Source organism: Bifidobacterium sp. LH_419 (genome assembly GCF_056356955.1).
In genome coordinates this window covers 1-57,671 of record NZ_JBKEVG010000011.1, presented here as the reverse complement: position 1 = coordinate 57,671, position 57,671 = coordinate 1, and the positions used below count along the sequence as shown (strand labels likewise).

At 65.7% G+C, this 57,671-nt stretch carries 37 protein-coding genes, 3 tRNA genes, 1 other RNA gene, 1 pseudogene and 1 CRISPR repeat array (1 of these 43 running past the window's edge); of the genes and pseudogenes, 32 read left to right on the top strand and 10 right to left on the bottom strand.

Annotation, left to right across the window (positions count from 1 at the left end; genetic code table 11):
• The 5 genes from cas9 to AC1AYX_RS07915 form a co-directional block, all read left to right on the top strand.
• On the top strand, nucleotides 1–2,532 hold the 3' portion of the coding sequence (gene cas9 / locus AC1AYX_RS07935; protein ID WP_476502977.1) for a type II CRISPR RNA-guided endonuclease Cas9. 894 nt of this gene lie to the left of the window's left edge; the window shows 2,532 of its 3,426 coding nt (coding positions 895–3,426); its start codon lies beyond the left edge, outside the window; it ends in the stop codon at nucleotides 2,530–2,532.
• A 10-nt stretch (nucleotides 2,533–2,542) separates the two neighbouring features.
• Nucleotides 2,543–3,448: a type II CRISPR-associated endonuclease Cas1 gene (cas1, locus tag AC1AYX_RS07930; RefSeq protein ID WP_476502976.1), complete on the top strand. Its 906-nt coding sequence runs from the start codon at nucleotides 2,543–2,545 to the stop codon at nucleotides 3,446–3,448.
• Nucleotides 3,445–3,777 carry a CRISPR-associated endonuclease Cas2 gene (gene cas2 / locus AC1AYX_RS07925; protein ID WP_476502975.1) on the top strand — a complete coding sequence of 111 codons (333 nt, stop codon included), beginning with the start codon at nucleotides 3,445–3,447 and terminating at the stop codon, nucleotides 3,775–3,777. The genes cas1 and cas2 overlap by 4 nt, the downstream gene beginning before the upstream one ends.
• A 50-nt stretch (nucleotides 3,778–3,827) precedes the next feature.
• Nucleotides 3,828–4,631: a CRISPR direct-repeat array (repeat unit 36 nt; unit sequence CAAGTCTACCAAGAGGGCTGAATGCTAATTCCCAAC).
• Between the two features lie 550 nt (nucleotides 4,632–5,181).
• Nucleotides 5,182–10,539: a S8 family peptidase gene (locus tag AC1AYX_RS07920; RefSeq protein WP_476502974.1), complete on the top strand. Its 5,358-nt coding sequence runs from the start codon at nucleotides 5,182–5,184 to the stop codon at nucleotides 10,537–10,539.
• A gap of 164 nt (nucleotides 10,540–10,703) precedes the next feature.
• The gene (locus AC1AYX_RS07915; protein ID WP_476502973.1) at nucleotides 10,704–11,471 is read left to right on the top strand and encodes an ArsR/SmtB family transcription factor; all 768 of its coding nucleotides are present in this window, start codon (nucleotides 10,704–10,706) and stop codon (nucleotides 11,469–11,471) included.
• 55 nt (nucleotides 11,472–11,526) lie between these two features.
• On the opposite strand, the gene asd is transcribed toward AC1AYX_RS07915, so the two are convergent.
• On the bottom strand, nucleotides 11,527–12,621 hold the full coding sequence (gene asd, locus AC1AYX_RS07910) for an aspartate-semialdehyde dehydrogenase (protein WP_476502972.1): 1,095 nt from the start codon (nucleotides 12,619–12,621) through the stop codon (nucleotides 11,527–11,529).
• A 170-nt stretch (nucleotides 12,622–12,791) separates the two neighbouring features.
• Between asd and AC1AYX_RS07905 the strand changes: the two genes are divergently transcribed.
• Nucleotides 12,792–13,412: a DUF5701 family protein gene (locus AC1AYX_RS07905; RefSeq protein WP_034530326.1), complete on the top strand. Its 621-nt coding sequence runs from the start codon at nucleotides 12,792–12,794 to the stop codon at nucleotides 13,410–13,412.
• 64 nt (nucleotides 13,413–13,476) lie between these two features.
• On the opposite strand, the gene AC1AYX_RS07900 is transcribed toward AC1AYX_RS07905, so the two are convergent.
• The gene (locus AC1AYX_RS07900) at nucleotides 13,477–14,886 is read right to left on the bottom strand and encodes a metallophosphoesterase family protein (RefSeq protein ID WP_476502971.1); all 1,410 of its coding nucleotides are present in this window, start codon (nucleotides 14,884–14,886) and stop codon (nucleotides 13,477–13,479) included.
• Nucleotides 14,887–15,047: 161 nt separating this feature from the next.
• Here AC1AYX_RS07900 and leuA point away from each other — a divergent pair, with 161 nt between their 5' ends.
• The gene (leuA, locus tag AC1AYX_RS07895; RefSeq protein ID WP_476502970.1) at nucleotides 15,048–16,967 is read left to right on the top strand and encodes a 2-isopropylmalate synthase; all 1,920 of its coding nucleotides are present in this window, start codon (nucleotides 15,048–15,050) and stop codon (nucleotides 16,965–16,967) included.
• Between the two features lie 231 nt (nucleotides 16,968–17,198).
• Here the strand turns inward: leuA and AC1AYX_RS07890 are convergent, their stop codons facing one another.
• Nucleotides 17,199–19,547 (bottom strand): transglycosylase domain-containing protein, encoded by a 2,349-nt coding sequence (locus tag AC1AYX_RS07890; protein WP_476502969.1) that lies wholly within the window; start codon nucleotides 19,545–19,547, stop codon nucleotides 17,199–17,201.
• A 186-nt stretch (nucleotides 19,548–19,733) separates the two neighbouring features.
• Between AC1AYX_RS07890 and ffs the strand changes: the two genes are divergently transcribed.
• The 6 genes and pseudogenes from ffs (at nucleotide 19,734) to AC1AYX_RS07860 (ending at nucleotide 26,595) form a co-directional block, all read left to right on the top strand.
• Nucleotides 19,734–19,830: signal recognition particle sRNA small type (ffs, locus tag AC1AYX_RS07885), an RNA gene on the top strand.
• A 267-nt stretch (nucleotides 19,831–20,097) separates the two neighbouring features.
• Nucleotides 20,098–21,477 carry a phosphatase PAP2 family protein gene (locus AC1AYX_RS07880; protein ID WP_476502968.1) on the top strand — a complete coding sequence of 460 codons (1,380 nt, stop codon included), beginning with the start codon at nucleotides 20,098–20,100 and terminating at the stop codon, nucleotides 21,475–21,477.
• Between the two features lie 178 nt (nucleotides 21,478–21,655).
• A pseudogene (gene topA / locus AC1AYX_RS07875) lies at nucleotides 21,656–23,891 on the top strand (type I DNA topoisomerase); the annotation flags it as partial.
• Between the two features lie 107 nt (nucleotides 23,892–23,998).
• On the top strand, nucleotides 23,999–24,787 hold the full coding sequence (locus AC1AYX_RS07870; protein WP_476503006.1) for a topoisomerase C-terminal repeat-containing protein: 789 nt from the start codon (nucleotides 23,999–24,001) through the stop codon (nucleotides 24,785–24,787).
• A gap of 15 nt (nucleotides 24,788–24,802) precedes the next feature.
• Nucleotides 24,803–25,447, top strand: a complete 645-nt coding sequence (gene tmk / locus AC1AYX_RS07865; RefSeq protein WP_476502967.1) for a dTMP kinase — start codon at nucleotides 24,803–24,805, stop codon at nucleotides 25,445–25,447.
• Nucleotides 25,444–26,595 (top strand): DNA polymerase III subunit delta', encoded by a 1,152-nt coding sequence (locus AC1AYX_RS07860; protein WP_476502966.1) that lies wholly within the window; start codon nucleotides 25,444–25,446, stop codon nucleotides 26,593–26,595. Before tmk ends, AC1AYX_RS07860 begins: the two co-directional genes overlap by 4 nt.
• A 49-nt stretch (nucleotides 26,596–26,644) precedes the next feature.
• Here the strand turns inward: AC1AYX_RS07860 and AC1AYX_RS07855 are convergent, their stop codons facing one another.
• Together AC1AYX_RS07855 and AC1AYX_RS07850 are read right to left on the bottom strand one after the other, a co-directional pair.
• Entirely contained in the window at nucleotides 26,645–27,655 is a 1,011-nt protein-coding gene (locus AC1AYX_RS07855; protein WP_476502965.1) for a LacI family DNA-binding transcriptional regulator, read from the bottom strand.
• A gap of 189 nt (nucleotides 27,656–27,844) precedes the next feature.
• Nucleotides 27,845–28,108, bottom strand: a complete 264-nt coding sequence (locus tag AC1AYX_RS07850) for an HPr family phosphocarrier protein (RefSeq protein ID WP_101623155.1) — start codon at nucleotides 28,106–28,108, stop codon at nucleotides 27,845–27,847.
• A 248-nt stretch (nucleotides 28,109–28,356) separates the two neighbouring features.
• Between AC1AYX_RS07850 and ptsP the strand changes: the two genes are divergently transcribed.
• From ptsP to AC1AYX_RS07795, 11 genes are all read left to right on the top strand, one after another.
• Nucleotides 28,357–30,012, top strand: coding sequence for a phosphoenolpyruvate--protein phosphotransferase (gene ptsP / locus AC1AYX_RS07845; protein ID WP_476502964.1), 1,656 nt, complete (start codon nucleotides 28,357–28,359; stop codon nucleotides 30,010–30,012).
• Nucleotides 30,013–30,369: 357 nt separating this feature from the next.
• Entirely contained in the window at nucleotides 30,370–31,077 is a 708-nt protein-coding gene (locus AC1AYX_RS07840; RefSeq protein ID WP_476502963.1) for a GntR family transcriptional regulator, read from the top strand.
• 309 nt (nucleotides 31,078–31,386) lie between these two features.
• A complete protein-coding gene (locus tag AC1AYX_RS07835; protein WP_476502962.1) occupies nucleotides 31,387–32,733 on the top strand; it encodes a PTS sugar transporter subunit IIC in 1,347 nt (448 codons plus the stop codon).
• A gap of 194 nt (nucleotides 32,734–32,927) precedes the next feature.
• Nucleotides 32,928–33,230, top strand: a complete 303-nt coding sequence (locus tag AC1AYX_RS07830) for a PTS sugar transporter subunit IIB (RefSeq protein ID WP_476502961.1) — start codon at nucleotides 32,928–32,930, stop codon at nucleotides 33,228–33,230.
• 66 nt (nucleotides 33,231–33,296) lie between these two features.
• Nucleotides 33,297–33,632 carry a PTS sugar transporter subunit IIA gene (locus AC1AYX_RS07825; RefSeq protein WP_476502960.1) on the top strand — a complete coding sequence of 112 codons (336 nt, stop codon included), beginning with the start codon at nucleotides 33,297–33,299 and terminating at the stop codon, nucleotides 33,630–33,632.
• A 14-nt stretch (nucleotides 33,633–33,646) separates the two neighbouring features.
• Nucleotides 33,647–35,077: a 6-phospho-beta-glucosidase gene (locus AC1AYX_RS07820; protein ID WP_476502959.1), complete on the top strand. Its 1,431-nt coding sequence runs from the start codon at nucleotides 33,647–33,649 to the stop codon at nucleotides 35,075–35,077.
• Between the two features lie 206 nt (nucleotides 35,078–35,283).
• Nucleotides 35,284–39,168 (top strand): fibronectin type III domain-containing protein, encoded by a 3,885-nt coding sequence (locus tag AC1AYX_RS07815; RefSeq protein WP_476502958.1) that lies wholly within the window; start codon nucleotides 35,284–35,286, stop codon nucleotides 39,166–39,168.
• 275 nt (nucleotides 39,169–39,443) lie between these two features.
• A complete protein-coding gene (locus AC1AYX_RS07810; RefSeq protein ID WP_476502957.1) occupies nucleotides 39,444–39,998 on the top strand; it encodes a YbhB/YbcL family Raf kinase inhibitor-like protein in 555 nt (184 codons plus the stop codon).
• Between the two features lie 285 nt (nucleotides 39,999–40,283).
• Nucleotides 40,284–41,903, top strand: a complete 1,620-nt coding sequence (locus AC1AYX_RS07805; RefSeq protein ID WP_476502956.1) for a C69 family dipeptidase — start codon at nucleotides 40,284–40,286, stop codon at nucleotides 41,901–41,903.
• Between the two features lie 497 nt (nucleotides 41,904–42,400).
• A complete protein-coding gene (locus AC1AYX_RS07800) occupies nucleotides 42,401–43,840 on the top strand; it encodes an MFS transporter (protein WP_476502955.1) in 1,440 nt (479 codons plus the stop codon).
• A gap of 90 nt (nucleotides 43,841–43,930) precedes the next feature.
• Nucleotides 43,931–45,448, top strand: a complete 1,518-nt coding sequence (locus AC1AYX_RS07795) for a formate--tetrahydrofolate ligase (protein WP_476502954.1) — start codon at nucleotides 43,931–43,933, stop codon at nucleotides 45,446–45,448.
• A gap of 116 nt (nucleotides 45,449–45,564) precedes the next feature.
• On the opposite strand, the gene AC1AYX_RS07790 is transcribed toward AC1AYX_RS07795, so the two are convergent.
• Together AC1AYX_RS07790 and AC1AYX_RS07785 are read right to left on the bottom strand one after the other, a co-directional pair.
• Nucleotides 45,565–45,915 (bottom strand): phenylpyruvate tautomerase MIF-related protein, encoded by a 351-nt coding sequence (locus AC1AYX_RS07790; RefSeq protein WP_476502953.1) that lies wholly within the window; start codon nucleotides 45,913–45,915, stop codon nucleotides 45,565–45,567.
• A gap of 42 nt (nucleotides 45,916–45,957) precedes the next feature.
• Entirely contained in the window at nucleotides 45,958–47,433 is a 1,476-nt protein-coding gene (locus tag AC1AYX_RS07785; protein WP_476502952.1) for an aldehyde dehydrogenase family protein, read from the bottom strand.
• 206 nt (nucleotides 47,434–47,639) lie between these two features.
• Between AC1AYX_RS07785 and AC1AYX_RS07780 the strand changes: the two genes are divergently transcribed.
• Nucleotides 47,640–48,176 (top strand): GtrA family protein, encoded by a 537-nt coding sequence (locus tag AC1AYX_RS07780; RefSeq protein ID WP_476502951.1) that lies wholly within the window; start codon nucleotides 47,640–47,642, stop codon nucleotides 48,174–48,176.
• A gap of 245 nt (nucleotides 48,177–48,421) precedes the next feature.
• Here AC1AYX_RS07780 and AC1AYX_RS07775 read toward each other — a convergent pair whose 3' ends face one another.
• Nucleotides 48,422–49,849 carry an MFS transporter gene (locus AC1AYX_RS07775; RefSeq protein ID WP_476502950.1) on the bottom strand — a complete coding sequence of 476 codons (1,428 nt, stop codon included), beginning with the start codon at nucleotides 49,847–49,849 and terminating at the stop codon, nucleotides 48,422–48,424.
• A 265-nt stretch (nucleotides 49,850–50,114) separates the two neighbouring features.
• Here AC1AYX_RS07775 and AC1AYX_RS07770 point away from each other — a divergent pair, with 265 nt between their 5' ends.
• The 3 genes from AC1AYX_RS07770 to AC1AYX_RS07760 all read left to right on the top strand — a co-directional run bounded on the left by AC1AYX_RS07770 (nucleotide 50,115) and on the right by AC1AYX_RS07760 (nucleotide 53,748).
• Nucleotides 50,115–50,774, top strand: coding sequence for a histidine phosphatase family protein (locus AC1AYX_RS07770; RefSeq protein ID WP_476502949.1), 660 nt, complete (start codon nucleotides 50,115–50,117; stop codon nucleotides 50,772–50,774).
• 147 nt (nucleotides 50,775–50,921) lie between these two features.
• Entirely contained in the window at nucleotides 50,922–52,034 is a 1,113-nt protein-coding gene (locus AC1AYX_RS07765) for a hypothetical protein (protein ID WP_476502948.1), read from the top strand.
• Nucleotides 52,035–52,254: 220 nt separating this feature from the next.
• A complete protein-coding gene (locus tag AC1AYX_RS07760; RefSeq protein WP_476502947.1) occupies nucleotides 52,255–53,748 on the top strand; it encodes a UDP-glucose--hexose-1-phosphate uridylyltransferase in 1,494 nt (497 codons plus the stop codon).
• Nucleotides 53,749–53,848: 100 nt separating this feature from the next.
• On the opposite strand, the gene AC1AYX_RS07755 is transcribed toward AC1AYX_RS07760, so the two are convergent.
• Both AC1AYX_RS07755 and AC1AYX_RS07750 read right to left on the bottom strand, forming a co-directional pair.
• Entirely contained in the window at nucleotides 53,849–54,211 is a 363-nt protein-coding gene (locus tag AC1AYX_RS07755; RefSeq protein ID WP_476502946.1) for a hypothetical protein, read from the bottom strand.
• Nucleotides 54,208–54,582, bottom strand: coding sequence for a hypothetical protein (locus tag AC1AYX_RS07750; RefSeq protein ID WP_476502945.1), 375 nt, complete (start codon nucleotides 54,580–54,582; stop codon nucleotides 54,208–54,210). Before AC1AYX_RS07750 ends, AC1AYX_RS07755 begins: the two co-directional genes overlap by 4 nt.
• 232 nt (nucleotides 54,583–54,814) lie before the next feature.
• Here AC1AYX_RS07750 and gltX point away from each other — a divergent pair, with 232 nt between their 5' ends.
• The 4 genes from gltX to AC1AYX_RS07730 all read left to right on the top strand — a co-directional run bounded on the left by gltX (nucleotide 54,815) and on the right by AC1AYX_RS07730 (nucleotide 57,407).
• The gene (gltX, locus tag AC1AYX_RS07745) at nucleotides 54,815–56,356 is read left to right on the top strand and encodes a glutamate--tRNA ligase (RefSeq protein ID WP_476502944.1); all 1,542 of its coding nucleotides are present in this window, start codon (nucleotides 54,815–54,817) and stop codon (nucleotides 56,354–56,356) included.
• Nucleotides 56,357–56,662: 306 nt separating this feature from the next.
• Nucleotides 56,663–56,735, top strand: a tRNA-Glu gene (locus tag AC1AYX_RS07740).
• Between the two features lie 487 nt (nucleotides 56,736–57,222).
• Nucleotides 57,223–57,295 (top strand) — tRNA-Glu (locus tag AC1AYX_RS07735).
• 37 nt (nucleotides 57,296–57,332) lie between these two features.
• Nucleotides 57,333–57,407 (top strand) — tRNA-Gln (locus AC1AYX_RS07730).
• Nucleotides 57,408–57,671 lie beyond the last annotated feature (264 nt).

Genomic DNA, 57,671 nt, shown 5'->3' with positions numbered 1-57,671 from the left:
TTGACGGTGGCCGAGAAGCAATCGGCATATGAGTTGCTCGCCTCCGATGCGAAGGACGACATCACATGGATCGATGTCGCAAATCGTCTCGGGTATGCGAGGAGCCAGCTCAAAGGCATCGGCAGTATGACCAAAGACGGTGAGGAGCGTATCTCCAGCACTCCGCAGCGGTTGACATCCCTGCAGCGCATTCGTGAGGCTGACAGGAAAATCGCCAAGCCGCTGCTGAAGTGGTGGAAGGGCGCATCGGATACGGCGCGGGAGGCGATGATCCGATTGCTGTCCAATACCGTGGACTTCGATAAGGTCCATGATGATCTGGCATATGCCGACGCCATCGCGTTCATCGACGAGTTGGACGACGAGGCGATGGTCAAACTGGATTCGATCGACCTGCCTGCCGGCCGTGCCGCATACGGCGAGGAGACGTTGCGCAAGCTCACCGAACGCATGCTGACCACCGATGACGATCTGCAGGCCGCACGCAAGGTGCTGTTCCACGTCTCCGATTACTGGAGGCCGGCGGCGGACCCCATCGGCGCGCCGTTGGGCAATCCTTCGGCGGACAGGGTCGTGAAGATCGTCAACCAGTGGCTGACGAATTGCCGCAATCGTTGGGGTGATCCCGTGTCCGTGCAGATCGAGCACGTGCGTTCCGGGTTCAAGTCGGCGAAGACGGCACGGGAATATGAACGTGACAACGAGAAGCGGAGCGTCCGTCGAGCCAATCTCGCAAAGGAGCTGCGGGCAAGCGGGTATGGTGACCATAACGACAGTATTCGTAGGTTAGAGGCGCTGCAACGCCAGCACAGCCAATGCCTGTACTGCGGACGTATGATTACATTCGAAACCTGCGATATGGATCATATCGTACCTCGTTCGGGTGCGGGTTCTACCAACACCCGTGCGAATCTGATGGCAGTGTGTAAAGATTGCAATGGGGATAAGCAGGGTGGGCTTTTCTCAGTGTGGGTGAAAACCAAGTGGGCGCAGGAACACGGCGTCAGCCTGAAAGCCACCCTTCAGCGGGTCGACAATATGCTGCGCGATTGCGATGCGAAGGCTTGGCGCCGTTTCCAGCAGGAAGTCAAGATGCGGCTCAGGCAGACCGAAAAGGACGATCCAATCGATAATCGCTCCATCGAATCGGTTGCGTGGATGGCCAATGAACTTCATCGCCGCATCAACTGGTATTTCAACGCGGAACACTATCGTGCCGAGTCCGATAAGGAACGAGCCGAAGCGCCCGTAGTGGACGTGAGGGTTTTCCGTGGGCAGATTACGAACTTTGCGCGTAAAGCGAGCGGGTTGGAAAACCGGATTCATTTCTTCGGTCCCAAGGGCAAGACGCGTCTCGATCGCCGTCATCATGCGGTGGATGCCGCTGTGATTGCGATGTTGCAGCCTTCTGTGGCGAAAACACTGGTGGTGCGTGATTCGATACGCGTGTCGCAGATGATTGTGCGCAAAGGACAGCTGGACGAAGGGGAGCGTTCCTGGAAGGATTATCCGTATAAGGACTCTGAGGAAACCTATGCGGACTACCGTATCTTCCGACAATGGCGTATTGGCATGAGCCAACTGACCGAACTGCTTAATGACGCGTTCGACCATAATCGAGTAACGGTGCGCCAGCCATTGCGATTGCAGCTGGATAATTCGATAGCGCATGATGCAACAGTCAAGCCGTTGAAGCGGGTCCGTCTCGGCGATGCCATGGATGCCGACCTGATTCGCAGGGCCTCCACACCTGCATTGTGGTGCGCGCTCACCCGTCATCCCGACTTTGACGAGAAGACCGGTCTGCCGGTGAACGACATGCGCCGGATCACCGTGCATGGCACCTCATACACGGCCGATGATGAAGTGGGATTCTTCGCCGGGCAGTCGGCGCAGGTCGCCGTCCGCGGTGGTTCCGCCGACGTCGGTTCGGCGATTCATCATGCGCGCGTGTACCGGTGTTGGAAGCAGAATGCCAAAGGTGCTCGCAAATACTGGTACGGCATGATTCGCGTGTTCCAAACGGATCTATTGAAGTTCCGCGGCGATGACCTGTTCTCCGCGCCATTGCCGCCGCAGTCGGTGTCGATGCGTTGGGGCGAACCACGTACCGTGCAGGCGGTGCAGTCCGGCAGCGCCGAATATCTCGGCTGGCTGGTCGTCGGCGACGAGATTCACGTGGATCTTTCCCGCGGCAAACTCAAAGGGCAGATCGGCGAATTCGCCGAGTGGTGCGGCGAATATCCGTATTCCGCCGATACCGCGTGCTGCACATGGGTGGTGGACGGATTCATGACGAACAAACAGTTGCGTCTCCACCCGAGACTGCTGGCTTCCGAAGGGTTGAAAAACGTCGGGAAAACCAAGGAGGTGCCGGACGCGGTTCAGAAGATAGTCGCGGGAAACGGCTGGCTGCCATCCCCGGATGTCTTCAGCTCGTTCGCTCCTTCGGTGATTCGCCGCAACGCCTTGGGCGAGCCGCGCTGGCATTCGAAGACCGGTCTTCCGTGCTCGTGGCGTTGGTCTGAGTAAGGCGGTCATCATGCAGAGCCAGTGGCGGGTCGTTGATTGTACCGAGATGGCGGGGCGCATCTCGTACACGCGCGGCAATATGCGCGTGCAACGCGATGATGCCGATGCGCCTGTGGACGTGCCACTGGCTCAGACGGCCGTGGTACTGCTCGGGTTGAAGGTGGCGTGTTCCGCCGCGGTACTGCATGAGATGGCCCGGTACGGTGTGTCCGTCATGTTGTGCGATTGGCGTGGAGTGCCGGATGCGGCGCTCCACGCCTGGACGGACACGCCGACCACGGTCACGCAACGGCAGCTGGCACAGGTCGACATGACGTTGCCACGTCGAAAGAACGCGTGGGGCAGGATCGTGCAGGCGAAGATACGTGGGCAGGCCGCTTGTCTGGACTCCCTTGGCCGCGATGGAGGCGGTTTGCTGCGTGGCATCGCCGCCTCCGTGCGTTCCGGAGACCCCTCCAACTGCGAAGGCCACGCGGCGAGAGAATATTGGCGGCGTGTGTTTCCTGCGGAAGAGGAATTCCGGCGTGTGCCCGGTGAGGGAATCGGACGTAACGCGCAATTGGATTACGCCTATATGGTGTTGCGAGGGTTCGCCGTCAAAGCGGTGATATCGGCCGGGCTGATTCCTTCGCTTGGCATGCACCACCGGAATCGTGGTAACTACTTCTGTTTGGCGGATGACATTCTGGAGCCGTATCGTCCGGCGATTGACCGCAAGGTCGCGGAATTGAGCGCCGAGGACTCCTTATCAGACAGAAGTGTCAAACGCCGGCTTGTAGAGGCGACCAACCAGCAGCTGAACGGCACCGGCTTGACCATCCCCAGTTCGCTGAATGATTTCGCGCAACAGTACGGTCTGTATTGCGAGGGGAAAATCGACAGGCTGCCTGTACCGGAATACGTAGGTGCCGAATGAAAAAGGACGAGGACAGTGGTGGCATGTGGTGCCTGGTGATGTTCGATCTGCCGGTCAAGACCAAACAACAGCGCAGAGTGGCCACGGAGTTCAGGAACCTGCTGGTGGATATGGGCTACAGCATGGTGCAGTACTCGGTCTACGCCAGGTACACGCCCACTCAGGCGGGAAACCGTGCGACGGTGAAGGCGATCAAAGCGGCGTTGCCCGCACATGGGTATGTGCGCGTCCTGCACATCAGCGATCACCAATGGTCCTCCGCCCTGCGGTTCGCCAACCTCGAGCCGGAAGACGAACCGGAAACGCCGGATCTCTTCACGCTTTTCTAAACGCAAAAAACGCCCAAACCCGCAGAAAATGGCCCCTCTCGGCAGGCTATCAAGTCTACCAAGAGGGCTGAATGCTAATTCCCAACAGTCGCCGCACCTGTACAGGTACATGTTCAAGTCTACCAAGAGGGCTGAATGCTAATTCCCAACATCTCCTCCAGCAGGGCGCGCGTCTCGTCAAGTCTACCAAGAGGGCTGAATGCTAATTCCCAACTGCGCGCCGCCCTTGGACGTGTTTCCCGCAAGTCTACCAAGAGGGCTGAATGCTAATTCCCAACATGGAGTTGCGGGCCGAACTCATCAGCACAAGTCTACCAAGAGGGCTGAATGCTAATTCCCAACACAGATGCGTACACGGTGCATACGGGACCAAGTCTACCAAGAGGGCTGAATGCTAATTCCCAACCGGCGACCTGGATCAGGTTCGGGGCGACCAAGTCTACCAAGAGGGCTGAATGCTAATTCCCAACCATAAGGCGGATTCCGACGCGTACGAGACAAGTCTACCAAGAGGGCTGAATGCTAATTCCCAACTTCTTATATTGTTCCGCAAATGCCAATGCAAGTCTACCAAGAGGGCTGAATGCTAATTCCCAACGGCACGTGGGCGGGCGTCGGACTGGACGCAAGTCTACCAAGAGGGCTGAATGCTAATTCCCAACGATGAGGAGAAGCATCTCTTCCAGTTGGCAAGTCTACCAAGAGGGCTGAATGCTAATTCCCAACCCGCGTTCGTGTTTGTCGGACTGCTGCGCAAGTCTACCAAGAGGGCTGAATGCTAATTCCCAACTATCACCGGTGATACCGGGGTGGTCTCACAAGTCTACCAAGAGGGCTGAATGCTAATTCTCAATGCCATCCGGTAGTATGGTAGATGCGTGTGAGTCATAATGCATATGAGTCGGGAATTAGCATCACCTTCTCACTAGACTTATCGCAACCAAAGTCGACAAGTATTCATTGGAAACTCAATCTTCTTTGAAAACTTGTCGGCATATTGGAAATGTATGGCAATTGCGCTGGTGGATAAGCCATATATCTAATAGGTATGCGATGTTTTTCAATGGCTTGGCGAAGAAGCTGTTGTTGGCTGTTTTCTGTGCTGAAATTCCTTTTTTGAGGGAGCGATTGTTGTGTTTTTATACATACGGCTTTACGCTCGAAGAATTCTGGCCAAGATTGAGGCGTTTGTACCACACGAGAGTGCAGGTGGTGTTGCGTGGCGCGCGGGGTGTGCCACGCGAGTTCCGCCACTCTGGGACGCTGTCCACGTAGTGGATGCGTTATCGACTTGAAAAAATTTTCAAGTAGGATGTGGCGCATTCGGGAGCGGCAGGGAGTATCGACGTCCGCACCCGGAGAGCGCACGGCATCAGCCGTCGCTCGACATACGTGAGGAGAACCATGAAGAACACCATCCGGGCCAGGGCGCTCGCGATCGTCGCCGCGGTGGCGACGCTCGCGTCGATGTCCCTGACCGCGACCACGGCGCTCGCCGCCGAGCGGACCGCCGCGGGCGCGAAACCCAGCGCAACCGCCAGCGCAGATGCGGGCTCGTTCGCCGACCAGTTCGGCTGGAAAAACGACCTCAACGCGCCCGACTCCATCATCAAGTCCGACAAGGGCGGCGACGCCGACATCGTCTACGACGCGCAGAAGGCATCCGACAACCAGCTGACCCTCGACCCGTCGTCCATCGAACGCTACGCCTACTGGAACAGCTGCGTCACCGCCACCGGCACCGGCTTCGCCGCCGGCGAGCAGGTGGACTTCACCGACATCTCGCCGACCGGCAAGACCCAGGGCTATGGTCCGTTCGCCGCCGACGACAACGGCAAGGTCACCGGCAAGCTGTGCGCCGGTTCGCAGGACACCGAAATCGGCGCGCACGCCATCAAGGCCGTCGGCCGCACCAGCAAGACCATCGCCGACGCCACCCTGCAGGTCACCGCCAACGCGCGCGAGACCGCGAAGATCACCATCGAGAACGGCGACCTGACCCAGGACCAGTTCATCGACCAGAAGATCCGCATCCGCGCCGAAGGCTATTCGCCCAACACCCGTCTGTCGGTCCTGCTGGAAGGCCCGGACGGTTCGATCATGAACCTCGCCGACACCGCCCACATCCGCACCGATGCGGATGGCGTGTACACCGACGCCCTGCAGTCCAACAGCGTGAACTATCCGGCCGGCACCTGGTACCTGTCCATCCAGGACCTGTCCGGCACCGGCATCTACGCGATGACCTCGTTCACCATCAAGCCCGGTAAGGAACGCCACCAGAGCAAGACGGTCGAACTGCGCTCCACGAAGCTCACGGCCGACGACCTCACCAAGAACGGCATGACGATGACCATGAAGGACTTCGGTGCCTTCGACGCGTTCGACGTCTACATGAAGCTGCCGAACCTCCAGGAAGGTCTCGTCGGCACCGCCCGCGCGAACGGCAACGGCGAATACACGAACGTCCTGACCGTCAATTCCGCCATTCTGGGCGAGTACACGGTCACCGCGCGCTCCCGCACCACCGGCGACTATGCGCGGAAGACCTTCATCGTGACCGATGATTCCGGCAATTACCCGCAGCCCATCGAGGCGAGCATCACCCCCGACAAGGTCTCCAAGGAGGACTTCGGCCCCGAGGGCAAGGGCGTGACCGTCTCGATGAAGAACGTGCCGGAGAACTACAACGGCACCATCACCGTGCTCAACTCGAAGATGAACCTGCAGCGTCTGGCCGATCCGAGCGTCGAGGACGGTTCCGGCAACTTCATGGTTTTCGTCAACCGCAAGGACGACGGCACCATCACGTATGCCGCGAAGCTCGCCGCCGAACCGGTCGACGATGTGTACAACATCCAGATTACCATCACGGGCGGCGGCCATTACGAGCGCGACATCACCGTCGGCGACCCGAAGACTGACGGCACCGGCGACGGCGCCGACGCGAACAACGGCGACACCGCCGGCCAGCCCGAGCAGGGCGGCCAGGTCTCCGAGGATATGGTGAAGGTCTCCGGCACCATGTCCGCGTTCATCCAGATCAAGGGCGCCAGCGCGCTCGACCAGAAGCTCGCCGCCGAATCCGAGCTCGGCCGCGCCCGCGTCTCCGACAAGGCCAAGGAGAAGCGCTCCACCGGCATCGCCAACGGCCAGGCCGACAAGGCCGAGAAGACCTCCGACGCCGTCTTCGACCAGCTCAAGGCGCTCGACCCGAACGCGAGCAGGCTGTACACGGCCTCCTACAGCGTGCCCGGCGTCGCCGTCCGCGCCGACGCCGCCGCGCTGAACACGCTGGCCGGCCAGTCGAACGACATCGTCAAGGTGTCGCCGATCGTCCAGCGTTTCGCGACCACCGCCGATACCCAGACGACCACGACCACTCAGTCCACCACCGCCTCCGCCGCCGAACCCGCCAACGCGAACAACGACACGATCGTCAACGCGCGCAAGACGTGGGTGAAGACCGGCAAGACCGGCAAGAACGTGAACATCGCGATCATCGACACCGGCATCGACTACACGCACGTGGACTTCGGCGGCACCGGCAATCCGATTGCCTACCGCACGGCGCAGTCGTACACCACCGACCCGCTCACCGACCCGTACCTGAAGACGCTGATCGACCCGGCCAAGTACAAGGGCGGCTACGACTTCGCCGGTGCCACGTACAACGCCAACTCGTCGGCAGACGACACTGTCTACAACCCGTTCCCGACCCCGGACGCCAACCCGATCGACGGCCCCGGCGGCGGCCACGGCACCCACGTGGCCGGCACGGCCGCGGGCTACGGCGAGAACGCCGACAAGACCACGTTCAAGGGCGACTACACGAAGCTCACCGACGACGATCTGCAGAAGATGGAGATCGGACCGGGCGCGGCCCCCGAAGCCGGCATCTACATGCTCAAGGTCTTCGGCGACAACGGCGGCGCGACCGACGTGACCGGCGCCGCCCTCGACTGGGTGGCCGAGAAGCTGGCCAACAACGTCGACATCGACGTCGTGTCCATGTCGCTCGGCACCGCGTACGGCGCGATCGACGACCCGGACAGCGCCAAGATCGAGAAGATCGCCTCCTACGGCACCCTGTCCATCGCGGCCGCCGGCAACGACGGCGACTTCACCGACATCGGCGGCAGCCCGGCCTCCACGCCGAGCGCGCTCGCCGTGGCCGCCAGCCAGTCCGGCGGCTCCCGCCAGGACGCCATCAAGGTGGACGCCCCGAACGACCTCGCCGGCCAGTACGCGGGCCAGTACTCGCAGTACTTCCCGCAGGTCACGCCGATCTACTCCGTCACCGGCAAGGTCGTCAAGGTCGCCGATCCGGACAACCTGACCGGCTGCTCGCCCTACTCCGATGAGGACGCCGCCCGCGTCAAGGGCAACATCGCCTACGTCGCATGGGACGACAGCAACGTGCTGTGCGGTTCCGGCACGCGTTTCGACAACGCGTACAACGCAGGCGCGGCCGGCATCGTCTTCGCCTCGCAGGGCGACGTGCTGGAAAGCGGCATCGCTGGCAACTACTCCATCCCCGGCTTCCAGATGACCAAGACCACGGCCGACAAGCTCAAGCCGGCGCTCGACGCGGGCACGCTGGAGATCACCCTCTCCTCCGACTACGCGCACACGGTCAAGGCCAACTACCCGGCCTCCGCGGACACCATCGCCTCGTTCACGTCGCGCGGCGTGCATGGCTCGTATGACGGCACCGCCAAGCCCGACGTGGCCGCGCCCGGCGTGGGCGTCGTCTCCGCGGGCAACGGCACCGGCACCGAACTGGCGATCATGTCCGGCACGTCGATGGCCACGCCGCTCACCTCCGGCGTCGCGGCGCTCGTCCTCGAAGCGCACTCCGGCTGGTCCGGCCCGTCCAAGGCCACGAACCTCAAGGCGCAGCTGATCAACACCGCCGCGCACGACGTGACCACCGCCGGCGACGCCACTGGCAAGGGCAAGACCGCCTACGGCCCGCTGCGCGTCGGTTCCGGCCGCATCGACGCCTACGCCGCCGTGAACAACGACGTGCGCGTCGCCGCCGCCGACGACATCGAAGGCGTGACCGCGTCCTTCGGCATCGTCCAGGTCGGCAAGGCCGGCGTCACGCAGTCGAAGAAGCTGACCGTCACCAACGATTCCGACGTCGCGCGCACCTACAAGGTCGCCTACGCGGCCCGCACCGAGACGCCGGGCGTGACCTACACGCTCGACAAGTCGGAGGTCACCGTGGCCGCCCACGGCACGGCCGACGTCATCGTGACGCTGAACATCCCGGACGCCTCGAAGCTGCGCCATACGCTCGACAAGACGATGGACGCGAAGGTCGGCGGCCTCGACCGCTCCTACGTGACCGACGCGACCGGCGTCGTGACGTTCACCCCGGTGAGCGACGGCGACCAGAGCGACGGCACCGCCGAACAGAACGGCGCGTTCCCGCTGCGCGTGTCCGTCGTGGCCGCGCCGAAGCCCGTCACCGAGACGACCACCGAGATCGCCTTCGCCGACGCGGACGCCAAGCAGGGCGAGCTCAAGGTCTCCGGCCACGGCGTGAACCAGGGCGACGGCTCCGAAGCCTACGTGGGCCGTCTGGGCGCGTTCCAGCTGGGCGCGACTGACCCGGTCGACGTGTACGGCAACGAGCAGGACCTCACCGCCAAGCGCAGCATCAGTGCGGCCGACATCCGCGCGGTGGGCGCCGCCACGACCGCCCCGCAGCTCGACGATCCGTCGCAGGGCTACCTTGCGTTCGGCATCCAGACCCAGCAGAGCTGGTCCCGCCTCGGCACCACCGTGTTCCCGGTCGTCTACTTCGACGTGAGCGGCGACGGCCGCCCCGACTTCGTGACCACCGTGAGCACCAGCCCGTACGGTTCCAGTGCGGACACCGTGTATGCGGTCACCTCCGACGTGGCGTCGAACAGCCTCGCGGACATCGAGCCCATCGACGATGCGTCGATCTCCGACTCGAACACGCTGGTGCTGCCGGTCAAGCTCGCCAACCTCGGCTACACGGCGACCACCACGGCCACGACGATCCGCTACCAGGTCTCGATGCAGTCGATCTACGCCGCGCATGACGACGCCGACGCGAACTACCGCAAGGACTACGTCGCCGACACCGCATCCCAAGCCACGTTCGACGTGTACCACCCGGACCTGTGGTTCGGCGAGGCCGACGGCCAGGCGAACGGCACGCTCCTACAGGAGGACAAGGCCGGCACGATCGCCGCGCATCGTGGCGAATCCGCGACCGCCAAGGACGCCAAGGCGCTCGTCCTGCACCTGCGCGGCGCCGTCCCGGACACCACCGGCTCCGCCCCGACCATCGACACGCCCGCCGTGAACGATGGCGGCCAGAAGCCCGCCACGACCGACAAGTCGAAGCTCGAGGACGCCATCGCCAAGGCCGAGAAGCTGAACGCCGCCGACTACGAGTCCGCCTCGTGGAACGCGCTGACCGCCGCGCTCGAATCCGCGAAGCGCGTGAACGCCGACGCGAACGCCCGGCAGAACCAGATCGACGACGCGACGGCCGCGCTGCTCGCTGCGATCGACGGTCTGCGCAAGGCCGGTCCCGGCGACCAGCACGGCGGCGAGGGCATCGTCACCGGCGGTGACGCGGATACGGCAGGCAGGCTCCCGATCACGGGCGCCGGCATCGCCGCCCTCATCATCATCGCGACGATGCTCGCGATCGCCGGTGCGAGCGTCGCGAAATCGCGTTCCGGCAACGGCACCGCACGTCACGGCGCCAAGTGACGCTCCCGGCGTCCCGCCATCCCGCGTTCACGCGTGACGCGTGCGAAGCACGCCACGCGTGAACCGGGAATTCCCGAAAACCGCCTATCCGCCGCGTTCCGGCGTTCCGGTCGCGCATCGCGCGCGCACCGCTACAATGGACGCGGACAGATAGGCGGTTCTTCATGGAAGCGATACGACACGACGCCGCACACGACGACGCGACGTCACCCGACACCACGCGATCCGGCACATCCGATGCCGGCGATTCCACCGATACCAGCGTTTCCAACGATTCCCACGTTCCCATGGATTTCCCCGCCGAATTGAAGATCACCGATCCCGACGTCATCTCGATGCTGTCGAACCCCACACGACTGCTTGTGCTCGAGGAACTGTACGACCGCCAGGAACCGCGCACGGCCACGCAGCTGTCGCAGCTGGCCGGCGTCTCGCCCAGTTCGATGAGCTACCATCTGCGCCTGCTCGGCAAGGCCGGGCTGATCCGCCGCGCCGACGACGACGGCGTGCGCCGGCGCGAGATGCCGTGGCGCGCGGCCGCGAAGAGCTTCAGTTTCGCCGTGAGCGCACAACCCGATCCGATGGTGCGCATGCGGTTGATGGACGGCATCCTGCGTGCGTTGCGCATGCGCATCGGCGCGGTCATGGACGCCAGCGCCGCCGTGCCGATCGAGGAGCGGCGCGAACGCTACCCGTACACGCCGCTGAGCACCGGCAACCTCATCCTCGACCGGGACGAACTGCTGCAGGTGCAGCGGGAGATCTGGGCGGTGTGGGAGCGTTACGAGAAACTCAGCGAGAAGCGGAACGCCGCCGACTACGACTATCGGATCGCCTACACGTGGTCGTGCCTGCCGCTGGACCTGGACGCGAAGGCCTGCGCCTCGGACGGAGCCGATGGCGCGGGCCTTGACGGGTCTTCGCGGGGTTGAGGGTGCGGGGGAGACGAATGCGTCTGCTCCCGCTGCCGCCGCTACTGCTTCGTGACTACTTCTTCGTGATGTAGCCGAGGGCCTTGAGCATCTCGGCGCATTCGAGCGCGCCGCCGGCGGCGCCGCGCAGCGTGTTGTGGGCGAGGCCGACGAACTTCCAGTCGAAGATCGAATCCTCGCGCAGGCGGCCGATTGAGACGCCCATGCCGCCCTCGTAGTCCACGTCCAGCTTGACCTGCGGACGGTCGTCCTCGGTCAGGTACTGGATGAAGTGCTTCGGCGCGTGCGGCAGGCCGAGACGGGCCGCCTCCGACGTGTAGTTGACGAGACGGTCGACGAGCTCCTCCTTCGTCGCCTTCTTGCCGAAGTTGATGAACACGGTCGCGGTGTGGCCGTCGAGCACGGGAACGCGGATGCACTGCGACGTGATGCGCAGCGGGCCGTCGAACGGGACGATCTCGCCCTTCTCCGCATCCACGTGGCCGAACACCTTGAGCGGCTCCTTCTCGCTCTTCGCCTCCTCGCCGGAGATGAACGGGATGATGTTGCCCACCATCTCGGGCCAGTCCTTGAACGTCTTGCCCGCGCCGGAGATCGCCTGGTAGGTGCTCACGACCACCTCGCGCGGCTCGAACTCCTTCCACGCGGCCAGCGCCGGCGTGTACGCCTGGATCGAGCAGTTCGGCTTGACGGCGATGAAGCCGCGCGTCGTGCCGAGACGCTTGCGCTGATGCTCGATCACCGCGAAATGCTCCGGGTTGATCTCCGGCACGACCATCGGCACGTCCGGGGTCCAGCGATGCGCGCTGTTGTTCGAGACGACCGGCGTCTCCGTCTTCGCGTACCGCTCCTCGATCGCGCGGATCTGGTCCTTCGGCATGTTCACCGCGGAGAACATGAAGTCGACGCCCTCGGCGACCTTCTCGGCCTCGTCGCCGTCGACCACCGTCATGTGCTTGACGTATTCGGGCATCGGCGCTTCCATCTTCCAACGGTCGCCGACGGCCTCCTCATACGTCTTGCCGGCGGAATGCGCGGACGCGGCGAGCGTCGTCACCTCGAACCACGGATGGTTCTCCAGCAGCGTGATGAAACGCTGGCCGACCATGCCGGTCGCGCCGAGCACGCCGACCTTCAGTTTTTCGGACATAGCAAACCCCTTGGGTGAGATGGATGGGCGATTACACACGTGAACCTCCATTCTACGGAACCGTCCGGGGCGTGGCGCACGCGTTTCCGCATGATGGCCTGCGCGGCTGTGCGGGATGGATGGCGTACCACGCGGTGCGGTACGCCGTGGCGCGCGGTACGCTAGGAGGCATGTCGATTGCATCTCAGGAAGCACGCAAACAGCTTGACCGGATCGTGGCGTTGGGGTACCCGGATGTGGCGGATATGAGCGCCGCGGCGTTCCGCGCGCTCGCGAACCCGCTCATCGAGGCGTTGGAGCATTCCGATCTCGGCACGAACATCCTGCTGGTGCCGACGCGCGAGCTCGTCTCGCCGGAGTCGCTGATCGCGCGAACCTCCATCTACCGCATGGCCGGCTTCACGACGATGCCGCCGCGCGACATCGCCAGCTTCCTGCCGCAGGACGGCTTCGAGCCGCCGGAAGGCCCGTTCTACTTGGTCGTCGACCCGCATACCGGCACCTGCTATGTGAACCGTGAGCCGGACGTGGCGCGCAAGCTCATCGACTCGGACGAACGGTTGCCGCTCACGCTGGAGGAGGGTCTCGCGATTGCCACGCAGCACCCGGAATGGCTGCTGGAGAAGAACGGCTTCAACCTGCTCGGATCGCGTTCCGCCGACGGCCGCGTGCCGAGCATCTGGATGAGCCAGAACGCGCCGCGCCTGGGCGCGGTCTGGCCGAACTCCCGCCACACCTGGCTCGGCAACGCCTACTGCATCGCAAGGCGAGGCGTGAGCCTGTTTATCTGAGGGAGGACCCCCTCAGTCGGCCGGAGACCGACAGCTCCCCCTGAAGGGGGAGCAAGCCCCCTTTTTATCGCCTGCCGCGATTGTGGAAGGCGGTTTTCGTCAGCCAGTAGACGCCGGCGCCGATGAGCGCGGCGATCGTGGCGAACACTTCGGGGCGGCGCAGCTCGTTGCGCACGGTGGCGCCGTCGGTCACGCAATGGTCCTCGAACCACACGCGCAGCTCGTTGCCGGAGTAGCGGCCGACCAGGTCGCCCCACGTGAGCATGTGCGTCACGTAGTCGACCGGATTCTCCTCGTGGAACTCGAACAGGCGGATGCCGCGGTGGCGCGACTTCGGCCCGTAGCATTCGAATCCACAGGTCGGCGCATACCCCAGATCGATGCCGTCCGCATGCCCGACGAACGCGTTCTTGTGGTCATGGCCGCAGAACAGCGCGAAATATCCGCCGGCCTCGCGCATCGCGTCGACCTCGCCCACGTTCTCGTCGGCGCATCCGATGGCCTCGCCGAGCCGCGAGCCGGGCAGGCACTTGGATTCGTCGAGCACGTAGCAGCGTCCCGCGTGCGTGCGTGCGCCCTCCACCGCGTTCGGCGTCCAGGCGGGCACCTCCTTCAACACGTCGTAGAACTCCTGCGGCGGGATGTGCTGGAACGCGATCGTCGGCACCGGCTTGCCGTCGCCGTTGCGATCGCGCATCGCGGCCTGCGAGGACTTCATCCACGCGATCGCCTCGGGCGAGGGGGTGCCGTAGCCGTCGGAGTCGGCGAGGTCGAGGCGGCGCGGGTTCGCCGCGTACAGCGGGTATTGCGCGTCGCGTTCGGCGGGCGTGTTCCGGTCCGCGTAATCACCGGAATCGATCATCGTGACGCTCATCGCGATGCGCCCCGATCCGTCGGACGCCTCGATCGGCATCGCGAACGTGCCCGGTCCGAACGCGAGCCCGTCAGCGTCCGACGCCGCGGCGTCCGGGTTCATGCATCCGGGGAATTCGCGGTAGATGCCGTCCTGCTCGTCGGTGAGCACGCCGCATTGGAAGTCATGGTTGCCGTAGGTCGCGGCGAACGGGACGCCCGCGTTCATCACCGGGCCGAGGAACGCGGCGAACGTGGCGCGCACCTTGCGTCGCGTGTCGTCCATGAGCTCGTCGAGCGTGACGACGTCGTCGACGGGAGGCACGCTCGGGTCGCGGCGTTGCGCCATGCGCCGCCGCACGCCCTGCAGTTTCGCCTCGATCTCGGTGATGAGGCGGACGCGCGCGCCCGGATTCTCGCCGCGGCGGCGCAGGAACGTGTCGATGTACGCGGGGTCGTAGCCGCGGATCTGGTCGCCGGTGAAGACGACGAGATCGGGGTCGGCGACGTGGATCGCCTCCTCGATGAGACGGATCGTGTCCTTGTCGACCTCCGGCTTGTCCTGGATGTCGGCCATCTGCAGCACGCGGAACGTGCCGTCCTTGCGAAAACGCAGTGTCATGGCACTCATGCTAGTCGTTTTTGGAACCGGCGAGGCGTTGGGACGCGGCGTAGGTAGGATGGGGGATTGCGCATGTTACATGCGCGTAAACGGATATACGCCGGGAATTCCGGCGGAAATGGCCGCCGGGAGACGGCCACGCACCAAGCAAAGGAGGAACGATGGGTCAGGATCAATCATCGGTATTCGATCTCGCGGCGGTCGCCGCAGCGTCCAACGGAGGGAACAACGACCCGCTGCTGCCTCCCGCGCGCTTCATCGGCGACCCGCAGAAGCCGAGCAAGATGCCGTACAACAAGTACGTCGCCTACGACAAGCAGGTGCCGTTCGACTACCCGGAGCGCACTTGGCCGGGTAAGAAGCTTCAGCGCGCGCCCCGCTGGTGCTCCGTCGACCTGCGCGACGGCAACCAAGCGCTCGTCAACCCGATGGACTCCGAGCGCAAGCTGCGCTTCTGGAACCTGCTCGTTTCCATGGGCTTCAAGGAGATCGAGGTGGGCTTCCCGTCCGCCTCCGAAACCGACTTCGACTTCATCCGCATGCTCATCGAGCGTGAGCTGATCCCGGACGACGTCACCATCGTCGTGCTCACCCAGTGCCGCGAGCACCTGATCCGCCGCACCTACGAGGCGCTCAAGGGCGCCAAGCGCGCGGTCGTCCACTTCTACAACTCCGTCTCCGTGCTGCAGCGCGAGGTCGTGTTCCGCAAGAACAAGGCGGAGATCAAGAAGCTCGCCACCGACGCGGCTGAACTGTGCAAGAGCCTTGAGGGCGAGGCCAAGGGCATCGACCTCTACTACGAGTACTCGCCGGAATCGTTCACCGGCACCGAGCCGGAGTACGCCGTCGAGGTGTGCAACGCGGTCATCGACGTCATCAAGCCGACGCCCGAGCACCCGATGATCATCAACCTGCCGGCCACCGTCGAGATGACCACGCCGAACGTGTTCGCCGACGAGGTCGAGTACGTCTCCACCCACCTGCAGGACCGCGACTCCATCGTGCTGTCCCTCCATCCGCACAACGACGAGGGCATGGGCGTGGCCGCCACCGAGCTGGCCGTGCTCGCCGGCGCCGACCGCGTCGAAGGCTGCCTGCTCGGCAACGGCGAGCGCACCGGCAACGTCGACCTCGTCACGCTGGGCCTCAACCTGCTCACGCAGGGCGTCGACCCGCAGATCGACTACTCGAACGTGCCGGAGATCCGCAAGACCGTCGAATACTGCAACCAGATCAAGATCTCCGAGCGCCACCCGTACGCGGGCAACTTCGTGTTCACCGCGTTCTCCGGCTCGCACCAGGACGCCATCAAGAAGGGCCTCGAAGCCCGTCAGGTGGCCGCCGACCGCGCCGGCGCGAACCTCGACGACTTCGTCTGGCTCGTGCCGTACCTGCCGATCGACCCGAAGGACATCGGCCGCACGTACGAGGCGATCATCCGCGTCAACTCGCAGTCCGGCAAGGGCGGCATGGCGTACCTGCTCAAGACGAACCACAACCTCGACCTGCCGAAGCGCCTGCAGGTGGAGTTCGACAAGATCGTGCAGAAGTACGCGGACGACACGAAGAAGGAAGTCAAGGACGAGGACATCTGGCGCCTCTTCAAGGACGAGTACCTGCCGGTCGAGCAGTCGGGCATGACCGCCGCCGGCGTGGTCGTCGGCGACACGCACGACGAGACGCTCGCCCCGTGGGGCCGCCTCAAGCTGCTCAAGGTGTCCGTCTCCTCCGGCGAGGACGGCTCCGACACCGTGCTCAAGGCGAAGGTCCTCGACCGCGGCATCAACGTCGGCAAGGACGAGGAGCAGGTGCGCGAGGTCTCCGGCATCGGCAACGGCCCGATCGCCGCGTTCCTCAACGCGCTCGCCAACTTCGGCATCGAAGCCTCCGTGATGGACTACGTGGAGCACACCATGTCCGTCGGCACGGACGCGATGGCCGCCTCCTACGTCGAATGCCAGGTGGGCGAGGATGCGGACGCGCAGATCATCTGGGGCGTCGGCATCGACTCCTCGATCATCACGAGCTCGCTCAAGGCGATCATCTCCGCGATTAACCGCGCCAACGCCGGCCGTCGCTGAGACGCATGAATTGGCCCCCTCTGACGAGGGGGCTGTCGAACGCAGTGAGACTGGGGGAGAGATAGCTGGAACGTGACGGTTCCCGGTATCTCTCCCCCAGTCCGCTCACGCGGACAGCCCCCTCGTCAGAGGGGGCCATTATGTACCCCCTCAGTCGGCCTTTGGCCGACAGCTCCCCCTGAAAGGGGGAGCAGGAGGGGTGGCGTCCTCTTCAGGGGAGGGCGCGGGGCGTCACTCGCCGGAGGTGCCGCCGGTGCCGCCGTTGTCCGAGCCGCCGCCGGATTCGCCGCCACCGGTATCGGAACCGCCGGATTCGCCGCCGGACGTGCTTCCGCCGCTGTTGCCGGAATCACCGGAGCTCGTGCCGGAGCCGGACCCGCTGGAACCGGAATCACCGGAACTCTCGCCGGAACCCGAACCCGAGCCGGTGCCGGTGCCGCCGCCCGTGCCGGTGCCCGCGGAACCGCTGGAACCGGATTCGCCGGTGCCGGTCGAACCGGATTCGCCGGAACCGTAGGAGTACCCGTACGAGTAGCGCTTCGACGTGGACCGGGAGCCGGTGCCCCACGTGCCGTCGGAGCCGCCGATCTTGCCCCCGTCCTTCGCGGTGGGGAACGTCTCGTTCGTGGTGCCGGCGAGCGCCTGCGTCATGTATTCGGTGAACAGGTGCACCGGGTAGTCGGAGCCGCCGGTCCACTGGCCGAACGAAGGGATCTCCTGCGGGTTGCCGTTCGCGTCCGGGTACCACATGGCGAACGTGGAGACGACGGACGGCGTGTAGCCGATGAAGCTCGCCGCGTACGAGTTGTTCGACGTGCCGGACTTGCCGGCGATGGTGTGTCCGGTCTGCCGTGCCTCGGTGGCGGTGCCGTACTGGACGACGCCGGTGAGCGCCTTGGTGACGAGGTCCGTGTCGTTCGCGGTGAACACCTGTTCGGTGCCGGTGGGCGCCTGGTAGAGGTCCTTGCCCTTGCTGTTCTGCACGCTGGCGACGATGTGCAGGGTCGCCTTCTTGCCCTCGTTGGCGAGGGTCGCGTAGGCGTTGGTCATGTCCTCGACGCTCAGCGCGTTGTTGCCGAGCACGGTGAACGGTTCGGAGCCGTCGAGCGACGTGTTCGAGACTCCTGCCGTGCGCGCGGTCTGCGCGATCTTCTTCGCGCCGAGCTTGGTCTGCAGATCCATGTAGACGGTGTTCGACGAGTAGGCGGTCGCCTTGTACAGGTTGATGTAGCCGTAGTTCTCGTTGGCGAAGTTGCTCACCGTGTTGCTGATGCCCGGGAACGTGCGGTACGAGTTGCCGTTGAACGTGGTGTCGAGGCTGACGCCCGCCTGCACGGTGGCGAGCAGCGCGAACGGCTTCATCGTGGAGCCGACCTCGTATTGGGCCTGGGTGGCGTTGTTGAGCTGTTTGGCGAGATAGTCGTCGCCCGCGTACAGGGCGATGATCGAACCGTCCTTCGGGTTCGCGCTCATCGCGCCGAACTGCATGCCGTCGGGCACGGTGCCCTGCATGCCGTTCTTTGAGGGGCTGACGACCTGCTGCATGAGGTCCTGCTTGGATTTGTCGATCGTGGTGACGATCTTGTAGCCGCCCGTGTCGAGCTCGTCCTTGGTGAACGCCTTGCGGCTTTCCAGCTCGTCCCTCACCATCTGCAGCAGGTAGCCGTTCGGACCTTTATATACGTCGTCGGTGCTGGTCTGCACGGTCTGCGGCATGGCCGCGTCCTTCGCCTGCTTCGCGGTGATGTAGCCGTCCTCGCGCATGATCGAGATGACGCGGTTGAACCGCTGCTTCGCCATCTTCGGGTTGTCGACCGGATCCCATGTGGAGGGGGCGGGGATGATGCCGGCCAGCGTGGCCGCCTCGGAGAGCGTCAGGTCCTTCGCGTCCTTGTTGTAGTAGGCCTTCGCCGCCGCTTGGATGCCGTATGCGCCGCGGCCCAGGTAGATGGTGTTCAGATAGTTGCACAGGACCTTGCTTTTGTCCTGCGTCTGCGCGATCTTCAGCGCGAGGATCGCCTCGCGCACCTTGCCGGTGTACGACGTGGTTTCGCCCAGATAGTAGCGTTCCGCGTACTGCTGGGTGATGGTCGAGCCGCCCTGGCGCGTCCCCTTGGTCACGTTGTTGACGAGCGCGCGTCCGATGCCGCGCAGATCGATGCCTTTGTCCGTGTAGAACGTGCGGTTCTCCGATGCGACGACCGCGTTGCCCACGTAGTCGGGCAGCACGGCGCAGTCGATGATGTCGCGGTTCTGCTCGGAGAACGTGCCCATCTCCGTGGTGCCGTCGTTGAAGTAGACGGTCGTGTTCTCCGCCAACGCGATCTTCTCCGGCGAGGGGATCGGCGTGGAGACGTACAGGTAGGTGAACAGGCCGATGCCCGCCGCGAGTCCCAGCGCGATGAGCCCGAGGATCCATTTCAATACGAGATGCCTGCTGCGTCCCTTGAGTTTCGGGCCTTTGCCGCCCTTGACGCGATGATTGCCGCCCCGGTAATGGCGGGCGGCGGGCTTGCGTTCCGCCGTGCTCCTGACGTGCCCGCGCACACGTCCTTTGCCGTTACGAGAATGTGAGACCATGAGCACCACCGTAGCCACACGCCCTGAACAAGCGGGACGGAAGTCCCGGTGTGACCGTTCTCCACGCGGGTTTATCCTTGGAATCCTCACAAGTCGCCGGGGTGGTTCGTTGGGGTGGTTTCGGCTTGGTTCGCCGGTCGGTCCGCTCGCGCGTCCGTGCGTTCGTCCGGGGATGGTGTATAGTGGTCTGAGCCTCCGCACGGCGTTATGTCGCCCAAACCCCCCAGGGCAGGAATGCAGCAAGGGTAAGCGGCCTCTGACGGGTGTGTGGAGGTTTTTCCATACTTGTTCCCATCCGCCGGCGATGACGCCGTCGCAGTCGTCCCGCTCCGCTCTCTTCTTTGCGCCCCCACGGAAGTGGGGGAGCTGTCCGCCATAGGCGGACTGAGGGGGCTCGTTGGATAGTTCGTTGGATGCCCCCTCAGTCGCGCTTCGCGCGCCAGCTCCCCCTGAAGGGGGCGCATGGGTGGTGGGCGCGGGATGGAGCGGGGCGCATGAGATGTGGGGCGCGGAGGTCCGTTTTCTCTGTGTGTGGGCTAGTGTGGGTGGCATGAGTGACGAACAGCGACCCACGACCCCCGAGAGCCCGCGGATCCGTGATCCGCATGCGCCCGTGAACCTGTTGCGCGATTTCGAACCGTTGGACGATTTGCCCGCCCCGCCGGACCCGACCGGCGCGCGGCCCGCGGTCGGCGCACAATCCCCGTCCGGCGGCCCGATTGGTCCGGCCGGCCCGTCCGCCCCGTTCGTGTCCGGCGTCCCGTCCCCGTCGCCTACGTTGTCCGCGCTGGCGACCGGCGTCCCCTCCGCCGCGTCCCCCGACGACCGGGCATCCGCGTTTAGTACCCTGTCCGACGTCGCCGATGTCTCCGTGTCCGACACGCAGGACGGTCTCGACATCTCCGGCACCGCCGTCGACCACGGTCCGACCGTCGCGCCCGGCGCGGCGCGCGTCGACCTGCGCGCCGTCGGCGACGACGCGGCCTTCGCCGCGGACCGTCGCCGCGCCGACGACGATGTGCTCGCCCGCCGCCCGCGCACGTCGAGCCGCGTGCTGTGCGTCGTGTTTGGCCTGCTGCTCGTCGCCGCCGCGATGGGCGTCTACTGGCTCGGCGTGCATACGGAGACCGGCCAGTCGTTCGACGACATGGTCGAGGTCTACTTCGCCGACAGCGTGCCCGGCTGGTTCGCGGGACTCCTCGCCGCCGGCTCGCACGTGGCCGTGCTCGTCGGCTCCATCCTGCTCGCCGCCGTCGCCGCCGTCGTCACGATCGTGCGCAAACGCTGGTGGCTGCTCGGCCAGCTCGTCGCGTTCGGCCTGCTGTGCTTCGGCGCGTCGTTCCTCAAGGACGTGCTGCCGCGCCCGTTCATCATCCACACGCAGATCGCCGCCGCCAACTCCGCGCCCAGCGGCCACACGATCCTCGGTGCCGCCGCCGCGGTCGCCCTGCTGTTCGCCGTCTCCCGCGGATGGCGTTTCCTCGCCGCGATCGTCGGCGCGCTGTGGACCGTGTTCGTCGCGTTGTCCGTCGTGAACGGCCAATGGCACCGCCCGTCCGACGCGCTCATGTCCGTGCTGCTGGTCGCCGGCATCGCACTGATCGTGCTCGCGTTCACGCGCGCGTCCGGCATGGACGCGACCGGCAAACGCCGTTCCTCCGCCGGCGTGCAGATCGTCGGCTCGATTGCGATCACCGGCGGCGCGTTCGCCTGCCTGTACGGCGCGTACGTGGTCTGGCAGGTCGTGCCCGGCCTGCTGATGAGCGCCGAATGGGCGCGTTCCAGCGCGGTCGCCGCCGCGATCATCCTGATCTGCGGCGCGACGGCGCTCGTCTCCGGCCTCCTGCTCGCGATGCGCCAGCTCACCGCCGCGCCGTTGACGCGACTCGGCCTCGTCGGCGCGCCGCCGGCCCCGCCGAAACGGCGCTGAGCCGGCCGCCGCGCGCCGCCCGGCCAGTCCGGTCGGCGTCGGACACACGGATGGCCACCGTTGGTGAGTATGATGACAGCACGACGGCACCGTACGGCGTCGGCATCGCGCACGGACGCCGCGACGGCAGTGACGAACAAGCAGTGACGAATGATAACGGAGAGGTGAAGGAGAGGTCATGGCAGCACGCACCGCGAACGGCACCAAGCTGGTGATCGTGGAGTCTCCCACCAAGGCCCGCAAGATCGGCGGATACCTGGGTGACGGCTACACGGTGATGGCGTCGGTGGGACACATCCGCGACCTCGCCCAGCCCAGCCAGGTGCCCGCCGCCGACAAGGCGAAATACGGCAAGTTCGGCGTCGACGTGAACGACGGGTTCAAGCCCTACTACATCGTCGACGGCGACAAGAAGCGCACCGTCTCCGAACTGAAATCCGCGTTGAAGAACGCGAGCGAACTCTACCTCGCCACCGATGAGGACCGCGAAGGCGAGGCCATCGCGTGGCATCTGGTCGAGACGTTGAAGCCCAAGGTGCCGGTCAAGCGCATGGTGTTCCACGAGATCACCAAGAACGCGATCAAGAAGTCGCTCGACCAGACCCGCGACGTCGACGCCGACATGGTCGACGCGCAGGAGACGCGACGCATCCTCGATCGCCTCTACGGCTACGAACTGTCGCCCGTGCTGTGGCGCAAGGTCGGGCCGGGACTGTCCGCCGGCCGCGTGCAGTCCGTCGCGACGCGCCTCATCGTCGAGCGAGAGCGCGAGCGCATGGCGTTCGTCCGCGCGCCCTACTGGGATCTGACGGCGACGCTCGCCGCGCCGGACGCGTCCGGCGAGACGGCGGCGTTCGACGCGCGCATGGTCGCGCTCGGCGGCAAACGTCTCGCCACGTCGAAGGACTTCGGCGCGGACGGCAAGCTCACGCCGGAAGGCTTCGCCGGCAACGTGCGCCAGCTCGACGAGACGGCGGCGCGCGCGCTCGCCGAACGCCTGCAGGACACGCCGTTCACCGTCGTCTCGATGGAGACGAAGCCGTACCGCCGCCGCCCGTTGCCGCCGTTCACCACGTCCACGCTGCAGCAGACCGCCGGCAACCGTCTCGGCATGAGCTCGCGCGCCACGATGCGCGCCGCGCAGGGCCTGTACGAGAACGGCTACATCACGTATATGCGAACCGATTCGGTGACGCTCTCGCAGGAGGCGATCGCCGCCGCGCGCGACGCGGTCGAATACCATTTCGGTTCGAAGTTCCTCTCCGACGCGCCGAAGCAGTACGCGACGAAGACCGCCGGCGCGCAGGAGGCGCATGAATGCATCCGCCCGGCCGGCGCGAGGTTCCGCGATCCGGACGAGCTCGTGGGCAAGGTGCCCGGCGACCAGCTGAAGCTGTACCGGCTCATCTGGCAGCGCACGCTCGCCTCGCAGATGGCCGACGCGACCGGTTCCACCGCCACGGTGAAGCTCTCCGCGCCCGCCGGCGTCGACGATGCCGGCGTGGCCGAGGACGCGCTGTTCCAGGCGTCCGGCACCGTGATCGAATTCCCCGGCTTCATGAAGGCGACGGGGGAGGGGCGTCACGCGACCTCCGGTACGGGTGCCTCGGGCGCGAAGGCCGGTGCCGACGGCAAGGCCTCCGCAGACGGCAAGGACGGCAAGGGTAAGGACGAGAACGCGTCCCTGCCGCCGATGCGCGAAGGGCAGACGCTCGCCGCCTCCGACGTGCACGCGGACGGCCACGAGACCCAGCCGCCGGCACGCTATACCGAAGCCTCGCTCGTCAAGACGCTGGAGGCCAAGGAGATCGGCCGCCCGTCCACCTACGCGTCGATCATCTCCACGATCATCGACCGCGGCTACGTGTACGAGCGCGGCCGCGCGCTCATCCCCTCTTGGTTGGCGTTCGCCGTGACCAAGCTGCTGGAGACGAAGTTCCCCAAGCTCGTCGACTACCAGTTCACCGCGGAGATGGAGAACGGCCTCGACCAGATCGCGCACGGGCGCGAGACCGGCCGCGACTGGCTCACCCGCTTCTACTTCGGCTCCGGCGAGGGCGCCGCGCAGAGCGCCGACGAGGCGCATGAGGGTCTGCAGCAGCAGGTCGCGCAGCTCGGCGAGATCGACGCGCGCGCCATCAACACCATCGAGATCGGCGACGGCCTGCACGTGCGCGTCGGCCGCTACGGCCCGTATCTCGAGGACATGGAGCATCTCGACGACGACGGCAACCCGAAGCGCGCCTCCCTGCCCGACACGCTCGCACCCGACGAGCTGACCGTCGAGGTCGCGCACGACCTGATCGAGAACCATTCCGGCGGTCCGCGCGTGCTCGGCACCGATCCGGCAACCGGCGGCACCGTCGAGGTGCGCAACGGCCGGTTCGGGCCGTACGTCGCGCTGATCACGCCCGAGGCGGCCGAGGCCGAGGCCGCGGCGCGCAAGGCCGCGAAGGAAGCGGAGGCGGCCGGCAAGCCGGCCCCGCGCCGTTCGCGCAAGTCGGATGCGCCGCGCCCGAAGATGGCGAGCCTGTTCAAGACGATGAGCCCCGAATCGGTGACGCTCGAGGACGCGCTGAAGCTGCTCGGTCTGCCGCGCGAGGTCGGCTCCTACGAGGAGACGAACGCGGAGACCGGCGAGACGGCCGTCGTGACCGTGGCCGCGAACAACGGCCGCTACGGCCCGTACCTGACCAAGACGAAGGCGGACGGGACGAGCGAGACCCGGTCGCTGGGGTCGGAGGACGAGATCTTCACCGTCACCATCGACCAGGCGAAGGACCTGTTCGCGCAGCCCAAGTACCGCGGGCGTGGGCGCGGCGCCGCCAAGCCGCCGATTCGCGCGCTCGGCAACGACCCGGAGAGCGGCAAGCCCGTCGTCATCAAGGAGGGCCGTTTCGGCCTGTACCTGACCGACGGCGAGACCAACCGCACGCTGCCGCGCCAGTACGATCCGGCGACCATCGAGCCGGCGGACGCGTACCGGATTCTCGCGGAGAAGCGCGCGATGGGACCGGCCACCAAGCGCGGTGGCTCGCGCGGGCGTTCCGGGGCCAAGGGCTCCGCGGCGAAGGGCTCCAAGGCCGCGCCGAAGGTGAGCGCCGTCGAGGCGAAGCGCGCCGAACGCCGCGCCGAGGTGAGGAAGCTCGCCGCGAAGGGCTGGGCCAACACGCGCATCGCGGAGAAGATCGGCTCCACCGCCTCCACCGTGAAGGGCGACATCGACTGGCTCACCGCGAACGAAGGCTTCGAACGCCCGCCGGTCGTCGCCGCCAAGCCCAAGACCTCCAGAACCGCGAAGAAGAAATAGCGGCGGATCATCACCATGACTACCGGACTGTTCATCTCGTTCGAAGGCGTCGACGGCGTCGGCAAGACCACGCAGGTCGAGCGGCTGCGCGCGGCATTGGAGGCCGCGGGCCGCGAGGTCGTCGTCACCCGGGAACCCGGCGGCACCCCGCTGGGACAGGCCATCCGCAGCCTTCTCCTCCACGGCGTCCCCGTCGCGGAGGCTGCCGACATCGCCCCGCGCGCCGAGGCGCTGCTCTTCGCCGCCGACCGCGCCCAGCACGTCGCCGAGGTCATCCGTCCGGCGTTGGAACGCGGCGCGGTGGTCATCACCGACCGGTATCTCGACTCCTCCCTCGCCTATCAGGCGGGCGGCCGCGAACTCACCGCCGCGGAAATCCGCGAATTGAGCATGTGGGCGACGAACGGCCTCCTGCCGGACCGCACCTACCTGCTCGACATGGATCCGTCGCTGTCCCACTCCCGTCTCACCCACGACGAGGACCGCATGGAATCCGCGGGCGACGACTTCCAGCGCCGCACGCGCGAGGCGTTTCTCACGCTCGCCGCCGCCGAGCCCGACCGGTTCCGCGTCGTCGACGCGTCGCAGCCGATCGACGCGGTGTGGGCGTGCATCGAACGCGATCTCGCGGCGCTGACGGCGGGCGGTGAGACGCGATGAGCGTATGGGAGGCGATCATCGGGCAGCAGCCGGTCGTCGAACGGCTGAAGGCGATCGCCGCCGGCGATCCGAAGCAGATCGCGCAGTCGTGGCTGATCTGCGGACCTCCCGGATCGGGCCGCTCGAACCTCGCGCGCGCGTTCGCCGCCGCGCTTGAAAGCCCCGATCATGGCATGGACGACGAGCCGACGAAGGTCACGAAGCAGGTGCTCGCCGGCACGCATCCGGACGTGAGCGTGCTCGCCACCGACAAGGTGACGATCGGCATCGACGAGGTACGCGAGCTGATCGGCGTGTCCGAGCAGATGCCGAGCACCGCGCCGTGGCGCATCATCATCATCGAGGACGTCGACCGCATGCTCGAACGCACGACGAACGTGCTGCTCAAGGAGATCGAGGAGCCGGCCGAGCATTGCATCTGGCTGTTGTGCGCGCCGAGCGCGCAGGACGTGCTGCCGACGATTCGTTCGCGCACGCGCATCGTGAACCTCGCCGTGCCGCCCGCCGACGCGGTCGCCGCCTACCTGGAATCGAACGCCGGCGCGGACCCGCATGTGGCGAAACGCGCGGCGCGGCTCGCGGAAGGGCATATCGGCATCGCGAAACTGTACGCGACCGACGAACGCGTCATGACCGATCGTGACGAACTCGTCGTCGGCGTGCTGGAACTCGCGAAGGCGTCCGACGCGGTGCTGCTCGCCGGCCGTCTCATCGACAACGCGAAGGCGCAGGCCGAAGTGGACGTGGCCGGACAGGCGGCGAAGGCCGAGGCGGATTTTCGCCGCGTCAACGGACTGGGGCCGGACGACCGCATCCCGCCGAAACTGCGCGGCGCGTACAACGCGATCGCGAAGAAGGACGAGATGAAGCGGCGGGCGACGCGTCGCAGCCGCGACGTGCTCGACCGCGCGCTGAACTCGATCGCGTCCGTCTACCGCGACATCGCCGTCCTGCAGAACGATGCGGAGGACGCGGTTGGGATCATTAATCTGGAGAACCGTGCGGCGATCACCGAGCTGGCGGCGCGACTGTCGCGCGAGGCGACGCTGGAACGGCTCGACGAGGTGGCGCGCGCCCGCAAACGGCTCATGGGCAACGGCAATCCGACGCTCGTCTTCGAAGCGTTGTTCTGCGCGCTGATCCCGTGACTCCATCCGGTGCCCGCGGGCGCGGGACGCGTCGTCGCGAGGCGACGCGTCAGCGCTTCGTGCTGGAGACGCGGACGATGAGCTGCGGCGGCAGGGCGACGTGGCTCGGGTGCCCGGGGCCTGCCTCGATGAGGCGCAGCGACTCGGCGACGATGCGGTCGTAGGGCGGGCGTACCGAGGTCATCGTCGGCAGGGTGGCGGAGGCGATGGGGGAGTCGTTGTAGCCGACCACCTTGATGTCCTCCGGAACGCTCATGCCGAGTGCGTGCAGGGCCATCATCACGCCGAACGCGATCGTGTCGTCCGCGCAGACGATCGCATCCGGGTGGCCGTGTTCGCCGAACAGGCGGATCGTGCAGTCGAAGCCGCGCTGCACCGTCGAATCGCCGAAACGGTTCCACGCGCTGACGGTGTCGAGGCCGGCGGCGCGCAGCTGCGTGTGGAACATGGCGAACAGTTCCGCCGACTCGAACGAGACCTCCTTGCCGGCGAGGTAGGCCACGTATCTCACGCCTTGCTCGGCGAGATGGCGGATGATCGACTCCATCGCCGTGTTCTCGTCGATGGAGACCATGTTCGTGCGGAACGAGCGCTGGTCGCCGCCCACCTGGACGATCGGAATCGTGTCCGCATAGCGGTCGAACACGCGGGACAGGTCGTTGCCGGCGGAGGTGACGGCGATCAGACCGTCCACCTTGCGCGAGCAGAGCGCCTCAATGCGGTCCGCCTGCATGGCCTCGCTCGCGCCGATGCCGAGCAGCAGCTGGCGGCTGTCCGAGTCGACGACCGGTTCGAGCGCGTCGAGCAGACCGGCGCTGAAGCTGTCGGTCGCGGAGGGGATGACCAGGCCGATCGTGTTCGTCACGTCGCTGCGCAGCGCGCTGGCCGCGTAGTTGACGGAGTAGTTGAGTTCGGCGGCCGCCTTGCGCACGCGGTGCGCGATGTCGTCGTCCTTGGCGCGGCGGCCGGAGAGCACGCGTGACACCGTCGCCGTCGAGACCTGCGCCAGCGTGGCGACCTCGAGGATGGAACTGGGGGATTTCGCCGCCCGGTTGGCCATGGTGCTGTGCCCTTTCCTGTTATGTGCGCATATGTGCGGAAAAACAAAATCGCCGCCCGCCACAGCATGATACCGCGCGGACGGCGAATTCGCCTTGCAATAGGAGAGGAATCGGCCCGACGCGTATGCGCAATCGCGTCGGATGCGGGTTCCCGTGGCCCGGCCTTGCGGCCGGGCGGAAGCATCGAATCAGGCCTTGGTCAGGGTCTCGACCAGGGAGTCGACCACGGCTTCGGCGTTGTCGCCTTCGACGGTCAGGGTGACGGTGTCGCCCTGCTTGACGCCCAGACCCATGACGGACAGGATGGAGCCGGCCGGGACGGCGGCGCCGTCGCCCTTGGCGATGGTGACCGTGCAGCCGGAGGCGGTGGCGGCCTGAGCGAATTCGGCGGCCGGACGGGCGTGGATGCCGACGGGGTCGTTGATGACGGTGGAACGGGTGGCGGTTGCCATGGAGCACTCCTTTGGTCTTACTGGATTCCTTCACGCGCGTCAGTCACTGATGTGCGCTGGTAAGCACTATAGCACGTTTTTCCGCGACACGCAGAAAACGATTACCGGCGTTGCCACAATGGTTTTTCTGTGTATACTGACACATGTCGGTAAATGGATTACCCGCTTGCGAAGCAAGAGGGTGGTTGCTGCGGGATGAGCCGCAGGCATGCCGGCGGTGAAACGAAAGTCATAAAGGAGTGCTCAACATGGTTATCACCGGAAGTGGAATCGGACGTGGCGTCGCTGTGGGCAAGGTCATCCGCATGGCCCCGCCGCTGGAGGAGCCGGCCGACGTGCGTCGTGACGCGTCGATCAGCGCCGTCGTCGAGAACGAGCGCGTCACCAAGGCCCTGGCCACCGTCAACGCCGAGCTGAACCACCGCGCCGAAGAGGCCAAGAACGGTGATGAGGGCGCCAAGAAGGCCGCCCCGATTCTCGAGGCCATCGCCATGTTCGCCTCCGACCCGGCCCTCGCCACCTCCATCCAGAACCTCGTCAACGGCGGCAAGACCGGCGAGCGCGCCGTGCTCGAAGGCTTCGCCCAGGTCGAGGAGATGTTCAGGATGATCGGCGGCTACCAGGCCGAGCGCGCGGCCGACCTGCACGACGTCGGCCAGCGCGTCATCGCCGAGCTGCGTGGCGTGCCCGCCCCCGGCGTGCCGGAGTCCGATGAGCCGTTCGTGCTCGTCGCCGAGGATCTCTCCCCCGCCGACACCTCCAGCCTGGACCTCACCAAGACCCTCGCCATCGTCACCTCGCAGGGCGGCCCGACCTCGCACACCGCGATTCTGGCCCGCGCCCGCGGCATCGTCGCGGTCGTCTCCGCGGCCGGCGCCGAGGACCTCAAGACCGGCGAGACCATCATCGTGAACGCCGCCAAGGGCGAGGTCGTCACCGAGCCGACCGAGGCCGAGATCCAGGAGGCCGAGCACGCCAAGGCGAAGGCCGCCCGCGCCAAGGAGCTGCGCGGCCAGGCCGGCGGCACCAAGGACGGCCACCACGTGCCGCTGCTCGCCAACCTCGGCAAGCCGGCCGACGGCAAGACTGCCCTGGAGTACGGCGCGGAGGGCGTGGGCCTGTTCCGCTCCGAGTTCCTGTTCATTGGCAACTCCGAGCCGCCGAGCGTCGAGGAGCAGACCAAGGCGTACGCCGAGCTGCTCGCCCAGTTCCCGGGCAAGAAGGTCGTCATCCGCATGCTCGACGCGGGCGCCGACAAGCCGCTGCCGTTCCTCACCCCGGAGGACGAGCCGAACCCGGCCCTCGGCCTGCGTGGCCTGCGTACGCTGCGCGTGCACAAGGAGGTCCTGGAAGGCCAGCTCAAGGCCCTCGCCGCCGCCGACGCCCAGACCGACGCCGACCTGTGGGTCATGGCCCCGATGGTCGCCGACGAGCATGAGGCCGCCTACTTCGTCAAGCTCGGCAAGAGCTTCGGCCTGAAGAAGGTCGGCGTGATGGCCGAGGTGCCGTCCATCGCCGTGATGGCCGACAAGGTCGCCCAGGTGGCGGACTTCGTCTCCATCGGCACCAACGACCTGACCCAGTACACGATGGCCGCCGACCGTACGCTCGGCTCCGTCTCCAACTACCAGACCGCATGGCACCCGGCGGTGCTGCGCATGATCAAGCTCATCGCGGACGCCGGCAACAAGTACGGCATGCCGGTCGGCGTGTGCGGCGAGGCCGCGGCCGATCCGGATCTGGCGGTGATCCTCACCGGCATCGGCGTCAACTCCCTGTCGATGACGCCGGTCGCCCTCGACGACGTGCGCGCCCAGCTGGCCGAGGTCACCTTCGAGGAGGCCAAGGCCAAGGCCGAGGCCGCCCTCAACGGCGACTTCTACAAGCCCGCTTGGGGCGACTGATCCAATCGCCTACGGGTGGCCGATACACCACCACACTTGGCGCGGCGGGAACGTCCGGATTCCCCTTCGTCCGGATCGCCCGCCGCGCCATTCATCCGTGACCCGGTCTTCCCCTTCACCCGGGTCACCTCCTTCCGGCCCGGCCGGTCCCGTGGGATGAGCACTCCCCGCGGGACCGGCCGGGCCTTTTTCTCGTTCGGCCCGTCGGCGGCGTGGGCGTACTATAGTGCTCGGGTTATGTGGACAAGTCGGTGATGTGTAATAGTCGGCGATCGGCACCGTATGCCGGTCCTCGGCGCATCCGCTTGCCCGGGCGGCCGATGGGCGGCCGCGCGCGTCCGGACGGAAAGGGTGGTTATGGCTTCCAAGCAGCGGGAACTGGCGTTGAAGATCCAGAAGCGCATCGCGGATGGGGAGTTTTCGCAGACGGGCAAACTGCCCACGGAGGACCAGCTGATGGCGGAGTACGGGCTCTCCCGGTATTTCGTGCGCGGCGCCATCGCGGTGCTCGCCGAGGCGGGGGAGGTGTTTCCCGTGCGCGGCAACGGCGTGTTCGTGCGTGAGGGGCGCGACAGCGGCTACATGCCGATCGGCACCTCGTACGGCATCTCGGCCGATTTCGGCGGCAACCGCGTCACATCGGTGGTGTGCGAGGTGGCGCTGGAGAAGACCGACGAGGCGCTGTCGAAGCGCATGCGCTGCGCCGTCGGCTCGCCGGTGTGGCGCGTCGTGCGTCTGCGCCGCGTGGAAGACAAGCCGCTGTGCTATGAGACCGCTTGGTATCTCAAGGAATACGTGCCCTTCCTCAACGAGGACATCGCGAAGGGGTCCCTGTACTCCTACGTGCATGACGATCTCGGCCTGAACTTCGGCTTCGTCGACAAGGTGATCCATATGGACTGGCTGGGCGGCGAGGCGGCCCACCTGCTCGAGCTCAACGAGGGCGATCCCGCCATCTGCATCGAGGACGACGCGTTCCTGACGAACGGCAAGCTGTTCAACGCCTCGAAGAACCTCTACCACTACAGGAACGCGAAGTTCTACGCGATGGCCTCGATGAAATGACGCGAGGCGCGTGCCCGGAGAAATTCTGGTACGCTTTTTAAAAGCGATTTACGTAAGTTAAGGCCCGGCGTGTCGCCGGGCCTTTTTGTATGCGCTAACAATGGCGGAACGACGGCGTTTTTCGGCTTCGGGTGCGGCATTCGCCCTGATTTGACACCGTGTGCGCTGGGTATATACTTAAGTCATCGTTATTTAAACAACCCAAAAAGATATAGACAACAATGCAAGTTGTGGATGTCTTTCGGCATTGAATGACGGGATAAGGGACATGGGATGGATGCCGTAGTCCATCCAAGGAAAGGAAAAACGATGAAGGAGAAAATGCAAGCCATAGGCGACGCTATGCTCAATGGCTTCATGAAGTTCGCCAGCCTCAAGGCGCTGGTGGCCCTGAAGGACGGCTTCGTCCTGACCATGCCGGCCACGCTGATCGGCTCCCTGTTCCTGCTGATCGGCAACCTGCCGTTCGACGGCTACAGCGATTTCATGGCCGGCATCTTCGGCGATGAGTGGAACGCCGGCATCAACCAGGTGAACGCCGCGACGTTCAACATCCTGGCCATCATCGTGGCCGTCGGCATCGGCTACGCCTACGCCCGCAACGAGAAGTGCGACGGCATCTCCTCCGGCCTGCTGTCGCTGGTCGCGTTCTTCATCGTCTCCCCGTCCTCGATGAGCCTGACCAAGGACAACGTTCCCGAGCTGGGCAAGAAGACCGCGGAGCTCTCCGGCATCTTCAACCAGACCTGGACCGGCTCCAACGGCATCATCTCCGCCATCATCATGGGCCTGCTCGTCGGCTGGGTCTACACCCTGTGCATCAAGCACGACCTGAAGATCAAGATGCCCGACGCGGTTCCGGCCGGCGTGACCAACGCCTTCTCCGCCCTCATCCCGGGCCTGTTCGTCGTCACCGGCTCCGCCATCCTGTACCACCTGTGCAAGGTCTTCGGCGGCCTGTCCCTGACCGAGCTCATCTTCAAGATCCTCCAGATCCCGCTGCAGTCCCTGACCGATACCTGGGCCGGCGCCATCATCATCATCGTCCTCATGTCGCTGCTGTTCTGGTGCGGCATCCACGGCGCCAACGTCGTCTCCGGCGTCGTCACCCCGCTGCTGCTCGCCAACACGCTGAGCAACCAGAAGCTCTTCGATGCCGGCACCGCGCCGTACACCAAGGCCAACGGCTTCCACTACCTGACCCCGCAGATGATCGACTGCTTCTGCAAGTACTCCGGCGTCGGCCTGACCGTCGGCCTGCTGATCGCGGCCCTGATCTTCGCCAAGTCCGAGCAGATGCGCACCGTCGCCAAGCTCTCCATCGTCCCGGGCGTCTTCGGCATCAACGAGCCGGTCATCTTCGGCCTGCCGATCGTGTTCAACCCGATCATGCTGATCCCGTTCATCCTGACGCCTATGGTCGCCATGATCATCATGTACGGCTCGGTCTCGCTCGGCCTCATCGCCCCGTTCGGCGCCGTCCAGGTGCCGTGGACCACCCCGCCGATCATCTCCGGCTTCATCCTCGGCGGCTGGAAGTGCGCGCTGCTGCAGGTCATCATCGGCGTGATCTCCGTTCTCATCTACACCCCGTTCGTGAAGATGCAGGACAAGGTCTTCCTCAAGGAAGAGCAGGGCGCGGCCGAAGCCGAGTGATCGGCGGACCGCAGGCCGTCCGGCCGTGAGACCGGCCGGACGGCCTGACACCGACACTTACCACGAACAACAACCTCTCAATCCAGGCCGGCCCGCGCGAACCTCCTCACATCCCGCGGTGAGGCCGGCCTCACTCTCTTCACATCCAACTTCACATCCAACTTCAACCATTCACCATTCAAAGGAGAAACATCATGAAGATCGTACTGTGCTGCAGCGATGGCATGTCCACCAGCATCCTGGTCAAGAAGATGCAGGCCGCGGCCGCCAAGCGTGGCCTCGAGGACGTCGACGTCTCCGCCATGCCGGTCTCCACCCTCGAAACCAACGCGCAGGACGCCGACGTGATCCTGCTCGGCCCGCAGGTGCGCTACATGCTCAAGGACGTCAAGAAGGAGTTCGAGACCAAGCCGGTCGAGGTCATCGCCCCGCAGGACTACGGCATGGCCCGTGGCGACAAGGTCCTCGACTTCGCCTTCAAGCTCGCCGGCAAGTGATCGCCGCCCATCCGAACCACACACATACAGCGACAAAACAGCGACAAAACGAGAAAGCGTACCAACATGGCAGACGAAGAATTCGATCTGGAGACCACCTGCTTCCAGCTGATCACCGCGGCCGGCACCGCCAAGTCCGACTACATGGAGGCCCTCAGCAAGGCCAAGGAAGGCGACTTCGAAGGCGCCAAGGCGTCCATCGACGAAGGCGACGCAAGCTACCGCGAGGGCCACGCCGTGCATGCGGGCCTCGTGCAGCGCGAGGCCGCCGGCAACCCGGTGAAGATGGGCCTGCTGCTCACCCACGTCGAGGACCAGATGATGGCCGCCGAGGTGTTCCGCGCGATGGTCGTCGAGATCATCGACCTGTACAAGCGCCTCGACGGCAAGACCGCCGAGTGAGCGAAGGACCGAAGATGGGATTCCCCGACAACTTCCTCTGGGGCGGCGCGGTCGCCGCGCACCAGCTCGAAGGCGCCTGGAACGAGGACGGCCGCGGACCGAGCATCTGCGACGTGCTCACCGGCGGCGCCCACGGCGTGGCGCGCAGGATCACCGACGGCGTGGTCCCGGGCGAGAACTATCCGAACCAGCGCGGCATCGACTACTACCACACGTTCCGCGAGGACGACGCGCTCTTCCAGGAGATGGGCTTCAAGTGCTTCCGCACATCGATCTCCTGGTCGCGCATCTTCCCCAACGGCGACGAGGAGGAGCCGAACGAGGAGGGCCTGAAGTTCTACGAGAGGCTCTTCGAGGACTATCGCGCCAAGGGCATGGAGCCGGTCGTCACGCTCTCGCACTTCGAGATGCCGCTGCATCTGGCGAAGATGGGCGGCTTCGCCAACCGCGAGGTCGTCGACTACTACTTCAAGTTCGCCTCCACGGTGATGGAGCGCTACAAGGATCTGGTCAAGTACTGGCTGACCTTCAACGAGGTCAACAACCAGATGGAGATGCACACCGAGATCTTCCCGTACACGAATTCGGGCATCATTCCGAATCCGAACGACACCCCGCATGAGGTGGAGCAGAAGATCTGGCAGGCCATCCACAACGAGTTCGTCGCCTCGGCGCTCGTCGTGCAGCGCGGCCACCAGATCAACCCGGACTTCCAGATCGGCTGCATGCTCGCCATGGTGCCGATCTACCCGGCCACCTGCAAGCCCGAGGACGTCATGCTCGCGGAAGTGCTCATGCGCGACCGCTACCTGTTCGGCGACGTATACGTGAACGGCGAATACCCGTGCTACCTGCTCAACCGCTGGGACCGCGAGGGCTTCGACATCGAGATGGAGCCGGGCGACACCGACATCATCGCGGCCGGCACCGTGGACTTCATCTCGATCAGCTACTACATGAGCGCGGCCGTCTCCGCCGAGAAGGTGCCCGAGTTCGACGGCCATGGCCTGCCCGGCCAGGTGAAGAACCCGTACATCAAGGCCACCGATTGGGGCTGGCAGATCGACCCGGTGGGCCTGCGCTACGTGCTGTGCTCGCTGTTCGAACGCTACGGCAAGCCGATCTTCATCGTGGAGAACGGCATCGGCATGTACGAGACGCCCGATTCGGACGGCTACATCGCCGACGACGCGCGCATCGACTACCTGCGCTCGCACATCGAGCAGGTGAGGAAAGCCATCGACTACGACGGCGTTCCCGTTATCGGCTACACCGTGTGGGGATGCATCGACGTCATCTCCTTCGGTACCGGCGAGATGAAGAAGCGCTACGGCATGATCTACGTCGACGCGGACGACAACGGCAACGGCAGCTACCAGCGCAGCCGCAAGAAGTCGTTCTACTGGTACCGCGACGTGATCGCCAGCAACGGCGAGAAGCTGTAGTCCGATCGCCGCGCGTTCTCGCGGTCGCAACATCCGCGGGAAGGCTCCTGAAGGCCCGCCGAGTCATGCGGCGGGCCTTCTTCATGTCGTTCACGCGCGATGTCGTTCACGCGCTTATGCGCGTTATGCGCCTTATGCACTGCATGCATTCATGTACTCATGCACCTGGCCACGGAGGACGGGTGAGGATGGAAGAAAGGAATCTCATGGGGAACTCCAATGAAGGAGGGGCTTCGACCCGATGGCGCGCCGCGGTCGGCGCGCTCGTCGCGTGCGCCACGCTGCTGTGCGGTCTGACGGCCGCCTCCACGGCCCAGGCCGCCGATGCCACCGCCGATACCACGGCGGACACCACCGCCGACGCCGGTCTCGGCAACGACATCAGGATCGAGCTCGCGAAGAAGGACGGCGACGCCTACGTCGGTTCAGGCGAGTACGTCACCGATCCCGGAACGGTGAACTCGCCCGTCACGTTCACCGCCGCGTCCGACGACTCCACGCTGTGGAGCATCGTCGGCTGGGGCGACCAGAACGGCGCCCGCACGGTCACGGTCAAAGGCAAGAAGAGCAACGCCCGCCTCAAGGGCGGCCACGTCCGCAACAACACCGATTGGACCAGCATCGCCGCGGAGAACAACGGCAAGGTCTGCGTGAAGGATGACGGCGGCTACGGCGGCTGGGAATCCATCAAACTCGTGCCCGCCGGCGACGGCACCGTCGCCTTCCAGGACACCGACACCAACGAGCTCTTCAAGTCCGACGGCACGAATCTGGTCGTGACCGACTCCACCGACACCGTGGACGCCGCCGCGGGGCACTTCATCGTCCACACGGACAAGACGCCCGCCGCGCCGACCGGCGTGACCGTGTCCAACGTCACCAACGCCACGGCCGACGTGAGCTTCACCGCCGCCAGAGACTCCTTCGTCACGGACTACGAGATCGACGCCACGCCGACCGACGCCGGCAAGCAGACCGTCACGCTCAAGACGACCGCCACCCAGGCGACGCTCGGCGACCTCGCCGCCGGCACCTCGTACGACGTCACCGTCAAGAGCCTCAACGGCACGGCCGCGGCCTCCGCCGCGACCGACGCCGTCGCGCTGACGACCGCCAAGGGCGTGCGTCTGGCCGCGCCGACGAACGTGAAAGCCGCGGAAGCCAAGAACGGCAAGGCCATCACGCTCACCTGGGACAAGGTCGAGGGCGCCAAGGGCTACAAGGTGCTGCGCGCCAAGTCCGCCTACGCCGCGGACGAGGACTTCGTGAGCGTCACCGGCGACAAGCCCGTGACCGGCACCACCTACACCGACGAGAAGCTCAACGAGGGCGGCAAATACGCCAACTACTACAAGGTCGTCACCGTGAACGAGGACGGCGACGCCTCCGACCTGCCCGAGACCGCCGCCTCCCTCGACCGTGAGCTCTTCGGCGACCACACGCTCGTGTTCGCCCCCACCGATGACATGGTCAAGGTCGACAAGGTCCTCGCCGACCTGTTCACCAAGCAGAACGACATCGCCGCCGACGCCCAGTTCAGGAGCGACCACTGGCAGGTCTACTTCAAGCCCGGCAGCTACGTCAAGGACGGCAACGTGATCTCCAACATCAACGTGGGCTTCTACACCTCGTTGAATGGCCTCGGCAAGATCCCGACCGACACGATGCTCAACAACGTCTCCACGTCCTCCTACCTCGCCGCGAACGCCGGCGCCTCGGCCCAGCAGGGCAACGCCACCTGCAACTTCTGGCGTTCCATCGAGAACCTCGGCGTGAAGAACACCCACACCGAGAACGGCAAGTCCGGCAACGCCACGTTTGCGCCGGGCGATTCGCGACCCGCCGAGCTGAACCAGTCCTGGCGCCCCGACTACATGAACTGGGGCGTCGCCCAGGCCGCGCCGATGCGCCGCGTGTGGACCGACCGCGCCGTCGCCTACGACTGGAACTACGGCTGGGCGTCCGGCGGCTACACCGCCGACTCCAAGCTCGAGGGCGATGACGGCGGCAACACCGCCGGCACCGCATCCGGCCAGCAGTTCTACACCCGCAACTCCGAGCTCAAGGGCGCGGCGTACGGCACCACGCTCAACAACTTCCTGCAGGGCGTGACCGCGAGCAATGTGCCCGGCTCCGACGGCAAGACCGGCACCGAACTCGTCGGCACCAAGGGCGCCAGCAACTGGGGCATCGCCGGCGACGGGAACAACCAGCAGGTCACGACCGCCATCGACTCCACCGAGAAAATCGCCGAGAAGCCGTTCCTCTACCTTGACGACAACGGCGAATACCAGGTGTTCGTGCCCGGCTACCGCGAGAACGCCAAGGGCGTCAGCTGGGGCAAGGGCAAGGCGAACGACGGCATGGGCAAGGGCACGAGCATCCCGCTCTCCGAGTTCTACATCGCCAAGCCGACCGACACCGCCGCCGAGATCAACAAGCAGATCGCTGTCGGCAAGAACATCTACCTCACGCCCGGCATCTACCATGCCGAGACCCCGATCGACATCGACCGCAGCGGCGTCGTCGTCCTCGGCACCGGCATGGCGACCATCATCTCGGACAACGAGGATACGGCCATCCGCGTCTCCGACAAGGCCCAGAAGGGCGTCCGCCTCGCCGGGCTCATCCTCGACGCCGGCAAGCACTCCAAGTACCTGCTGCAGGTGGGCACCACGAAGACCGCCGGCGACGCCAAGAACCCGATCGAGTTGCAGGACATCTTCTTCCGCATCGGCGGCACCACCGACGGCACGACCTCGGCCGACACCGGCATCGAGATCAACACCGGCAACACGATCGCCGACCACTTCTGGATCTGGCGCGCCGACCACGGCGCCGGCGTCGGCTGGGGCAAGCAGTGGAACTACTCCAAGAACGGCCTCGTCGTGAACGGCGACGACGTGACGGCGTACGCCCTGTTCAACGAGCACCACGAGGAGTACGATACGCTCTGGAACGGCGAGAACGGCAAGACGTTCTTCTACCAGAACGAGAAGTGCTACGACCCGGTCGATCAGGCCGGCTGGATGAGCCACAACGGCACCGTGAAGGGCTACGCCGCCTACAAGGTCGCCAACACCGTGAAGAAGCACTACGCCGTGGGCCTCGGCATCTACAACGTGTTCATCTACACCGGTCCCGAGAAGGCGAAGGACGCCGGCACCCAGGATGACGGCGATCCCACCGATCCCGACCAGCACACCGGCGCCGGCACCACGGCCATGGAGATGGACAACGCCGTCGAAGTGCCGAACTCCAAGGGCGTGATCATCGAGAACGTCGCCACCCAGTCGTTCGCCGATCTGAAGAACGCGGACGACAACGCCAAGGCCGTCCGCACGTTCAACACCATCATCAACGGTGTGGGCGCGCCGGTGGGCAGCGGTCCGAACATCACGAGCTGGTCGCGCAAGTTCCTCCTGCGTTACCAGGGCAACGGCACCCCGGATCCCGACAGCACGACCGGTGCCACCTACGGCACCGCCGTCTACGGCAACGATCCCGGCCTGACGAACACCGACGCGGACGGCAACGACAACACCGCCAAGTTCGGCAAGTTCATCGGCGTCACCACCGATGAGAAGGTGCGTCAGCTGGGCGACGACGTCGACCTGTCGAAGCTGCCGGACCTCAACGGGAAGATTGCTGACGCCGAGGCGACGACCAAGGCCGACAGCTACGAGACGACCTACACCGAAGCCAGCCGCAAGGCGTTCGAGAAGGCCATCGCGGACGCCAAGACGCTCGCCGCGAACCTCGCGGACGCCGCCTACCTCAAGTACGACGCCAGGGCCTCCGACGCCCAGTCCATCGAGAACGCCATCACGGCGCTCTCCGGCACGCTGAAGAAGGCGACGACGGAACCGTCCGAACCGGGCAACCCGTCCGAACCGGACCAGCCGGCGGGACCGTCGGAGAAGCCGTCCGACGGCTCCGCGAAGAAGCCGGCCGCCAAGGCCGACGGCGCGGCGAAGTCCGCCGGGACGACGGCGAACACCGGCACCTCGATCGTCGTGCCGATCGCGCTCATGCTGCTGTGCCTGATTGCCGGCGGCGCCGCCTTCATGGTCGATCGCGCGAGGCGGTGAACGGCGGCGCGTCACGTCGTCACCGTCACGCGCGACGTGACGTGACGTGACCGACGTGACGTGACCGACATCACGTGACATTGTTTGTGATATCACGTCATGGTGGGGAGGACCGTCCGACGGCGGTCTTCCCCACCGTATCCGGCGTTCCCGCGCCCGCCCGTCCGCACGTTCGCGGCGGACGGGCGCGTCGTCGTTCCGTCGTTCCGTCGTTCCGCCATCCGCGCGCGTCTCCCGTCGCGTTCGCCGCGTTTCCGCGCGATACACTGGGAGACATGAAGATCTCAGCTGATTTCACCGTGGTTCCGGACGATTTCGCCAAGGCGGCGGCGCCCGAGTACCGCACGGGCGGCGTGCCCGTCATCTCCTTCCCCTTCTACATCGACGAGGTCTCGCCGGACGCCCAGTATCTGCACTGGACGTTCACCGACCCCGACTCGATTCCCGTGTGCGGATTCGAATGGATCCACTGGACCGTCGCGAACCTGCCCATCGACGCGCTGATGTTCGACTTCAACGACGCGCACGCGCTCGCCATCCCGCCGGACTTCTCCCGCCAGATGGCCTCGATGATTCCCGAGGCCGTGCAGGGCCGCAACTCGTCCGCCTCCAAGTTCGTGGGCCGCGAGAACGACCCGGCCGTCACCATGCGGTACAACGGCCCGCAGCCGCCGGACAAGGACCACGACTACTACCTGCACGTCTACGCCACGAAGAACCCGCTGCCCGGTCTCAACCAGGGCTTCTGGATGAACGAGCTGCTCCACAAGCTGCGCGAGGCCGGCGAGACCCCCGACCAGGCCGGCATCTTCCTCACCGGCCGGGCCTGATCGCCCCGGACCGCCTCGGACACGCGCCCCACGGCGCATGGCGCTTTCCTCGGCCCCCTCTGACGAGGGGGCTCCCGGCGAAGCCGGGTGGGGGAGAGACCACGGACGCCGGTCCGCAACGGCATGAATCGCGCGTTGCGCGATGCCGTTTCCCGCGGCCCGCGGGCCGCTCCCGTCTCTCCCTCCGTCATGCTTCGCATGACACCTCCCTCGTCAGAGGGAGGCGACACCGCACCTACGGAACGTCTACGGAAAAACGCACTACAGAAAGGACAACACACACTTATGGCCTGCACCACGATTCTGGTCGGCAAGGACGCGAGCTACGACGGCTCGACCATCATCGCCCGCAACGAGGATTCCGCGAACGGCGAGTTCAATCCGAAGCAGTTCCTCGTCATCAAGCCCGAGGACCAGCCGCGCCGCTACAAGTCCGTCATCTCCCACGTCGAAATCGACCTGCCGGACGATCCGCTGCAATACACGTCCGTGCCGAACGCGGACCGCAAGGAAGGCATCTGGGGCGAGGCGGGCGTCAACGAGGCGAACGTCGCGATGAGCGCCACCGAAACGCTCACCACGAACGAGCGCGTGCTCGGCGCCGACCCGTTTGTCGAGCGCGTCCCGGCGCACGGCACGCCCGGCGACGCCGACTACGAGCCGGAGATCCCCGGCGGCATCGGCGAGGAGGACTTCCTCACCATCGTCCTGCCGTACGTCAGGACCGCGCGCGAGGGCGTCGCCCGCCTCGGCGCGCTGCTCGAGGAGTACGGCACGTACGAGATGAACGGCACCGCGTTCTCCGACGCTAACGAGATCTGGTGGATGGAGACCGTCGGCGGCCATCATTGGATCGCCAAGCGCGTGCCGGACGAGGCGTACGTGACGATGCCGAACCAGCTCGGCATCGACGAGTTCGACCTCGACGACGCGCTCGGTGACCAGGAGGACCACATGTGCTCCGCCGACCTCGCCGAGTTCATCGAGGAGAACCACCTCGACCTCGCCGTCGAGAACACGACGCCGTTCAACCCACGCGACGCGTTCGGCTCCCACTCCGACTCCGACCACGTGTACAACACGCCACGTGCTTGGTGGATGCAGCGCTTCCTCAACCCGTACGACGAGGTGTGGGACGGCGCGGACGCCGACCACGGCCCGGAGAACAACGACATCCCGTGGGCCCGCCAGCCCGAACGCAAGATCACGATCGAGGACGTCAAGTACGTGCTGTCCGGTCACTACCAGGGCACCCCGTACGATCCGTACGGCAAGCGCGGCGACGAGCACACGCGCCACATGTACCGTCCGATCGGCATCAACCGCCAGAGCCAGCTCGCCGTCATGCAGATCCGCCCGTACCGTCCGCAGGCGAACCGCGCGATCCAGTGGATGGCGTACGGCTCCAACCCGTTCAACACGCTCGTCCCGTTCTACCCGAACGTGGACGCGACCCCCGCCTACCTCGCCGACACGACGACGCGCGTCACCACCGAGAACTTCTACTGGGCGAACCGAGTGATCGCCGCCCTGTGCGACGGCGCGTTCGCCGACACCGCGAACGCCGTCGAACGCTACCAGCAGAAGACGCTCGCCGCCGGGCACCGTCTCGTCGCCGCCACCGACGAGCAGGTCGCGCGGCTGGGTCTCACGGACGCGGAGGCCGCCGCGGAATCCGCCGCCGAAGAGGAGTTCGAGGCGGACAACGTGGATGGCGACGTGCAGCCGCTCGAGCCGGACGCGATCATCGACGCCGTGCGCAACGGCGAGGTGCGCGGAATCCTGGCCGCCGCCAACCAGACCATGGCGGACCAGCTGCGCGTCGAGACCGACAAGCTGCTCGACTCCGTGCTGTACACGCGTTCCATGGCCATGAAGAACGGCTTCCACATGTCCGACTTCTAGGTTCGTCCGGATACGCCCGGCGCAGCCGCCTGCGTGATCAGGTGCTGCGCGTGAGATGCCCGATACGCCGGACAGCGGCCGGAAGAGGCGACGCTCCTCTTCCGGCCGCTGGTGTATGGGGGTGGGGGAGACTTCTGGGGTCCGTCCAGATTCCGGATGCCGTGCGCGAGCGGTTCGGCGGATTGGTATCGTGACGCGCATGAGATGTTGCATGATGATCATGTCATGCGTGATGGCGAGGATCCAGTTCCGCCCGCGCGTGACCGGCGGGCGCGCGTAACGCGGCTCGTCGTCTCCCGTTTCACCGCTGTTGCGGCCCCTATGGCCTTTTCCCTATGGCCCTTCGTATGCCCTTCCCACGCTGACGCGTGGTCGTCGGCATGCCTTGATCCAGCGGTTTTCGGCGACCATGTTCGAGCTGTATCCGTGCGCCGTCCGTCGTCATCATCGGACCTCCCGTTCATCGGCATGCGGGAGACGGATACCCAAGGATCGTCATGTCAACCAATACCTCGGACAATACTTCACTTCATACGTCATCCAATACGCCATCATCGGGCTCCCTCAGCCCAACCGACCGCCAGCCGGCGGCCCCATCGCGCGGCACGGCCTGGAAACGACATGTCGCGCGGCTGCTGACCGGGCAGACGCTCTCGCTGTTGGGCTCGTCGGTGGTGCAATACGCTATCTTCTGGCATCTGGTCATGCGGTCGGATTCCGGTTCGGTCATGGCTGCGGCGATGATCGTCACTTGCCTGCCGCAGGCCGTGGTGTCCATGTTCGGCGGCGTCTGGGCCGACCGGTGGAACCGTAAACTGCTCATCATCCTGCCCGATGCCGTGATCGCGGGTCTCACCGTCCTGTTGGCCGCGGCGTTCGCGACCGGCTGGGCGGGGCTTCCGCTGATCATGCTGGTGCTCGCCCTACGGTCGGCGGGAGGTGGCGTGCAGACTCCGGCCGTGCAGTCGTTCATTCCGCAGATCACACCGGAATCCAAGCTGATGCGGGTCAACTCCGTCAACGGGACCCTGCAGTCCGCCAATCAGATCGCCGCGCCCGCGCTGGCCGCCGTATTGGTCAATGTCCTGCCGTTGTGGGCGATCCTGTTCGTCGACGTGACCACGGCCGTCATCGGCATCGGATTCACGGCGTGCATACGCGTCCCCGAATCGGCCGGCGTGCAGGAGACCGGCGGCGAGACAACCGGCGAAACCGTTGCGGTACCTGGCGCCGCCGCGCGCGTCATCCGAGACCTGCGGGAGGGCTTCGCGTACGCGTGGCGGTCCCGGCGCATCAGAAGCGTCATCCTCGGCAACGCGCTGGTCTGCTTCATCAACGTGGCACCGATGAACCTCACGCTGCTGCTGATCAACCGCGAATACCGACACGATGACCTGAACCTCGGGTTCGCCGTGCTCTCCAGCACGTCGGACAAACTGGCTGCCAACGAGCTGGCGTGGAGCATCGGCATGATCCTCGGCGGGCTGCTGATGTCGTCCATCGGCGCCAAACGCATCCATGACTGCCTGCGCGCGGTGGCCGTGGGATTCGTGCTGATCGGCATCACCACGGCCGGATTGGGCCTCGCGCCGACGCTGCTCGTGTTCCTGATCATCGACTTCCTGACCGGACTGGCCACGCCGCTGGCCGCATCGCCGGCGTTCACGATGCTCCAACAGGAATCGTCGGAGGACATGCAGGGCCGCGTGTTCGGACTGTTGAACGCGTTCTCCACCTTCGGTACCCCGCTGGGCATGATGGTCTTCGGGCCGCTGTCCGACATGATCGACGTGCGGCTCATCTTCATCATCGGCGGCGTGCTCACCATCCCGCTCGGATGCTGGCTTGGCCATGTGGGCGGCGTCACGAGACATACGGTCTCGGGTAAGGTAGGCGCTTCGCCCGCGGAATCGAGTCTCGGGAATCACGGGTTGTAGGCTATGAAACAATACGTGCCAATGGGTGTGGCATCATTGTGCGCGTTGATTCCGGCATCTTCGGATGCGAGTAGGAGACATAGGAGAACAATGACCACCATCGAAGACTTCACCAGCCAGTATGGCCTGGTCGAGAAGATCGACGCGTTCGGCTACCTCGACTACCTGAAGAAGAACCCCGACGCCCCGCGCAAGCACGGCAAGGTCGTGCTCGTCACGGCGGACACCCCGCTCAAGGCGTCGCGCGGTGAGGGCAAGACCACGACGACCATCGCCCTGATCGACGCGCTCAACGAGCGCGGCATCGACGCGGCCGCCGTGCTGCGCCAGCCGAGCATGGGCATCACCGCCGCCGGTTCCAAGGGCGGCGCGTCCGGCGGCGGCAAGGCCTCCCTGACCCACCCGGAGCTCATCGACTGGGGTCTGTGCGGCGAGATGGGCGCCATCGAGGCGGCCCAGAACCTGCTCGTCTCCTTCGCCGAGAAGGCCGTCGACGAGGGCAAGCTCGACACGATCCTCGTGCCGCGCGTCTCCGAAGTGCCGTCCCGCTCCCTGCGTTCCATCGCCGTCGACTACGGCAAGGGCGACGTCAAGGAGAAGGTCGTGCTCACCCCGACCTGCGAGCTCATGCAGATCGTCGTGCTGTCCCGTTCGATGGACGAGATCGGCCAGCGCGTCGCGAAGATGATCGCCGGCACGAAGGATGGCAAGGCCGTCACGTTCGGCGAGTTCGTCGACCTGTGGCGCATCACCGGCATCCTCGCCGACGCGGTCAAGCCCGCGAAGACGGAGACCGTCAACGGCTCCCCGGTCTACGTGCACGGCGGCCCGTTCGCCAACGTGTCCATCGGCATCCCGACGCTCGTTTCCGTCGAGATGGCGTGCGCGCTGCACGACGTCGTCATCGTCGAAGCCGGCTACGGCACCGACGCGGGCGCGCAGAAGTGGCTCGACATCGCCTGCCGCGAGTTCGACGCGCAGTGGCCGTCCGCCGCGATCGTCGTGACCCGCGCGTCCACGTGGCGCGACGATCCGGAGCTCTCCTGGCGCTACCCGTTCCACGTGAACCGTCTCGAAGGCCTCGACATCCCGACGTTCCCGCTCGTCAACCTGTGGGACGGCGAGGACGACCAGATTCCGGCCCTGAAGGAGACCGCCGCCAAGCTCGAGTTCCGCGATCCGATCATCGGCAACCTGTACCGCGACGGCGGCGAGGCGCTCGCCCCGCAGCTCGACGCGTTCGTCGACGTGCTCACCAACGGCTCGATGCCGGCCCGTCCGCACAGCCACAAGGGCATGTCCGTCATCGAGAACGTGAAGTGGGTCGCCGAGCACGCGTACGGCGTTCCGGCCGACCGCGTCAAGTTCAAGGACGGCTTCCTCGCCTCCCGCGACGAGGCCGTGAAGCTGTGCGAGTCCGCCGGCTTCTCCCTCGCCGACCTCGCGCTGGTCGCGGTCAAGTCCCCGGCGACGATGACCGACAACGACCGCGCCCCGGAGGACGAGCGCACCGTGACCCTGAAGAAGGTCGAAGTGCACGCCGGCGCCGGCCTGGTCCACGTGAACCTCACCACGTCGCTCACCACCCCGATGCCGAAGATCGTCTGACGAACAGTCCGGTGGACTGTTCGTAGCAGCGAGCAGCGATAGCGTCGCGAGCGTCGCAGGACAATAACGAAACCCCGCCACAATGGCGGGGTTTTCCGTCTTCTGTCGCTAGCGGCTCAGAAGTTGCCGCCGTTCCAGCCCCAGTCGGAGGTGGCGGTGTAGCGGATGTACGTGCGGTCCTCGGGGATGCCGAGCTCGCCGTTCAGCGCGGCCATGATGCTCTTCGTGAGCTTCTCCCACGCGGAGCCGGGGATGGCGCCGCGGCCGAACACGTTGACCTCCACGTAGGCGGCCGGCTGGTCGTCGGAGCCGCCGAAGTAGATCGGCATATCATCCTCGAACGGGCACATGAGCCAGCCTTCGGATTTGCCCGGCACGGCGGTGATCGCCTTGCCGTACGCGGCCTTCAGCGCCTCGCGCTGCTCCTTCGTGGTCTTCACGGACACATGGGTATGGATGACGGGCATGATTCCTCCTTGACGGAATATGGTACGATGTACGGCCCCAGTCTAGTTCCCGGATACGCCGCCGAACCAGCCCGCCTTGGACGGGGTGAACTTCAGATTGATCTGCTTGAGCACGGTGTACTCCTTCAACCCGTCGAGACCGCCGTCCACGGTCGTGCCGCTCTGCCCGTGGGGGCTGACCGACATGCCTTGGGTGTCGTCCATATACGTGTTGACCCACATGATGCCCGTGTCCACGCCGGTGCACACGCGCAGCGCCCGGCCCATGTCCGAGGTGAACACGCCGCCGGCGAGACCGTAGCGGGTGTCGTTGGCGAGTCGGATGGCTTCGGCCTCATCCGTGAAGGTCTGCACGGTGAGCACCGGGCCGAAGATCTCCTCCTGCACGATGCGCATGTCCGGAGTGCAGTCCACGAACACGGTCGGTTCGACGAAATATCCCTGCGCGAACTCGCCCTCGGTGATCCGGTGGCCGCCGATGAGTACCTTGGCGCCTTCCTCCCGGCCGATGCGGATGTAGTCCAGCACCCGTTCCATGTGCCGCTTGGAGACCATCGGACCGAACTCGGTGTCCGGATCCATCGGCATGCCGATGCGGATTGCGGGAACGTGTTCCTCAAGCAGGTCCATCACCCGTCGGTAGGCGGTGTCCTGGACCAGCAGTCTCGAACCCGCGACGCACACCTGCCCCTGGCTGAGGAAGACGCCGAACATGAGCCGGTCGACGGCGACGTCCAGATCCGCGTCGTCGAAGATGATGAACGGCGATTTGCCTCCCAGCTCCATCGCATAGCGTTTGACGCTGGTCGCGGACTTCGCGATGATGTCCCTGCCGGTCTCGGTGCCGCCGGTGAAGGTGATCTTGGCCACGTGCTCGTTACGGGCGATGGCGGTGCCGACCTCGGAGCCGGAGCCGAGCACCAGGTTGACGCTGCCTGCGGGGAATCCGGCATCGGCCATGGCCTGGACCATCATCGCCGTGGCGACGGGGGAGAGCGACGACGGTTTGACCACCACCGTATTGCCGGCCGCCAGCGCGGGGGCCATCCCGGCGGCCGTGGTGCCCATCGAATAGTTCCATGGCGCCAGCACTGCGCACACGCCCAGCGGCTCGCGGACGGTCACGGTCATCATGTCGCCGTTCGCGATGGAGGACCTGCCCTGCAGTTCGTGGACGAGTCCGGCGTAATAGCGGAACGCGCCGCTGGCCGCATACACGTCGTCGTATCTGGTCTCCCGGTATACGCGTCCCACGCTGTTGGTCTCGGCCGTGGCCAGTTCGTCCGCACGCTCCTCGATCAGGTCGGCGGCCTTGAGCATCAGTTCCGCGCGTTCGTCCGTGGCGAGTTCCCGCCATGACGAGCCGGGCCTGAACGCCCGTTCGGCGGCGGCGACGGCCCTGTCCGCATCCCCGGCGGTACCGAGCGTCATCGTCGCCGCCGGGCGGCCGTCGGCGGGGTTGATGATCTGCGCCGTCCTTCCGGACGGGGAATCGATCCACCGTCCATCGATATACATCCTGATGTGGTCCATGCCGTCCTCCGCCTTTCGTCGTTCGCTTTCGCATGACACCCATGCGTCATAGCCGGTGTCATAGCCATGATAGGCGCGTCGGCAATCGGCTCCCGAATGGGGAGATTGTTGGCTGACTGGCGGAGGAGCGGCCTTCCGGTCAGATGGATGGTGTTGAATGGCCCCTTGTGAGAAAACTGATCGCACAGCTTATGAAATTCGGCATCGTCGGCGTGATCGCCTTCATCATCGACTGGGGCATCCTCAACATCCTGGTCGGCGTGTTCCACATGCACAACGTGATCGCCGCCACCATCTCGTTCATCATCTCGCTGATCTTCAACTATCTGGCGAGCATGAAGTTCGTGTTCAAGCATCGTGACGACATGGCCCGCTGGATGGAGATCGTCATCTTCGTCGTGGGCGCGGTGATCGGCCTGTTCATGAACGACGCGATCATCTGGATCTCCACCTACGGCATGAACCACGACGCCTACGTCACGCAGCACGCGGAGTACCTGCTGCGCACGAACGTCGGCAAGCTGATCGCCACCGCCGTCGTGATGGTGTGGAACTTCCTCATCCGCAAGTGGCTGCTCGACGACACGCACACGAACGCGATGAACCGTCTCAAGTCCGCCGAGAACCGCCTCAGCGCCGAGGAACTCGAAGCGAAGTGGCAGAACAGCTTCTCCCACAAGCTCGGCGTCTGGTCCCTGGAACACACCCCAAAGGGCTGGCCGAAGTAAAGGGCGACGTGCATACGAGGAGGCCTGCGTGATGGACATCCATCACGCAGGCCTTTGTTTTAGGACTCTTGGCCCTCTCTGGTGTGGGGCCGTAGGCAGTCCGTCCATCCTTGGCCCCCTCTGACGAGGGGGCTGTCCGCGTAAGCGGACTGGGGGAGAGACCATGAACGTTTCGTTCCAGCTATCTCTCCCCCAGTCTCACTGCGTTCGACAGCCCCCTCGTCAGAGGGGGCCAAGGTATGTTCTCACACTGACACTTCGGTGAGGGTCGGCTGCTCGGTGGAGGTCTTGATCTGCTTCAACCCCACGAGCGCGATCGCCAAGGAGCCGATCGCCAGGGCGGTGACGACCATGAAGCCGCCGTGCGAGCCCATACGGTCGATGAACTGGCCGGCGATCGCCGATCCGGCGGAGGAGCCGATCGAGTTCATCGCGCCCATCCACGCCATGCCCTCGGTGAGCCGCGACGGCGGCACGAGGTGCAGCATCAGCTGGTTGCCGTTGATCCACGTGGGCGCCTGGCATACGCCGATCAGCAGGTAGATGATCATGATGACCCACAGGTGCTTCGCGAACATGAACGACCCGATGCCGAGGTTCACCACCGCGAGGCAGAAGTAGAACCGCTTCCACAGCGGGATCGTCCAGTTCTTCGCGCCGTACACGAGTGCTCCGCACAGCGAGCTGATCGAGAAGCAGGCGAACACGAATCCCGTGTACTGCTTCATATTCGACTCGGTCGCGAACGCGATGATCGAGATGCCGGCGGCCGACTGGAACGCGCCCAGGCCGAACCACGTCACGCATACGGCGATGAGTCCCGGCCCCCAGATCGACGCCTTCCGCCCGCTTTTCGCCTCCTCGATCGCGCGCATTGTTTCACGTGAAACGATTGACTCGTCGGTCACGCCCTGCGCGCGCAGCCGGCGTCGCGTCTCCTCGGCGGCGGTCTCGGCGCGCAGCGCCTCCGCCTTCGCCGCCTCGCGCGCGCGGTACTCCTTGCGCGAGATGCCTTCCGCCCTCGCGAGGTCCGATTGCGACGGCGGTTCGGTCGTGAGTTCCGTGAGGAACATCAATGCGCCGACGATCACGCACACGCCGGTGAACGAGAACGCGAGCAGGCCCGAGATCACGGCCAAAGTCGAGGCGAGCGGGTTGCCGACCACCCACATGCACTCGTCGAGCACGCCACACAGCGACAGCGCGCGGTCGGTGCGCTCGCGGTCGCCCTTGAGCAGGCGCGTCCAGCGCGCGCGGCTCATCGCGCCCCATGGCGGGATCGCGGCGAGGAACGGCGTCAGACAGTACAGCACCCATTCCGGCGCACGGTTCGTGATCGACGTGGTCAGCGCGATCGCCGCGACGATCCACACGATGATCGTCGGGATCGACACCTGCCGCTGGCCGAACTTGTCGGTGAGCTTGCCGAGCAGCGGCGTCGCGACGGCCAGCGCAATCGCCTGGAGCGCGGTCAGCAGGCCGGCGAGCGAATAGTTGCCGTAGTAATGCTGCACGGAGATCGTGATCGTCATGCCGATCATCGGGAACGGCATGCACGCGATGACGCCGCCGATCGAATACCGTGCCGTATGCGGGATGCGCAGCAGCTCCGCATACCCGCCGAACACCTTGCCGGCGACATCCCTGATTCCGGTGATCACTGTATTGGACATACCGCACCCGCTCCTTTCCGCTACCGATTGGATGTCCCCCGACGGCCGTGGCATTGGCCGGCGAAGCCCTCATCGAATGATGTGTGCTTGTCCTGTTGGTCGCGCAAAGGAGTGCGTCCGCGGGCTCCTCCCGCATATCGCACGTTTGCGTCGCGGCCACTCTACGCGCGCGTGCGCCGCGACACGCGGCCGTGCCGCGGTAGATTGGAATACATAGTGCGAACCGTATCGCGAACCGTTCACCGATTCCCGAAGGAGGCCGGCGATGACCGCCACCACCATCCATTTCGTCCGTCACGGCAAGGTGTACAACCCCGATCATCTGCTCTACGAGCGCCTGCCCGACTTCCACCTGTCCGATGTGGGCCGTCGCATGGCCGAGGCGACCGGCGCGTACATCGCCGCGAGCCCGCAGATGAACACCGTCTCCGCCGTCTACTCGTCGCCGCTCGACCGCACGCGCGAGACCGCCGGCGCGATCCTCGACGCGCTGAACCCGGTGCGCGAGGCGCGCGGGCAGGAACCGCTGACGCTCACGACCGACGAACGCGTCATCGAGGCCGGCAACGAGTTCCGGGGCAAGCGCATCGGCCACGGCGAGGGCGCGCTGTGGAGGAACGGCAACTGGAGGCTCGTCGCGAACCTGTGGAAACCCAGCTGGGGCGAGTCGTACGCGCACATCGCCGCACGCGTCGGCGACTTCGCGCGCGAGAAGGTCCGACAGCACCCCGGCGAGCAGATCATCGTCGTCAGCCACGAATCGCCGATCTGGTCGTTCCGTCATCTGCTCGAAACCGGTCACGCCGAACACTGGATGTTCCTGCGCCACACCGCGCTCGCCTCGATCACGTCCATCACGTTCGACTGCGAGACCGGCCGTGTGATGTCCATCACGTATGTCGACCCCGCCGCCGGAATCCAATAGACGCACACTAGAATCAAAGCCGATACGTGTGGTCGCTTCCCTCCCCGCGAGAGGGGAGGGTGGCCGGCGAAGCCGGACGGGTGGGGTGCCGTGCGTCGCGCACGACGGAAGGCATCGCACGCCGTCCGAAACGAAACGCAAAGGAGCATGATGACTGAACTGAACACCGCCGGAATCGCGCGCGTGGCCGCCGCGCCCGCCGTGCGCGAGGCGGCGCGCGAGGCGGCGCGCCTGATCGCGCTGTGGCCGCTCACCGACGCGATGCGCATGGACAACGACGCGAAATACGGCGAGAACCTGCAGGTGCGCGTGACGCGCGCCTTCGCCCGCATCCTCACCGGCGAGGACGTGACCGTGCCGGACGCCGAATTCGTGTACGAGGGCGCGGACGCGATCCCCGGACGTCCGCAGACGATCGTCGACGCGCTGCTCGCCGCCAACGACGCCTACGACGCGCTCGCCGACTTCTCCGACACCGGCGACGCGACGCTCGTCGACGACGTCGCCGCCGACCTCGGCGTCACGTGGGACGACGCCGCGTCCGTGCGCGTGCACGCGACGCTGGACGCCGTCGAAGCCGCCGTGAACGACGGTACGTTCGACGCGGGGGAGTACGCGGTCGCCAGCGACGGTACCGGCGATGGCGGCGATGGCGGCGATGGCGGCGAGACCGGCGGCGCGGCCGAAGCCGCGGACACCGCCGGTGCCGCCGTGCCGGTCGACGACGATGCGTATGAGCCGTCGCCCGCGCTCGTCGACGCGATGGCGCACCGGTTCGCGGCCGCGCTCACCGTGTGCGACGCGCTGCTCGCCGCTGTCGAGGACGACTCCGCCACCGGGCCAGCCGCGCTGGTCACCGCCGATACACCGGTCGACGATGCCGCCGTGCGCGCCGTGCTGCCGCTGCTGCTCGTCGTCAACGAGCTGCGCGAACAGATCTCCGTGCCGCGCATCTGCCTGACCGACGTGCAGATCCGCGACCTGCTCGCCGCCCGCGCCGCCGCGCTCGCCGACGCCGCGACGGCGGCCGCGGAAGGCGCGACGACCGGCGTGGGGGACGCCGCCCTGCTCGACGCGACCGCAGCGTTCGTCGCGCCGCTCGCCGCCGCCGAATGGACGAAGCACCGCGAGGACGTGCTGTGGGACCCCGCCGAGGCGAAGAAGAAGGCGAAGGAGGAGGACGAGAAGCGCAACAAGGCCGCGCTCGCCGCCAAATTCGCGCACGTCAAGAACGACAACAAGGAGACCGTGGAACTGTGACCGCGTGATCGCGGGTACGTATTGCGGGTACGTGGTCGCGTGATTGCACGGTCACGTCCGTCGTGCCGCCGCGACGGTGCATCACGACGGTGTATCGTCGCGGCGACGGTTGTCGGAACGCCGCGCGACGACTACGATGGGGTCATCATGGCGCGACGTAGCCGGCGACGAAGTCGGCCCGGAACGCCCGCATCATTCGGCAAACGGCGGAGGAACATCCATGGCATTCACCGATCGAGACCCCATCGAGATCGACGGCGAGGCGGCGGCGCAGGCCGACGCGCTCGCCAACGTGTACGGCAGCATCGACGCGCTCATCGACTACGCGACGAGGCGGCTCGAACTCGACCCGCTCGACGTGGACTGGAAGCGCAACGAGATACTCGAAATGCTCGGTCTCGACACGTACCGCGGCACCGGCGCGACCTCCCGTGAACCGCTGACCCCCGACCGGCTGCTCGGCCGGTTCCGCGATGCCATCGTCGTCGCCGGCATCTGCACGCGCGACGAGGCGCCGATCGCGGCGGACGGCGTGATGGGCCTGCTCTCCGCACGCCCCTCGACCGTGGCCCGGCGCTTCCTCGACGAGGAGCGCGACGACGGCGGCGAGGACGCGATGCGCTGGCTGTACGACTACTGCGTGGGCAACGATTCCGTGAAGAAGAGCGAGCTCGACGCGAACCCCCGATTCGATTCGCACGGTCTCGCCTTCGTCATCGACCTCGCCAAGCCCGAGTTCGCGCAGGAGGATCCCGCCTCCGGCGACGTGTCCGGACGCTACCCCGCGTGCGGGGCGTGCCATGAGAACGAAGGCTATGCGCCGCGCGGCCGTCGCACACTCAGGACCGTGCCGCTCACGCTCGGCGGCGACGATTGGTTCTGGCGGTTCAAGCGCTACGGCATCGTCCGCCAGCATGGCGTGTGCGCGAGCATGGAGCATACGCCGCTGATCGCCGACGCCGACATGTTCGCGCGCCTCATCGATTTCGTCGACCGGTTCCCCGGCCACTTCATCGGCTGCGACGCCGCGTCGGCGCTCCGTGGCGGCACGGCCGCCGTGCACGAGCACTACGAGGGCGGCGCCGAGCTCCTGCCGCTGCATCGCGCCGAGGCGGCGGCCACGTTCGCCGTGCCCGGTTCGTCCGACGCGGTCGTGGAGCTCCTCGACTGGCCGGGCACCGCGGTGCGCGTCGTCGCGCAGTCGGCCGGTACGGCCGTCTCCGCGTCCGAGCGCATCCGCGCCGCGTGGGTCGAGGGCGAGGGCGTTTCCGCTGGTGCTGGTGCCGGTGCCGGTGAGGGAGTCGTCCGTGACGGGGCGTCGGTGTCGGCGAGCCTCATCGCGACCGATCGCGGCTACGAGATGAACCTCATCCTGCGCGACGCCGCGTCCGGAACGGACGGCGACGTGGCGGCGGGGGAGTCGGCGCAGGCGATCATCGGAACGGATGAGATCGGACTGGCCGGCATGCAGGGACTGTTCGTGGTGCCCGGACGTCTCGCCGACGAACTGGGCGTGCTCGGCGACGCGGCTGGCGCGGCAGGCGTCGCGGGCGTCGCCGGTGCCGCGGCCGGAACGGTCGAGGCGGCGCGCGACGAACTCGGCGCGACGTGCCGTCGCATCCTCGCCGGGACCGCCGTCTTCGCCGCAAGCGGCGACGCGGCGGACTTCCTCACTTCCCTCGGCTTCGCGCGCACCGCGCAAGCCGAGGCGTGAGGCGGCGTGATATCACGCGATGCCACGTGACGTCGCGTGATATCACGCGGCATCGGACGCGTGACGCCGGACGCGTGGGACCGACGGTCACGCGCCCGGGTCAGGCCAGAGCCTTGTCGAGCAGCTCGTCGATGGCCTCTTCCCGGGTGAGATGATGCGCTTGGGCGTAGATGAGGATCTTCTCCTCGCGGGTGAGTCCGGATTGTGCGAGGCTGTCGCTGAGCGCTTGCCGCGTGTACTCGCTCGGCGTCACCTGTCGGGCCTGCGCGGCGGTTTCCACCAGACGCCATAGCGCATCGGGGATACGAATGGTATGCGCCCTCATGTCGGACTTGCTGGGTGGAAACGGATCGGCTTCCCGGTCGAGCGAGGCATCCGCAAAGCCCTTTTCGGCCTCCTGCGCCCACCGTTCGACCATGTCGTCGGTGATGGGTGTTCCGTCTTCGGCGATGTATTGCGTCATGCTCTGCTCCATTCCTTGAAGAACCCCTTGGTGAGATAGTTCGCATGGATGATCAGTGGTTCCGGGTCGGCCGTCTTCACGTACACCAGTTCGATGAGACGCTGCTGCTGGTCGAATCCTATGGCCGCCCATCGGGGTGGGTCGGCGTCCCGGTCCCGGCTGCGGATGCGCGCCGGACCGATTCGTGTGATGAAGGCGGATTCGATCTGGCTTCGATCGATGTGGTGTGCATGCAACGCATGCGGATGAATCTCGATTCGCGGTGGTTGTTGTTCATTGTAATCGAGTGTATGACGATTGTCATACACTCGACCGGCGCTGTCGCGGCCGTCATGTCGGTCATCATGCGTCATCGTCATCGTCTCCTGCATCGGCTCGTATGTTTTGGCGCGCGTTTGTTCGGGTTGTGCCCGTCGGGCGGTGACGGGCATTGCGGGTGGCTGCCGATGGTAGGTCCGCCGGCGGGGAAAGTCCACGATGGTGAGGATGCGGTGGGGAAGTGTGGATGGCACGGTTGACGATTACGGAGTGGGGGACGGCTTGGTGCGGAGCGGGAGGTCGGCGCATCCCACGCGTCCGGCACGCGCGGCACAATAGGGGACTATGACTGAAGCCGAACACGCGAACGAATCCGCGAAAAACCACAAGCCCGAACTGCCGAAGGACGTGCGCGTCCGATTCTGCCCGTCCCCGACCGGCACCCCACACGTCGGCATGATCCGCACCGCCCTGTTCAACTGGGCCGAGGCGCGCGCCACCGGCGGCAAGCTCGTCTTCCGCATCGAAGACACCGACGCCCAGCGCGACAGCGAGGAAAGCTACAACCAGATTCTCGAATCCCTGCGCTGGCTGGGCATCGACTGGGACGAGGGCATCGACGTGGGCGGCCCCCACGGCCCGTACCGCCAGTCCGAGCGCACCGACATCTACAAGGACGTCGCCGCCAAGCTGCTGGCCGCGGGCTACGCCTATGAATCCTTCTCCACGCCCGAGGAGATCGAGGCCCGCAACGTGGCCGCCGGCCGCCCGAAGGCCTTCGGCTACGACGGCTACGACCGTGACCTGACCGAGGAGCAGAAGGCCGCCTTCCGCGCCGAAGGCCGCAAGCCCGCGCTGCGCATCCGCATGCCCGACGAGGACATCGCCTTTGACGACCTCATCCGCGGCACCATCGAATTCAAGGCCGGCTCCGTGCCGGACTACGTGATCGTCCGCCCGAACGGCGATCCGCTGTACACGCTCACCAACCCGGTCGACGACGCGATGATGGACATCAACGTCGTGCTGCGCGGCGAGGACCTGCTGAGCTCCACCCCGCGCCAGATCGTGCTCTACCGCTACCTGATCGAGCTGGGCATCGCCAAGCAGACCCCGCTGTTCGGCCACATGCCGTACGTGATGGGCCAGGGCAACAAGAAGCTCTCCAAGCGCGATCCGGAATCCAACCTGTTCAACCACCGCGACGCCGGCTTCATCCGCGAGGGCCTGCTCAACTACCTCGCGCTGCTCGGCTGGTCCATCGCGCCCGACCGCGACGTGTTCTCGATGGACGAGATGATTGCCAAGTTCGACGTGCGCGACGTGAAGGCCAACCCGGCTCGCTTCGACCTCGACAAGGCCATCTCCATCAACGCCGAGCACGTGCGCATGCTCGAGCCCGAGGACTTCCTGCGTCGCTCCGTGCCGTACCTCAAGCGCGACGGCGTGGTCTCCGCGGATTCGTGGGATGCGCTGACCGCCCGCGAGCAGGAGATCCTGACCGCCGCAGCGCCGCTCGTCCAGACGCGCGTGCGTCTGCTCGGCGAAGTCGCCGGCATGGTCGGCTCCCTGCTGTCGACCGACGAGTACATCGAGCCGGACGACGGCGCCAAGAAGCAGCTCAAGGATTCCGCGCCGGCCGTGCTCGACCTGGCGATCGCCGCGTTGGAAGGCGTCTCCGAGGGCGATTGGAAGACCGACAACCTGCACGAGACGCTGAACAAGGCGCTCGTCGAGGAGGGCGGCTACAAGCCGCGCCTCGCCTTCGGCCCGGTGCGCGTCGCCATGTCCGGCCGCCGCGTCTCCCCGCCGCTCTTCGAGTCCATGGAGATCGTCGGCCGCGACCTGACGCTTGCCCGTCTCAAGGGCCTGCGCGCGCATCTGTGATGCGTCTGTGACGCGTTCCGTGTGGGCCTTGTATATAGGTTCGGTGACGGTGTGAGGTCGTGACGCCACGGCTCGTGGGAATCGAAATCGCCCCGCTCTTCGATGAAGAGCGGGGCGATTCGTCGTTCGCCTGAGGTGTTCGCCTGAGGATGCCGCCAAGGCGGATGGTAGAAAGCGGTTACAAAAGAGTTGTCAACCAAGGAGTCACAATGTGACACGCCGATGTTGACGAAGTCGGACGGCTCACGTATATTAATCACTCGTTGCGGTTCGCCGCAGCGGGTGAAAACACCGAAAAATGAATACGCCCCCATCGTCTAGCGGTCTAGGACTACGCCCTCTCACGGCGCCAACACCGGTTCAAATCCGGTTGGGGGTACGGACAGGAAGGACCCCGGCTCATCGAGTCGGGGTCCTTCGCGTATGCACCCGCATCTCTCGGGCTGCTGTTCATCGAACCGTCTGGCGGCCGTTCGTGATGCTTGCCTGTATCCCCATTCTCTTCTCGGTATGTTCGCAACGATGCCGTCTGGTTCGTCCTGTCCGTTTCGTTCGTTCCTTCCATCGTGAATGTGCGATGGCCGCGTCCGGAAAGGCGGGGGAGTGCATGGAGGCCGACATGTCGTCCGTCATCCTCTCCTAGGTGCCACAGTCCGGGGGCCCAATCCGCCTTCTTTCATGAAAAAGACGCCGCAATCGCAAGGCGGCGGGCGGTATCGGACGCTGTGCGCGATGTGCAAAACCGTTGGAAATACTGGCGACACGCCGTAAGTTGCGCACGTACCGGCATGCGCGTATATTAATCACTCGTTGCGCGGTTCACAAAGAACCAAACAACACGGCAGAAATGTCGGATAACAGAATAAGCCCCCATCGTCTAGCGGTCTAGGACTACGCCCTCTCACGGCGCCAACACCGGTTCAAATCCGGTTGGGGGTACGACGCGGAACTCTTCGGAGTTACACGCCAGCCAAATTGGGGTGTGGTGTAATTGGCAACACAGCTGATTCTGGTTCAGCCATTCTTGGTTCGAGTCCAGGCACCCCAGCCAATGAAAACCCTCGCGCAAGCGAGGGTTTTCTTGTTTTTCCTTCCCATTCATCCCATGGTGCGGTAAACCACTCATGGTGCGGTGTCAAGAAACGGCGGTATTCCGCGGTTGTGAAGGATATGTGTTACCGCACCATGGGAACGACCGCGCCGTGGGGGTTATAGGAACCAAACGTGGTGTTTTAGAAATCCCGGGCGTGGTGTGGATGCTGTCGCAGGATTTCCGTTGTCTTCCTTTCCTTTTGCATCCAGGCCGAAGCTCGAT

Bases quoted from the DNA above. Each gene is read 5' to 3' on its own strand.
- AC1AYX_RS07755 (WP_476502946.1), bottom strand. From the start codon at position 54,211: ATGACGCAATACATCGCCGAAGACGGAACACCCATCACCGACGACATG.
- asd (WP_476502972.1), bottom strand. From the start codon at position 12,621: ATGTCCGAAAAACTGAAGGTCGGCGTGCTCGGCGCGACCGGCATGGTC.
- AC1AYX_RS07810 (WP_476502957.1), top strand. From the start codon at position 39,444: ATGAAGATCTCAGCTGATTTCACCGTGGTTCCGGACGATTTCGCCAAG.
- AC1AYX_RS07770 (WP_476502949.1), top strand. From the start codon at position 50,115: ATGACCGCCACCACCATCCATTTCGTCCGTCACGGCAAGGTGTACAAC.
- AC1AYX_RS07825 (WP_476502960.1), top strand. From the start codon at position 33,297: ATGGCAGACGAAGAATTCGATCTGGAGACCACCTGCTTCCAGCTGATC.
- AC1AYX_RS07790 (WP_476502953.1), bottom strand. From the start codon at position 45,915: ATGCCCGTCATCCATACCCATGTGTCCGTGAAGACCACGAAGGAGCAG.
- gltX (WP_476502944.1), top strand. From the start codon at position 54,815: ATGACTGAAGCCGAACACGCGAACGAATCCGCGAAAAACCACAAGCCC.
- AC1AYX_RS07785 (WP_476502952.1), bottom strand. From the start codon at position 47,433: ATGTATATCGATGGACGGTGGATCGATTCCCCGTCCGGAAGGACGGCG.
- AC1AYX_RS07915 (WP_476502973.1), top strand. From the start codon at position 10,704: ATGGAAGCGATACGACACGACGCCGCACACGACGACGCGACGTCACCC.
- AC1AYX_RS07900 (WP_476502971.1), bottom strand. From the start codon at position 14,886: ATGACACTGCGTTTTCGCAAGGACGGCACGTTCCGCGTGCTGCAGATG.
- AC1AYX_RS07750 (WP_476502945.1), bottom strand. From the start codon at position 54,582: ATGCAGGAGACGATGACGATGACGCATGATGACCGACATGACGGCCGC.
- AC1AYX_RS07840 (WP_476502963.1), top strand. From the start codon at position 30,370: ATGGCTTCCAAGCAGCGGGAACTGGCGTTGAAGATCCAGAAGCGCATC.
- AC1AYX_RS07800 (WP_476502955.1), top strand. From the start codon at position 42,401: ATGTCAACCAATACCTCGGACAATACTTCACTTCATACGTCATCCAAT.
- cas2 (WP_476502975.1), top strand. From the start codon at position 3,445: ATGAAAAAGGACGAGGACAGTGGTGGCATGTGGTGCCTGGTGATGTTC.
- AC1AYX_RS07815 (WP_476502958.1), top strand. From the start codon at position 35,284: ATGGGGAACTCCAATGAAGGAGGGGCTTCGACCCGATGGCGCGCCGCG.
- AC1AYX_RS07805 (WP_476502956.1), top strand. From the start codon at position 40,284: ATGGCCTGCACCACGATTCTGGTCGGCAAGGACGCGAGCTACGACGGC.
- AC1AYX_RS07775 (WP_476502950.1), bottom strand. From the start codon at position 49,849: ATGTCCAATACAGTGATCACCGGAATCAGGGATGTCGCCGGCAAGGTG.
- AC1AYX_RS07860 (WP_476502966.1), top strand. From the start codon at position 25,444: ATGAGCGTATGGGAGGCGATCATCGGGCAGCAGCCGGTCGTCGAACGG.
- AC1AYX_RS07820 (WP_476502959.1), top strand. From the start codon at position 33,647: ATGGGATTCCCCGACAACTTCCTCTGGGGCGGCGCGGTCGCCGCGCAC.
- AC1AYX_RS07880 (WP_476502968.1), top strand. From the start codon at position 20,098: ATGAGTGACGAACAGCGACCCACGACCCCCGAGAGCCCGCGGATCCGT.
- AC1AYX_RS07830 (WP_476502961.1), top strand. From the start codon at position 32,928: ATGAAGATCGTACTGTGCTGCAGCGATGGCATGTCCACCAGCATCCTG.
- tmk (WP_476502967.1), top strand. From the start codon at position 24,803: ATGACTACCGGACTGTTCATCTCGTTCGAAGGCGTCGACGGCGTCGGC.
- AC1AYX_RS07920 (WP_476502974.1), top strand. From the start codon at position 5,182: ATGAAGAACACCATCCGGGCCAGGGCGCTCGCGATCGTCGCCGCGGTG.
- AC1AYX_RS07765 (WP_476502948.1), top strand. From the start codon at position 50,922: ATGATGACTGAACTGAACACCGCCGGAATCGCGCGCGTGGCCGCCGCG.
- AC1AYX_RS07855 (WP_476502965.1), bottom strand. From the start codon at position 27,655: ATGGCCAACCGGGCGGCGAAATCCCCCAGTTCCATCCTCGAGGTCGCC.
- AC1AYX_RS07760 (WP_476502947.1), top strand. From the start codon at position 52,255: ATGGCATTCACCGATCGAGACCCCATCGAGATCGACGGCGAGGCGGCG.
- AC1AYX_RS07890 (WP_476502969.1), bottom strand. From the start codon at position 19,547: ATGGTCTCACATTCTCGTAACGGCAAAGGACGTGTGCGCGGGCACGTC.
- leuA (WP_476502970.1), top strand. From the start codon at position 15,048: ATGGGTCAGGATCAATCATCGGTATTCGATCTCGCGGCGGTCGCCGCA.
- AC1AYX_RS07905 (WP_034530326.1), top strand. From the start codon at position 12,792: ATGTCGATTGCATCTCAGGAAGCACGCAAACAGCTTGACCGGATCGTG.
- AC1AYX_RS07795 (WP_476502954.1), top strand. From the start codon at position 43,931: ATGACCACCATCGAAGACTTCACCAGCCAGTATGGCCTGGTCGAGAAG.
- AC1AYX_RS07850 (WP_101623155.1), bottom strand. From the start codon at position 28,108: ATGGCAACCGCCACCCGTTCCACCGTCATCAACGACCCCGTCGGCATC.
- ptsP (WP_476502964.1), top strand. From the start codon at position 28,357: ATGGTTATCACCGGAAGTGGAATCGGACGTGGCGTCGCTGTGGGCAAG.
- cas1 (WP_476502976.1), top strand. From the start codon at position 2,543: ATGCAGAGCCAGTGGCGGGTCGTTGATTGTACCGAGATGGCGGGGCGC.
- AC1AYX_RS07780 (WP_476502951.1), top strand. From the start codon at position 47,640: ATGAAATTCGGCATCGTCGGCGTGATCGCCTTCATCATCGACTGGGGC.
- AC1AYX_RS07835 (WP_476502962.1), top strand. From the start codon at position 31,387: ATGAAGGAGAAAATGCAAGCCATAGGCGACGCTATGCTCAATGGCTTC.
- AC1AYX_RS07870 (WP_476503006.1), top strand. From the start codon at position 23,999: ATGGCGAGCCTGTTCAAGACGATGAGCCCCGAATCGGTGACGCTCGAG.